Source organism: Vibrio sp. HI00D65, from assembly GCF_001635455.1.
Lineage (GTDB): Bacteria > Pseudomonadota > Gammaproteobacteria > Enterobacterales > Vibrionaceae > Vibrio.
The window spans coordinates 1-57,671 of sequence record NZ_LWEH01000140.1; the positions used below are offsets into that span (position 1 = coordinate 1).

49 protein-coding genes, 5 tRNA genes, 1 other RNA gene and 1 pseudogene (1 of these 56 running past the window's edge) are annotated in these 57,671 nt (G+C 42.9%); 20 read left to right on the top strand and 36 right to left on the bottom strand.

Translation table 11 applies throughout. From position 1 onward, the window contains the following. Positions 1-481 precede the first annotated feature (481 nt). Complete coding sequence (locus A3712_RS11450) at positions 482-1,003, top strand: hypothetical protein (RefSeq protein WP_063523528.1); 522 nt, start codon at positions 482-484, stop codon at positions 1,001-1,003. Between the two features lie 1,159 nt (positions 1,004-2,162). Here A3712_RS11450 and A3712_RS11455 read toward each other — a convergent pair. The 3 genes from A3712_RS11455 to A3712_RS11465 all read right to left on the bottom strand — a co-directional run bounded on the left by A3712_RS11455 (position 2,163) and on the right by A3712_RS11465 (position 5,295). Continuing rightward, entirely contained in the window at positions 2,163-2,567 is a 405-nt protein-coding gene (locus A3712_RS11455; protein ID WP_063523529.1) for a GFA family protein, read from the bottom strand. A gap of 382 nt (positions 2,568-2,949) precedes the next feature. Next, positions 2,950-4,017 (bottom strand): hypothetical protein, encoded by a 1,068-nt coding sequence (locus tag A3712_RS11460; protein WP_157618747.1) that lies wholly within the window; start codon positions 4,015-4,017, stop codon positions 2,950-2,952. 33 nt (positions 4,018-4,050) lie between these two features. Continuing rightward, positions 4,051-5,295: an SIR2 family protein gene (locus A3712_RS11465; RefSeq protein ID WP_082856227.1), complete on the bottom strand. Its 1,245-nt coding sequence runs from the start codon at positions 5,293-5,295 to the stop codon at positions 4,051-4,053. A gap of 160 nt (positions 5,296-5,455) precedes the next feature. Between A3712_RS11465 and A3712_RS11470 the strand changes: the two genes are divergently transcribed. Then, on the top strand, positions 5,456-6,478 hold the full coding sequence (locus A3712_RS11470; RefSeq protein WP_063523531.1) for an IS110 family transposase: 1,023 nt from the start codon (positions 5,456-5,458) through the stop codon (positions 6,476-6,478). Positions 6,479-6,783: 305 nt separating this feature from the next. Here A3712_RS11470 and A3712_RS11475 read toward each other — a convergent pair whose 3' ends face one another. The 10 genes and pseudogenes from A3712_RS11475 to A3712_RS11515 form a co-directional block, all read right to left on the bottom strand. Continuing rightward, positions 6,784-7,221, bottom strand: coding sequence for a GIY-YIG nuclease family protein (locus A3712_RS11475; RefSeq protein ID WP_039981889.1), 438 nt, complete (start codon positions 7,219-7,221; stop codon positions 6,784-6,786). 638 nt (positions 7,222-7,859) lie between these two features. Next, positions 7,860-9,449 carry an SAVED domain-containing protein gene (locus A3712_RS11480; RefSeq protein WP_063523532.1) on the bottom strand — a complete coding sequence of 530 codons (1,590 nt, stop codon included), beginning with the start codon at positions 9,447-9,449 and terminating at the stop codon, positions 7,860-7,862. Continuing rightward, a complete protein-coding gene (locus A3712_RS11485) occupies positions 9,442-9,927 on the bottom strand; it encodes a Mov34/MPN/PAD-1 family protein (RefSeq protein WP_063523533.1) in 486 nt (161 codons plus the stop codon). The genes A3712_RS11480 and A3712_RS11485 overlap by 8 nt, the downstream gene beginning before the upstream one ends. Beyond that, a complete protein-coding gene (locus A3712_RS11490) occupies positions 9,914-11,641 on the bottom strand; it encodes a ThiF family adenylyltransferase (protein ID WP_063523534.1) in 1,728 nt (575 codons plus the stop codon). Before A3712_RS11490 ends, A3712_RS11485 begins: the two co-directional genes overlap by 14 nt. After that, positions 11,641-12,666: a nucleotidyltransferase domain-containing protein gene (locus A3712_RS11495; RefSeq protein WP_063523653.1), complete on the bottom strand. Its 1,026-nt coding sequence runs from the start codon at positions 12,664-12,666 to the stop codon at positions 11,641-11,643. The genes A3712_RS11490 and A3712_RS11495 overlap by 1 nt, the downstream gene beginning before the upstream one ends. Before the next feature lie 428 nt (positions 12,667-13,094). Beyond that, positions 13,095-13,247, bottom strand: coding sequence for a hypothetical protein (locus A3712_RS27775; RefSeq protein ID WP_008220727.1), 153 nt, complete (start codon positions 13,245-13,247; stop codon positions 13,095-13,097). 362 nt (positions 13,248-13,609) lie between these two features. Further along, the gene (cas6f, locus tag A3712_RS11500; RefSeq protein WP_082856229.1) at positions 13,610-14,215 is read right to left on the bottom strand and encodes a type I-F CRISPR-associated endoribonuclease Cas6/Csy4; all 606 of its coding nucleotides are present in this window, start codon (positions 14,213-14,215) and stop codon (positions 13,610-13,612) included. A gap of 9 nt (positions 14,216-14,224) precedes the next feature. Further along, positions 14,225-15,256: pseudogene (gene csy3 / locus A3712_RS11505) on the bottom strand (type I-F CRISPR-associated protein Csy3). Between the two features lie 6 nt (positions 15,257-15,262). Continuing rightward, entirely contained in the window at positions 15,263-17,350 is a 2,088-nt protein-coding gene (locus tag A3712_RS11510; RefSeq protein WP_063523536.1) for a type I-F CRISPR-associated protein Csy2, read from the bottom strand. A 2-nt stretch (positions 17,351-17,352) separates the two neighbouring features. After that, entirely contained in the window at positions 17,353-18,564 is a 1,212-nt protein-coding gene (locus tag A3712_RS11515; RefSeq protein WP_063523537.1) for a TniQ family protein, read from the bottom strand. A gap of 565 nt (positions 18,565-19,129) precedes the next feature. Here A3712_RS11515 and A3712_RS11520 point away from each other — a divergent pair. Continuing rightward, positions 19,130-20,053 (top strand): DUF2971 domain-containing protein, encoded by a 924-nt coding sequence (locus A3712_RS11520; RefSeq protein ID WP_063523538.1) that lies wholly within the window; start codon positions 19,130-19,132, stop codon positions 20,051-20,053. Between the two features lie 420 nt (positions 20,054-20,473). On the opposite strand, the gene A3712_RS11525 is transcribed toward A3712_RS11520, so the two are convergent. Together A3712_RS11525 and A3712_RS11530 are read right to left on the bottom strand one after the other, a co-directional pair. After that, positions 20,474-21,856 carry a DEAD/DEAH box helicase gene (locus A3712_RS11525; RefSeq protein ID WP_063523539.1) on the bottom strand — a complete coding sequence of 461 codons (1,383 nt, stop codon included), beginning with the start codon at positions 21,854-21,856 and terminating at the stop codon, positions 20,474-20,476. Next, the gene (locus tag A3712_RS11530; RefSeq protein ID WP_063523540.1) at positions 21,850-22,395 is read right to left on the bottom strand and encodes a hypothetical protein; all 546 of its coding nucleotides are present in this window, start codon (positions 22,393-22,395) and stop codon (positions 21,850-21,852) included. The genes A3712_RS11525 and A3712_RS11530 overlap by 7 nt, the downstream gene beginning before the upstream one ends. A gap of 101 nt (positions 22,396-22,496) precedes the next feature. Between A3712_RS11530 and A3712_RS11535 the strand changes: the two genes are divergently transcribed. After that, a complete protein-coding gene (locus A3712_RS11535) occupies positions 22,497-22,805 on the top strand; it encodes a helix-turn-helix domain-containing protein (RefSeq protein ID WP_063523541.1) in 309 nt (102 codons plus the stop codon). Positions 22,806-22,808: 3 nt separating this feature from the next. Here the strand turns inward: A3712_RS11535 and A3712_RS11540 are convergent, their stop codons facing one another. The 5 genes from A3712_RS11540 to A3712_RS11560 all read right to left on the bottom strand — a co-directional run bounded on the left by A3712_RS11540 (position 22,809) and on the right by A3712_RS11560 (position 27,534). Then, on the bottom strand, positions 22,809-23,903 hold the full coding sequence (locus A3712_RS11540) for a TniB family NTP-binding protein (protein WP_197465815.1): 1,095 nt from the start codon (positions 23,901-23,903) through the stop codon (positions 22,809-22,811). Next, positions 23,872-25,737, bottom strand: a complete 1,866-nt coding sequence (locus tag A3712_RS11545; RefSeq protein WP_063523542.1) for a Mu transposase C-terminal domain-containing protein — start codon at positions 25,735-25,737, stop codon at positions 23,872-23,874. The genes A3712_RS11540 and A3712_RS11545 overlap by 32 nt, the downstream gene beginning before the upstream one ends. Positions 25,738-25,739: 2 nt before the next feature. Next, entirely contained in the window at positions 25,740-26,363 is a 624-nt protein-coding gene (locus tag A3712_RS11550) for a TnsA endonuclease N-terminal domain-containing protein (RefSeq protein WP_063523543.1), read from the bottom strand. Between the two features lie 119 nt (positions 26,364-26,482). Then, positions 26,483-26,579, bottom strand: an RNA gene (ffs, locus tag A3712_RS11555) — signal recognition particle sRNA small type. Positions 26,580-26,790: 211 nt separating this feature from the next. After that, positions 26,791-27,534, bottom strand: a complete 744-nt coding sequence (locus A3712_RS11560) for a hypothetical protein (protein WP_063523544.1) — start codon at positions 27,532-27,534, stop codon at positions 26,791-26,793. Between the two features lie 51 nt (positions 27,535-27,585). Here A3712_RS11560 and A3712_RS11565 point away from each other — a divergent pair, with 51 nt between their 5' ends. After that, a complete protein-coding gene (locus tag A3712_RS11565) occupies positions 27,586-27,888 on the top strand; it encodes an MGMT family protein (protein WP_063523545.1) in 303 nt (100 codons plus the stop codon). A gap of 75 nt (positions 27,889-27,963) precedes the next feature. Here A3712_RS11565 and A3712_RS11570 read toward each other — a convergent pair whose 3' ends face one another. Next, positions 27,964-28,404: a YbaY family lipoprotein gene (locus tag A3712_RS11570; protein ID WP_063523546.1), complete on the bottom strand. Its 441-nt coding sequence runs from the start codon at positions 28,402-28,404 to the stop codon at positions 27,964-27,966. A 168-nt stretch (positions 28,405-28,572) separates the two neighbouring features. Here A3712_RS11570 and tesB point away from each other — a divergent pair, with 168 nt between their 5' ends. Next, positions 28,573-29,433, top strand: a complete 861-nt coding sequence (gene tesB / locus A3712_RS11575; protein ID WP_004739955.1) for an acyl-CoA thioesterase II — start codon at positions 28,573-28,575, stop codon at positions 29,431-29,433. A 112-nt stretch (positions 29,434-29,545) separates the two neighbouring features. Here tesB and A3712_RS11580 read toward each other — a convergent pair whose 3' ends face one another. Both A3712_RS11580 and A3712_RS11585 read right to left on the bottom strand, forming a co-directional pair. After that, positions 29,546-30,211 carry a hypothetical protein gene (locus A3712_RS11580; RefSeq protein WP_063523547.1) on the bottom strand — a complete coding sequence of 222 codons (666 nt, stop codon included), beginning with the start codon at positions 30,209-30,211 and terminating at the stop codon, positions 29,546-29,548. Between the two features lie 63 nt (positions 30,212-30,274). After that, positions 30,275-30,730, bottom strand: a complete 456-nt coding sequence (locus A3712_RS11585; protein WP_004739953.1) for an Lrp/AsnC family transcriptional regulator — start codon at positions 30,728-30,730, stop codon at positions 30,275-30,277. Positions 30,731-30,877: 147 nt separating this feature from the next. Between A3712_RS11585 and A3712_RS11590 the strand changes: the two genes are divergently transcribed. Beyond that, entirely contained in the window at positions 30,878-31,945 is a 1,068-nt protein-coding gene (locus A3712_RS11590) for a PLP-dependent cysteine synthase family protein (RefSeq protein ID WP_063523548.1), read from the top strand. A gap of 85 nt (positions 31,946-32,030) precedes the next feature. Here the strand turns inward: A3712_RS11590 and A3712_RS11595 are convergent, their stop codons facing one another. After that, positions 32,031-32,351 (bottom strand): DUF1244 domain-containing protein, encoded by a 321-nt coding sequence (locus A3712_RS11595; protein WP_004736423.1) that lies wholly within the window; start codon positions 32,349-32,351, stop codon positions 32,031-32,033. A gap of 127 nt (positions 32,352-32,478) precedes the next feature. Here A3712_RS11595 and A3712_RS11600 point away from each other — a divergent pair, with 127 nt between their 5' ends. Continuing rightward, positions 32,479-33,072: a thioredoxin domain-containing protein gene (locus tag A3712_RS11600; RefSeq protein WP_063523549.1), complete on the top strand. Its 594-nt coding sequence runs from the start codon at positions 32,479-32,481 to the stop codon at positions 33,070-33,072. Between the two features lie 94 nt (positions 33,073-33,166). Here A3712_RS11600 and vexH read toward each other — a convergent pair whose 3' ends face one another. The 3 genes from vexH to A3712_RS27780 all read right to left on the bottom strand — a co-directional run bounded on the left by vexH (position 33,167) and on the right by A3712_RS27780 (position 37,792). Further along, entirely contained in the window at positions 33,167-36,280 is a 3,114-nt protein-coding gene (gene vexH, locus A3712_RS11605) for a vibriobactin export RND transporter permease subunit VexH (RefSeq protein ID WP_063523550.1), read from the bottom strand. Beyond that, positions 36,280-37,356: an efflux RND transporter periplasmic adaptor subunit gene (locus A3712_RS11610; RefSeq protein ID WP_063523551.1), complete on the bottom strand. Its 1,077-nt coding sequence runs from the start codon at positions 37,354-37,356 to the stop codon at positions 36,280-36,282. Before A3712_RS11610 ends, vexH begins: the two co-directional genes overlap by 1 nt. A gap of 274 nt (positions 37,357-37,630) precedes the next feature. Continuing rightward, a complete protein-coding gene (locus A3712_RS27780) occupies positions 37,631-37,792 on the bottom strand; it encodes a hypothetical protein (protein ID WP_197465816.1) in 162 nt (53 codons plus the stop codon). Between the two features lie 129 nt (positions 37,793-37,921). Here A3712_RS27780 and A3712_RS11615 point away from each other — a divergent pair. The 5 genes from A3712_RS11615 (at position 37,922) to A3712_RS11635 (ending at position 38,755) form a co-directional block, all read left to right on the top strand. Beyond that, positions 37,922-38,006: transfer RNA gene (locus A3712_RS11615), tRNA-Tyr, on the top strand. A 104-nt stretch (positions 38,007-38,110) separates the two neighbouring features. Further along, positions 38,111-38,195: transfer RNA gene (locus A3712_RS11620), tRNA-Tyr, on the top strand. Between the two features lie 101 nt (positions 38,196-38,296). Beyond that, positions 38,297-38,381: transfer RNA gene (locus tag A3712_RS11625), tRNA-Tyr, on the top strand. A gap of 103 nt (positions 38,382-38,484) precedes the next feature. Further along, positions 38,485-38,569 (top strand) — tRNA-Tyr (locus tag A3712_RS11630). Between the two features lie 101 nt (positions 38,570-38,670). Next, a tRNA-Tyr gene (locus tag A3712_RS11635) sits at positions 38,671-38,755 on the top strand. 548 nt (positions 38,756-39,303) lie between these two features. Here A3712_RS11635 and A3712_RS11640 read toward each other — a convergent pair. Further along, the gene (locus A3712_RS11640; protein WP_063523552.1) at positions 39,304-40,218 is read right to left on the bottom strand and encodes a TIM44-like domain-containing protein; all 915 of its coding nucleotides are present in this window, start codon (positions 40,216-40,218) and stop codon (positions 39,304-39,306) included. A 197-nt stretch (positions 40,219-40,415) separates the two neighbouring features. Here A3712_RS11640 and A3712_RS11645 point away from each other — a divergent pair, with 197 nt between their 5' ends. The 3 genes from A3712_RS11645 (at position 40,416) to A3712_RS11655 (ending at position 43,966) form a co-directional block, all read left to right on the top strand. Next, a complete protein-coding gene (locus tag A3712_RS11645) occupies positions 40,416-41,006 on the top strand; it encodes a TetR/AcrR family transcriptional regulator (RefSeq protein WP_063523553.1) in 591 nt (196 codons plus the stop codon). Positions 41,007-41,023: 17 nt separating this feature from the next. Next, on the top strand, positions 41,024-42,898 hold the full coding sequence (locus A3712_RS11650; protein ID WP_063523554.1) for an MFS transporter: 1,875 nt from the start codon (positions 41,024-41,026) through the stop codon (positions 42,896-42,898). 153 nt (positions 42,899-43,051) lie between these two features. Then, positions 43,052-43,966: a YeiH family protein gene (locus A3712_RS11655; protein WP_063523555.1), complete on the top strand. Its 915-nt coding sequence runs from the start codon at positions 43,052-43,054 to the stop codon at positions 43,964-43,966. Positions 43,967-44,079: 113 nt separating this feature from the next. Here the strand turns inward: A3712_RS11655 and A3712_RS27785 are convergent, their stop codons facing one another. Both A3712_RS27785 and A3712_RS11660 read right to left on the bottom strand, forming a co-directional pair. Continuing rightward, positions 44,080-44,244 (bottom strand): hypothetical protein, encoded by a 165-nt coding sequence (locus A3712_RS27785; RefSeq protein ID WP_008220662.1) that lies wholly within the window; start codon positions 44,242-44,244, stop codon positions 44,080-44,082. A 106-nt stretch (positions 44,245-44,350) separates the two neighbouring features. After that, a complete protein-coding gene (locus A3712_RS11660; RefSeq protein WP_063523556.1) occupies positions 44,351-45,229 on the bottom strand; it encodes a LysR substrate-binding domain-containing protein in 879 nt (292 codons plus the stop codon). Positions 45,230-45,423: 194 nt separating this feature from the next. Between A3712_RS11660 and nagE the strand changes: the two genes are divergently transcribed. Beyond that, the gene (nagE, locus tag A3712_RS11665) at positions 45,424-46,869 is read left to right on the top strand and encodes an N-acetylglucosamine-specific PTS transporter subunit IIBC (protein ID WP_197465818.1); all 1,446 of its coding nucleotides are present in this window, start codon (positions 45,424-45,426) and stop codon (positions 46,867-46,869) included. 109 nt (positions 46,870-46,978) lie between these two features. On the opposite strand, the gene menE is transcribed toward nagE, so the two are convergent. From menE to A3712_RS11695, 6 genes are all read right to left on the bottom strand, one after another. Next, positions 46,979-48,409 (bottom strand): o-succinylbenzoate--CoA ligase, encoded by a 1,431-nt coding sequence (gene menE / locus A3712_RS11670; RefSeq protein WP_063523558.1) that lies wholly within the window; start codon positions 48,407-48,409, stop codon positions 46,979-46,981. Between the two features lie 52 nt (positions 48,410-48,461). Continuing rightward, positions 48,462-49,469, bottom strand: a complete 1,008-nt coding sequence (gene menC / locus A3712_RS11675; RefSeq protein WP_063523559.1) for an o-succinylbenzoate synthase — start codon at positions 49,467-49,469, stop codon at positions 48,462-48,464. 74 nt (positions 49,470-49,543) lie between these two features. Continuing rightward, positions 49,544-50,410 carry a 1,4-dihydroxy-2-naphthoyl-CoA synthase gene (gene menB / locus A3712_RS11680; RefSeq protein ID WP_063523560.1) on the bottom strand — a complete coding sequence of 289 codons (867 nt, stop codon included), beginning with the start codon at positions 50,408-50,410 and terminating at the stop codon, positions 49,544-49,546. 105 nt (positions 50,411-50,515) lie between these two features. Beyond that, positions 50,516-51,313, bottom strand: coding sequence for a 2-succinyl-6-hydroxy-2,4-cyclohexadiene-1-carboxylate synthase (gene menH / locus A3712_RS11685; RefSeq protein WP_063523561.1), 798 nt, complete (start codon positions 51,311-51,313; stop codon positions 50,516-50,518). 9 nt (positions 51,314-51,322) lie between these two features. After that, the gene (gene menD, locus A3712_RS11690) at positions 51,323-53,047 is read right to left on the bottom strand and encodes a 2-succinyl-5-enolpyruvyl-6-hydroxy-3-cyclohexene-1-carboxylic-acid synthase (RefSeq protein ID WP_063523562.1); all 1,725 of its coding nucleotides are present in this window, start codon (positions 53,045-53,047) and stop codon (positions 51,323-51,325) included. Continuing rightward, positions 53,044-54,351 (bottom strand): isochorismate synthase, encoded by a 1,308-nt coding sequence (locus A3712_RS11695; protein WP_063523655.1) that lies wholly within the window; start codon positions 54,349-54,351, stop codon positions 53,044-53,046. The genes menD and A3712_RS11695 overlap by 4 nt, the downstream gene beginning before the upstream one ends. Before the next feature lie 291 nt (positions 54,352-54,642). Here A3712_RS11695 and A3712_RS11700 point away from each other — a divergent pair, with 291 nt between their 5' ends. From A3712_RS11700 to A3712_RS11710, 3 genes are all read left to right on the top strand, one after another. Then, positions 54,643-55,875, top strand: coding sequence for a pyridoxal phosphate-dependent aminotransferase (locus tag A3712_RS11700; RefSeq protein ID WP_063523563.1), 1,233 nt, complete (start codon positions 54,643-54,645; stop codon positions 55,873-55,875). Positions 55,876-56,046: 171 nt separating this feature from the next. Further along, the gene (gene yfbR, locus A3712_RS11705) at positions 56,047-56,631 is read left to right on the top strand and encodes a 5'-deoxynucleotidase (protein ID WP_063523564.1); all 585 of its coding nucleotides are present in this window, start codon (positions 56,047-56,049) and stop codon (positions 56,629-56,631) included. A gap of 55 nt (positions 56,632-56,686) precedes the next feature. Next, on the top strand, positions 56,687-57,671 hold the 5' portion of the coding sequence (locus tag A3712_RS11710; protein WP_063523565.1) for an anti-phage deoxyguanosine triphosphatase. 359 nt of this gene lie beyond the right edge of the window; the window shows 985 of its 1,344 coding nt (coding positions 1-985); its start codon is at positions 56,687-56,689; its stop codon lies off the right edge, out of view.

A 57,671-nucleotide genomic window follows, 5' to 3' on the forward strand; every position in this document is an offset into this window, starting at 1 on the left:
TTTATTAAATGAAAAATAATTATCAATAAGATCACCCAAAGAATTAAAGTTTATATTTTTCAACGTTACCTTTTAATAAATTCAGATCCATTAATTTAGCTGGAAGCTTAAAATATATAAAATGTTAATAATTTATATAGTATCACCAGTTAGAAAATATAAATTATAGAACCAAACCAATCAAAACATGATGAAAATAGATGATACCGGGCCACTTGGTAAAAGATTTTCTCTAAAGATTTTTGTGGGTGGTGAACCTTAAAGTAAGAGCAATAATGAGAAAAATTTAAATCTCATATTATCACAAAAAAGCAACAAGCAAGCATAAACTCTTAAAAAAGGCTTTTAATGAACTGCATCTCCTCCTTATAAATTAAATGAATGAATGAATGGCATAAAAACGATAATAGTTGTCACAAATCAATAATCAATGCTTTTTAATACCACATATAATGACAATTCACCCAACGAGGTATTAATAATGAAAAATAAGCTACTCCACTCAACAATTGCCCTATCCGTTCTACTAACTGCAGGAGCAGTGATTGCGAAGCCATCACCAACTCTGAATTCAGATCCTATATTAAATGTTAAATTTGAAGATAATACAAACCCTAAAACCAATCAATATCTAGAAAAGATGTTCACTGCTTTCGTTGCTAAAGATAAAACTGACTTAAAGTCCATTTTATCAGATAACTTCGTTCAAAAACTTGGTATAAAAGAGAATAAATATGATGACTTTGTACAACACTCCTCTTTTATCAGCAATAATATAAGCAAAATAAACCTTACATTTAAAGATGTAAATGTTGATGCTGATGGAACCGTATCTGAAATACATATTGTAGAGGCCACAAAATTAGATGGTAGTATAACTAAAGCTAAGCTTTATGTTTTTCATTATTTTGATGAAAATGGAAATCTTAAAAAAATCGATGAGTTATCCACTATGATAGAAGGTTCTGAAGCTGACAAGGATTTGGGGTTTAGAACAAAATAATAATATAAATCAATATTGATACTATAGATATTAGAGCGACACTGGCTTGCTCTAATATCATTAATTTTAGTAATAATTTACACTTTGCTATTGATTGAATTTCGGTCATTACTCTCCAACATATCGAAAATATCTTTATTCGATTCAAGTAAAACCTCAAGTTGCATCAAATAACGAAGGCGTAAATCTTCTTTAATTGTTCGTAATCATGTAATTCTCCACAAAACTTTGAACTGATTGTGTACCTTTGAATATAGCATATCAATAATGCGTAATTTATTGTTAGGTTCTTGTGCTATAAATCCATTTAAAAACCAAAAAAACGCTCATTATCTTGGTTGAAATGCTTCTCTAATACAGAATTTAGGAGCCAATACCCCCCGGTTAGATTTTGTAAGATTCACCATGCATTACCTCATCTAAGTAATGGTTCTCCTGCGTTTAATAAACGGCTTTTCAGGCCAATTAGTTAGCAAACGGTGGCTTGTTTCTTACAGCACAAACGCATGATTCCTGTTTCGAATTAACATGTATAAAGTATTTTTATTTCTCGAAGATGATTGAAGCGTTGACGAAACTGAGATGGAATCTGAAAGCGAAGTTGCCACTTTCAATTCGGCTTTATGGTCTGATAGCGCATAGTTCAGTTCCATCTTTTAGTACCAAGCATATTTTCGCGCTTTAACTTACTTTTTACTGTGGTAAGCACATGATTTGAAAGGCTTCAGATAGCAAAAAGCCGCTCGTTAAGAGCGGCTCTTTTAAAGTGATGCTTGCAAGATAAGTCAGCATAACTCGAGCGAACCATCAAAGACTTACAATACTATTTGCAATATAAGTTCGCATAACATTGCATCGAAAGTCTGCAAATTTGAACAACGACTAAGATTCAACGTAGTAAATTTACCACGATCCAATTAATCCTCTAGCAGACAGGATCGCTTGGTTATCACAACATAATCGACATGTGTGTAACAAACTTTTGGACAAAAACGACTTAGACCTATAGCTCTAAGTCGTTTACATAGGAATAGAAAAAGTATCTTGAAACCTTAAATGCTTGCTATATGTGGGCCTCAAGGTGCTGCTTCAAAGACTCCAACAAGAAATCCCAAACCTTCCTTTCAATGAGATCATAGAATCCGTCTTAAACAGCCTATTAGTTGCCAGCCCCACCGAATTTGGGATGATTATCACTAAGACTAAGCCATGGAGCTTTAGATGTTACATATATGTGCTTCTGTTTATTTCTGTGAAATGGTGTGTCTAACAAAGACAAGGCAAATGTAGACCAACCATTGCTCTCCTTAGTATCATGTATCCATTGGATATTTGACCCACAATGCGCGCAAAATGTGCGAAAGTAATTTGGCGATGACTCGAAGCGTTTAATAGAATCACCCCCTTGAACAATCATAAAATCTTCATCACGACAGGCTGCAAAAGTTGCAAACGCAGCACCGTGAGCTTTTTGACACATATTGCAATGACAATGTGTTACAGCTTTAATATCGCCTGTAATTACAACTTTCACTGTGCCACAGAGACAACTTCCTTCGTACATATCTATCTGTATCCTCTTGGTAACTAACGTTTTCTATACGGCACGGTTTTGACTTTCTTTTAGCGTCCTAAAATACAGCCTTTCCAATCACAATTCAATTGAAAATCAATAGGTTAATGAGAGGGGGTGAGTGTTAGACCGCTAAATGACGCATAATTTTGAAAAAGCCTGATACGGCACTTCATCGAATAACTTTAGGTAGGGTAAACGTACAGTGTAAGATTTTGAGTAGATATTCGCGCTGAGAAGGAATGGGGCACAACTGAGTTAGGAAGTGCCAACTATGAAGGTTCTGGACAAAAGTGTTTTAGAGAGTTAACGCTAAATGACTTCTACAACATTAGAAAAAGTATCTTGAAATCTTAAATGCTTGTTATATTTTTTATTCGCCAAACCATTCACGATTATCAACGTCGATATCACCCTCAAATATTTGGACATCATCGAAATTGCCTAGTGGAATGTGTGCAATGAAGTTCAACGGAAAATCCTCGTCCATAGTTGCACCGTTGTCATTACGAAAATCACTACGTGATCCCCAGACCAATGTACAATAAGCGTACCCGTGACCATTAACCACTAACCATCGACTATTAATGTCAACGACAGACAGCCCCGATACTTCAACTTCATTTACGTGACCATGAGAAGATAATATATCCAAACCATCTAAGGTTGTGCTAAGTGCTTCTTGAGTTACAGTTTCACTTATTTGCTCACGAACCAAGTCTTGAATTTCAGTTCTACACTGCTCCACAAGACGGACAATATCACTTGTTAACTTTAAAACTTCTCTCGATAATTTTTCGCACAATTCATTACTGATGTTAAAGGTTTTATCAGAACGAACGTGAGTATATTTACTTAATTCATTAAATTTTTTGCTGAAAATTCGCAGTGTTTCATCGAGGATATTTTCCTCGTCTTCTTCGATCTGTAGCACTTCATGCCTCACGAAATCTAGCTCTAAACCACCACATATTGCATACGTAACACGCTGTAATCGTGTTACCTTTGTATCTGATGGAGGAACAAACCAAGAACATTCTTGTATTTCCTCATCGTCTGAGTATTTAGCGAGAATAATACCGATAATTTCTCGCATACAGTATGCAAAGTTATTGAAACGTACTGGGTTTCCCTTATCTGATAAGTTCTCAAGAGATGCTAAAAACAGATTTTTTTCAAACCCAGCGCCTAAATGAGACAAAATACTTTGGGAATATTCGTCGTTTAGGAGGTGGTTGAACATGGTACTTCTGCCACTTCTAGTACGTACTCTATAAGTCCTATTCTGAACTTTAGCCATACGCTTTCTAATTTTCTTTATTTTAGTTATCACCCAAACTCTCCAAAAAATATAACGCCCAATTAAGGTGTGAAGCACGCGACCACGACACTTAATTTGACCACCATAATCACTGAACTCGACCCAAACTAAAAATGCCAAGCGTGCTGAATCGCTCTTAAATTGTTTGTTATGCTACTTCGGAATGCTTTCGATAATCTCTGAGATTTCTGAAAATTCGTTTACCCACACAATCTCTGCACCAAAAGATTTCGCATCATTTTCTTCAAACTTGTGTACTGTCTTAACCAGCCCTGATGCAACAGCATCTAGCTCATCAGAATGATTGAGCACATCTACTAACTTTTCCTTTACTAACAACTCCTTAAGAGTTTCTTTAACTTTATCAACGTTATATCTACGTTTAATGACATAGTGCTGAGTTCTATCATGCCCACGTTGAGATTTTGCTATATCCAATAAACGCCTTAGGTTCGGGTCAGAAAAAGAATGGCCAATAAACAAACAGTTGGAATCTTTAAACTTATTTATCTGAACCAGATTACTCAAATGATAAAGATCCATATATTGTTTATGATAACTATCGTCAGAAAGGATCACCGCATGTTTATCTGTAACATTTCCAGAGCGAGGGAGGTAGCCATGAACATGGTAAATGGGAAGCTCGTCTTTCTTAGGGTTCATTCCCAAGGTATAGATACTCTTATATTTAATCCCTAGATCCAATGCTTTCAACTTATTTTCTAAGATGTCATCGTAGTTATACGTTATGACAGAATCCAGGCTTGGATTTTTTCCCGGCGAAACACATAGTTGGACAATTGCTTTATAAATAGGTGTTTCTACCTCGTTAAAGTTTTCATATAGAGCTTTGCGCACTTCAGTTTCAAATGGATACTTCCTGCCATTCTTCTCGTGTTTCTCTTTCTCAAAGTGCAGCTTGAGATAGCGTGCAGCAATTAAACTACTTGGACCAAATACCGAATTAAACATTGCTGCCATCACAGTGCTTTCTTTGTCTGCACTATCAAGTGTTTTTGCTAGAAGTCTGCGTAGAAGCTCATCCCATGAAGGTAAGCCGAGGTCCATCGAGACACCTGCTCCTAAGATCAAAGTTAAACTTTCATTGTTGTAATGATTTTTTAATTCTCTGATTACTTTCTTACGATTCGCCTCATCGTCAGCAATTTTTACTAATGAGTCAGAAACTTTAGAGGATATATTTTTAAATACGCTATCAAATACATCGGAGAAAATATCGTCAAATTTACCGTCATCTCTATCACTACTAAGGCTTTTCCAAATCCGTTTTGTATACTCGCTTTCAGACTTAGGTTTCGTGTACTTTATGTCGATGAACGTCTTCACGCCATTTTCACCTTCGACGATAAGATCTGGTCCTTTATCATCTTTCTTCATTCTAATACCTTATTTTTATTGTTTTTCTTATGCCAGACTAAACGTAGGGTACTCGGTAGCATAACGCCCGGTTAAGATGATGAGATGGTCTCCCCCTACCACTTCACATGACTGTAAGCCATGCTTGGAGTGTTCAGGTCCGAAGTAAAAGGAGAAGACCATGACTCAGCATAAAATCATCGGCATCGATTTAGCAAAAAATATCTTCTTTCTTTTTGAAATCAATCATAAAGGAAAGAACCTTTCTCGTAAAAAACTTCAACGAAGTAAGCTACTTAGCTACATCGCCAATAAAGAGCCTTGTACCATTGCTATGGAAGCATGCTCTGGTGCCCATTATTGGGCTCGTGAATTCTCTCAGTTCGGTCACAAAGTGATACTCTACGCACCCCAACATGTGAAAACTCAAAGGCGTAAACAGAAAAACGACTATAACGACGCCAAAGCCATTGCCGAAGTCGCGCTCTATAAAAGACATCACCCTGTCCCTCATAAATCCGTCGAGCAACAAGACATCCAACCTCTTATTCGAATGAGACGGCTGCTCGTCACTGAAAGAACTCGCATCGTTAATCAAGTGCGTGGCCTTATCTCTGAATACGGCATCATTATGCCCAAAGGAGCCGCTGCCTTTAGAAAGGCCATACCCGAAATACTCGAGAACGATGAAAACCAACTGTCTTGTATATTAAGAGAGCTGATATCCCATCAGTACGAACGATATTTATACATCGACGAACAAGTAAAATGGTTCGGCGATAAACTTAACCAAACCATCAAGCAGTTCGAAAACGCAAAGCGACTCATGTCTATTCCAGGCTTTGGGCCACTCACTAGCCAAGCCGTTGCGGTATGGCTTGGCTCTGGACAACAGTTCAAAACCGGTAGAGATGCCTCCGCCGCAATGGGCCTTGTGCCGAAGCAAGATACCAGCGGTGACAAAGTCATTCTTCTTGGGATAACCAAAAGGGGCAACACGTATATCCGCTCCCTAATCGTTCATGGAGCAAGAGCAGCGCTGAGGCGCGCCAAATTTAAATCCGATAATCTCAGTAAGTGGATGCTTGAACTTCAAAAGCGACGAGGACCAAACAGAGCCGCTGTCGCTTTAGCAAACAAACTCATGCGCATAGCGTGGGCAGTTATCACTAAAAATGAAGAGTATCGACCAACACAAAGCTAATGAGAATCACCAACCCTTTGCAAAGTACGTAGTAAGATGAATAACAGGATAAATTCTACACGTTGAAAACCTTATGCTCACACTGTCTTATAAAGTCGATAAGGTGATTAGGACTTCGTGTTCGACTTCCTCATCTTGGCCAAGGCAATAGCCGTTAAACAGGCCGTATATATGGAAGTTAACCTGCGCTTTTAATCATACTGCTGGCTTGCAAAACTGGGGGAGACCATATATGTGAGCAGCACTTGGCTATACTTGAGCGTAGCGAAAGCGCCAAGCGTTGCGAATCACTCTTAAATGCTTTGTTATGAGTATTTTGGTTTCCGCCGCTTTTTCCTTTGTTCCAACCAGAGCTCATATTTTCCTTTAAATAGAACTTTGAGCTCTTGATTTGATAAAGGCTTCATTTTGTCAAAGTCAGCTGGTGGCACACCAACTAATTTTTCATCCCAACTTTTAGGATAGTCCTCGGTAGAGATACTAAAGCCAGCCCCACGTACTTTTGAAAAGCCTTTTAATTTGGCAATACGCAAAGTGCATTGAGTTTCAACCAGTTCGGATTTCCACTTAGTCTTTGGGAGTATTTCACTACAATGAACAACTTTAATTGGCTTATGTTTTTTCGTCCAAGCTGAACCAACTTTGTCGCCCATTTTAAAATGAGTCCAAAGCCTCAAGCCAATATCTTCAGCGATGCCAACGTAATAATTTTGATTTTCTAGTTCTAAAACATAAACGTACATACTGATGAATACTCATAACATTCTTAATAACAGGCAGTCTCGTTTTTCTGTCTGCCTGTTTATTAAAAAACTTTAAAAATTAACGCAAATACATCGAGCTATGCATTCTGTCATCATATAGAAACGCGCCAGCGTGTTATCACTTTTTAACAGCACCTGTTATCTAAGGCATGATTCTCACAAACATCCTAACAAACAATAGCTTATCAAAAATTCCATTGACAAAACGAGACTAAGCACTCAACAAAACAAGCCATTATTCATACTCAAACCAGATTAATACTAAATAAACTGTATAGATACACAGAAAAGAAAGTAAAGATGATGAGTAAATTATCCAAAACTTGATATTAGGATTTGTAGGGCAAACGCACGCCCTTCTGAATTGAGCAGAGTATTTAATCTAAGTGATTTTGGGGCAAAGGTGTGTTTGCCACGATTAGCTTTAGCACACCTCTGGACAAAACCGTGTTAGAATAACCACTTAAATTAGAGAAATACGGATAACTTTTTGTATCATAAAATCACGTCGTAAAGTGCCACGTATAACTGGAGCAAATCACTTTAAGATCTGGACAACAATCCTGACACAGGGGGCAGCCACGACCTTGCTATTTATTAAGATAGGTTCAGCAGTATTAAATCGATGATATGGAACACTTGTGGTTCTCACTTTCCAAACATATTCTTGGCACCATTGTTCCACCGTCAAAATCATAAACAATCACCTTAGGGTGGTGTACATCATATGCTTGCCCTATAAACACTGATGCAGCGTTTGATGCACAAGGAAACAAATGGATAGTTTGTGCACCATACTCTGATTTGAGGACATGAAACATAGACTGAAGAACAGCAGTAAAAGCCTTTCCGTCATCTGGATGCGATACTGCGCCATTGCCCATAAACTGTTCCTTCGCACGAATTGTAATCTTTTGGGCGCCTGTCTTCGCACAAACTGAACTAGAGGCTTGAACTAAACTTTCTGGTTCAGCCGTTAAGGCAATATTTATTACAAAATCACTTCCTTTTTTTAATTCATTAAACCCGAGCACTTCATAAAACTCCCCAACAGGATCTACTGCAGGCCATGACCAAGTACCAGACTCTCTAAATCTAAGCATCGGAGTAACCGCATTCTTATTCCCAATTTTTGCGCCGAAACCAATAAGCGCAGAAGTTGGTCCAAACCCAAACAACGCAGCATTAAATCCAAACTCTTTGGTTTGTTGGATAATCTTATCGGCGGAAGCCTGAATAATATTCGGCATTAGAGCCCAAAATACATCTGGTGATTCAACTAAAAGCTCTTCATTATGACTTAATATGTTGACCTGCTGGTGCATCCTTCTTTTAATTCTAGAAAGACTATTGGCAACTTGCAGGTATGAAGGGGGAGAAACTGCTTGAGAATTTACAGGCCACAATACTGCGTAAACAGGGATTGGTTGGTACTTCAAGCCATCCAATAAACTATTTGCGATAAGACCGAATTCCTTCCTCATCGCAGACAGTGTCGATGCGGGATAGTCACTAGCGGCAACCTTATCAATTAACCGATGGTGTTTATCACATAAAAGCAGCACATTGCTCGGATCATTTGACAGTTTTTCTGATAACTCGGTAATCCCTCTTGCGCCTTTTTCAGACGATGCAACATTGTGAGCCAAGTATGCATAGTTACCTGAAGTACCTGAAACCTCATCGTAATCAAGCTTTTCACCGCACCCCGTAAACATGCAACGGCCAAAACTATCCCGCCAAACTGTCTCCTTGGTGCCTTTTGTGAAGTCTGGACCACGGCCCGTTTTTTTCCTTTTTCCTTCAAAACGAGTGAACAACGATTCTAACTCATCTAGCGTTAGCTCAGCGCTCTGTGCCTCCGCTTTCACCCAAATACTCGCTATACTATGTAAATGAATTAAATCATCGCGCGTTATTGCATAACCTTGAAGACATCGGTAAGTAACTGTTTCAGATCCAGCAGATAAGGTATTTATACAAGACTTAATCAGATTTGGCTCTAGGCAAAGGCGCATTGTGGCAGTTAATTCTTCGTTTAACATTAGCAAAATGACGGTATTCCTATCACCTTCGTCAGTTAAAATCCCTACACGGTTCCAACTGACTAAGTTTCGCAGATTGTCGGAATACAGGTCAAAAGTATCCATCGAATCTAATGGTGAGTTTGCTGCTTGATTACAGAATTGATCCGCCTTGTTACCCATCAATGTTCCTCCGTGCTATTTCTAAATTACCGTTAATGTTAATGTAAACATTTATTTGCTTATTACCCACTATTGCAAACACAAGTTGCCTGTCGGGGTTTCGCAACGTACATTGAGCCCAGTCATTCAAATCAATAACTGAGGGTTCTGGTACACATTGTGGGTGCGTATGCCAAGTTCCAATATAACCCAACTCACCATTTGATTGTTCAAATGCTTTGTATATTGCCTGTTGATGAAATGGGTCTTTCATCACAAACCTTGCTCGCTGGCTGATATCTTTTTTCTTTGGTGTTGTACACCTGTCAATCCAAATCTTGCATTCACCTTCAGCTCGTGAGCCAATCAACGCCCCAAACTGTTCCGTATCCTTCCGTTTGATTTGACGGTGTTCCAGCCAACATTCATAGACCTGCTTATTGACTCGCAGTTCGACGCTCGAACCTACAAACAAGATATCTTCATCAGTTACAGACATCACAATCCTCATGAGTCAAAGGCTTAACCTGCAAAGAGTCACTAAATTGATAGAACCTATTAGTCAGCGATACTCCATGAGCTACTGCATCATATTCACTGCCCTTCCAGCTAACTTTTGAACTAGCAGTAATCTTCCCTTCCAAGCATTTGATAGCCAAATCGCTCGCAATTAGAGCCGTTTGCGCGGAACAAATAGCGCTATAGGAAATAAACTGCTCACCACAGCCTGACATGTTAATAGTGACGTCTTGGTTTGGCTCGATGAAATTAAGGTTAGAGCTGAGCCCTCTGCTCAACGTATCAGGACAAACATAGGCGCAAAGTAAGCAACCAGCGCTATCCGGAATATCTAATACAGCATGCCCGCCTACGCCAAAACCTTCAAGCCAAGTGTTAATGACCGGAACTTTTATGCCTTTTTCCAAAAGGTACTCTTTAAAAATTCGCTCATGAGTTGGGCTCCCAATGGCTATAACAATCAAATCATAAGAGCTAATCAACTGAGAGTTTCTGAGTTGCAGTAGTTTCTTTTTCGAGGGAGCAGCTTTGGACCATAGGAACTGGCGTGCTAGGTGATAACTGAGACCATAAGATTTCTCTAGATTCAAATACTCCTCGGGCAAGATATGTCGGTATAAGTTATCTATCTGATAAATATCATTGTCATAGATATCTAAGTTTTGAATCCCGGCCGCAGAAAGCTTGTGTGCTATCTCGCTCCCAACAGATCCAGCTCCAATCAAGGCAACCTTGCTTGTCGCTATATCTAAATTTGCACCACCTCTTGGCAGCACTGCTTCTTTATTGAACAGCCTTATAGGAACAGCCTTAACCTTCCAGTGTCTTAGCTGAGCTTCAGTTAACGGCAGAGAGTACTTTTTACCTTTTTTGCTTTTGAAATATAAGCAAAACCAGACTGTCCCTGATGGTACTAGAGCATTGAAAACAATCCAGTACTCATGAGTCTTCCACCTCCCATAATTCTCACTCAACTTTTTCAGAAGGTCAGGTTCTTGTTTCAACAAGACTGCTAAATACCAAGTTGTAAGCTGCTCTTTTTCTAACGGTGCTGGCTCAATTTCAGTTAGAGGCAAAACAACAGCTTTACCAGCAAGATTTCTTCCAGAACTATCCTGCCAGTAAACTTTCGCCGCAGCTGCTAGATCAGTTTTTTCAGATTGCGCCAAATAGTAAGACCTAACGCCAAACTTAAAATTCTTTACAGGCTTATAAACATCTATCTCTTCCAGTGCCCCGCTATCATTAGTAAGAAGTACGGGTCTTTCATCAAAATCACAAACATTTAACCAGCAAGACTTGAACTCTCGTAACAACTCTTTCCGGTTCCAGTCGGGATCAGTAATCGCTCTATCCAAAATACCTATGTGGCGATTAAGAGACTCCTCAATCGCCAGCAGTGGCATATTGAAATTTACTGAAACAGAATCCTTATCATTGACGCAGATGCTGCCATACTCAACATCAGCAACTTTGAAAAATAGGACATGCGCCAAATGCCCTACATCGCGCGGATTTATAAGATAAAAAACAGGTAAACGAGTGATCTCTGATGATAGAAAATGTATCAGATCTATTTTTTTCTCTGCAATTTCAAGGCTGATTACAATAGCGCCAACCCCATTAAAATCCTGTGCTTTACAATCAAAGCCTCTACTGCTCAAATGTTCGACAATATCCTCAGATGCTACCATTAAGCCCCCTGTGATGTACCCGATGCTCCGGCTGTGGCGTATGCAGCCTTTTTAACATTGGATGAACTACTAGGTACTTCAAAATCATTGCCAAACACTTGGTTTAGTATCTTGCACTGCTTAACCAAATCTGTTTCATCAATAGCTTTATCTAACTTATCTCTTAACGATTTCAGCTTGTTATAGAACTGAGTACCGGTATTTAAACTGCTACCATCAAAGATATCTCTCCATGGTGATTTGGGTAAATAAACCATTACCTTATAAAGATCGTCACCTTGATAAGTAAAATAACCACCACTCAACATGGCATTTACAGTGTTTCTAAGTGCGACTAAATCGTTCGCTTTATCACTATCATCTAGGCTTGGCGAGAATTGCTCTTTTGCCATCACTGTTAAGCCGATGGAAAACACTTTCTTAGCAACATCTGTACTAAATTTGTGATCTCTCCAGCGCTTTAGGTACCGAACAATACGCTTATATTGCCCAAGCTTTTTACTCGCTGAACCAAGGTAGGCTGAAGAGTCATTAATCCAGTCCTTTAGCCCTTTAGGATCTGAGTCAGACCATTCCTTATTGCCTTCGCTAGAGTTCTTTTTGCCTACAGCTAACTCATACTCACCGTTTTGCTCCCGATAAATCGGGATGTCGATATGTAGATTTTTACTAACGTAGTCGGCGGTTACACATGGCTTTTTAATCCTGGCGTTTTTGAAGCCTCGGTCCTCCAGGACCTTCAGAACGATTTTTTTAACTTTAACAGGATCATCTGGTGAGCCATCAAAAGCAATCACTATAGCTCTATCAATGTCGAAATCTTCACCCGGATTCTTGACCCCAGTCGCTGTTGACATAGATCCTTGAAGAAAATCTTCTATTACTGGGTAGCCTTCGACCTTCAAGGTACTTTTAATAGCCTTTAAGATACTGTCATCCTTTTCACGAGCGTCTTTGTACTCACTATCTTCACGGCTTATCTTAATCTTATCGTGAAACTTAATAAATTTTGCTTGAATGCTCATAGATATCCTCGATATTCCGAATTTGATAGCACTATATGTAGTGACCAACACGTTACTAAAGCACAACATATCGCATCCAAATTGACTTTACAAGTTAAGTCAATTACATCTATCTGTTGATAAAACGCATAATAAGCAGTCACTTACCGTATATGGTGACCAAGTTGAAGCATTCCTAGAACTACCTTGAATTAATTGGTGTCACATGCCTTCCAAAAAGCCGTAGCTATTGACCACTCAATACAATTTACTGAGGTGAGTGGCAACATTAGAAAAAGTAGGTCAAACCACCTCGCAGTGGTCTGTGAGATTAAGCGTGCTGACACCGAAAGGAGCAAAGACGTGTTTGCCGAGATCGGCATCAGCTTGAAGCTACAGTGTGATCACCAAGCGCTTAATTACCGAAGAGGCTTGTCAAAATTCGATAGCTAAGAGCTTTCTTTACTTTCCTGTACTCCACCATCATCGTCGGCTACGGTTAAACATATCTTCTCAAACTGGTTTAACGTTGCTTGATCTACAGCACCACATTCGTGTAGATCGTTTACTGTCTCATACACCATATTCAAAACATCACTCATCTCATACTACTCACTCTACTACTCAGAAAAATTTTGTCTTAACAGTTTAATATCAACAAACCCAACAAAAAACCATCAAGCCTAAACATGATGGTTTTGATTATTAACTGCTTGTTCAGCAGGAAGGTTGCTTTCTTCCTGGCCTATTCTTAGCTGCCTATGCGGCAGGTCACCAACGGATCACAACACTTGAAGAATTAAAACATTTCTTAGCTGCCTATGCGGCAGGTCACTGTTAACTATAGTCACTAAGCTGTTAATTCCATTGGTTTTACATCTCAAAATCCCAAAATACCCTTTTTCTCCTTACTTCTGTAAGTCCTTGTTTTTACTTCTCTAAAAAAGAGCTTTAGAAAAAGGGTTTAAAAACGTAACTCAGGTACCGTCCCTTTTCTTTCTTGATTGGTGGCTAAACCATAGCTGTTAAAGTTTGCTGCATCGCGCTCACTAACAAGCTCCTTTTGTACAAACAAAATATAACTCTCTCCAGATGAAGCGCTGGAGATTGGTATTCGATTAAAACTATCGATGACCCGCTCTTCGTTCGTTACTGGTAACGATGGTTCAACACCAGATAGCTCCCCTCTCGCCATGCTTCGTTTGATTCGACGTTTTTTGGAACCCAGAAAGCTTTTCCCGATCGTTTGGTTACGGATAAACCTCACCTCAACCGCAGGGTCTGGCACCTCACAAACACTAGATACCTCAAATAAACCCTCATTTATCATCAAAGAAAAATAGGGCTGAAAAGATAGCCCAATCAGCATCTCTTTATCTTCAGCAACAAAGGCAATGGTTTGGCCAACTGTAGATTCGTTCCAGTCCGGAAAACTCACACCTATTTTATTCATTGCTTGTCGGTTATTGACCATAAACAAGTGCATTTGGGATATACACCGTCCTGCCAATAACTCATGGTCAGCTTGTGCAGGTATGTAACGTATTAAGAAATAGTAACGCTTAGTCATATCTATCCCTTACTTCGCTTTGGAACAATTGAATAGGCCACCTTTAATCAAGACAGACATAATAAAGTGCACGTCATTTGGGATGGTCTGAGAAGCTGTCATTGTCTCAATCCAATTCTCTGTATTTCTGACTAACTGGTAAAAGTCATTTCCATAGGAAACATGTCGCCTTGCTATAACGTACTCTCGGTCAGCTCCATACTCATTCACTCTTAATGGCTTATCTGCTTCTTCATGCCACCAATCGTCAATCGATTGCAACGCTGCACCAATTTTCTGACCATGAAAAGCAGCAGTTTCTTTTCCGTTCAATAATTCTACGGTAGCTAACTGCCTAGTAGGAACACCATCTTATCGGCTATCTAAAAACTCTTGGCTTGGGTAAACCTCATCCCCCCAACCAACTCCAATTTTAGCTTTGACATCCATATAGAAATATTCGGTTGGGTCAGACAGGGCTCGCATCAAATAGGCTGTGAGCTTTTCTAGGCATTCTGCTGAAGCTTCATCCCAATGACCATACCAAGAAAGCCTTGTTGCGTTTTCTACAATCAAGGTTTGTGAATCACTGGTGGTCACTTCTATCGACAATCTTCGACACTCTCTGTTTCTCCAAAGCCAAGTACCAAGCAGAATGTTCTTCGCGTATCTAAGAGCAAGTTCCTGATACCCATTGAGCTCTTCATATGTTTTAGCAAGTAACGAAAGTTTAGAACGCACTTCATCATCACTACAGGTATCTGGAGTTAGAGAGTTGGCTCGAATTCGAAGGGGGAATGCACAGTAGATATCATCAACACCAGGTTTTACATAACACTCTTCGATGAACTGAGGATTGGAGTAAGCTAAATCTTGTGGAGCAACATTCTTTTCTACGAACTTGCCCCCTTTATATGCTTCTGCATAACCACCTTTTGGTGCGCGCAACCTAGTTCTATCAATTTCGAGGGGGCACATCTCACCACTTTTAGATAGATAGTAGAAATATGCTTTGCCAGCAGAGAGTGATCGAACGTAGTTCAGCTGAGTGCAAAGTTCCATAAACGATTAATCCCTATAGTTTTTTATAAGAATAGTTTCGCTACTGCATTCTATCGACCAAAAGGCATGGTTGAAAAAGTGATCTCTTCCACTAAAACGTACTTCTATCGGATTCACTTTCTTAGCTAACCCTATCGCATTTTCTGCATAGGCGTGACAATCAGTGATCGAGTTGCACCGTTTAGTTGGACGTTCTAACAAATGGCAGCCAATAGAAACTGGCAAATTATCAGCGTCTTTCGTTATTAAATGCTCTAGGTCATCAAAGTCACTCGGCTGGTTGTCACTTGGATATAACCAGCGCCCGTAGGCTGGCAAACCTTTTATGACATGGAAAAGCTCGCTCCTACTGGTAAACGTCCTTAGCCACTCAATCTGCGTCGAGAGCTGTGGTTGGTATAATGCCCCTCCGGCGAAAACAACGGGAAGAGCCGTTTTAAGAGCTGTCTTAAAATCTGAAATGCGGCTTTCACTATGAACTCTAATAACTAAGTCTATTTCTAGGTCCGCCAATCGTTCACTACGAATGGTAGGTCGTTTCGCGTTTGAAACCGTTCTAGCTTTAGCGACCGAGTTAGGCTCGGTAAGCTTGGCCGTAGGTTGAATGTTCTCGCTTCGGACATAAAAAGAGAAACTCGAAAATTCAAACAGGGAATTACAATTAACTAGCTTATTGAACTCTCTTTGATAACGGTGCATAAAGCCCCAAATAGCAGTCAAAGAAGGAGCACCACACAGATATTGGCTACTCATTGCGACCGCATCTTGCACTCTCATTGATGATAAATAGATATACTGCTCACCCGTTACCTTATCTTGATTGCCATTTGGTTTACTAAGTTGTTCAAGTACCCATACGATTTGGGCTTTGGCGACCTGCATAAGCTTAGGATGATAGGCAAACTTTGCGGCATACTTATTATTCTGCAACGTAAGATGTAAACGGCGATTAAACTCACTGGCTAAGGAGCCTAGGTCCGATTCTGGTAGAGCCAGAAAGGCTTGAGCTAAAGTGTCATCATGTTCCAATTGCTGTTGATTAGGATCAGCATCAACGATATCTCTTAACTCAATTAAAGGAAGCATCCAAAGGGCTATCTGCTTTCGCAATATCTTACTTCTAACCTTGCGAGCACTCTCTCTTTGCTTCTGTGTTTTTGATGGTTCTGATCCAATTAAGTGATTTAACACCTGACAAATTTTGGCGTTAGTTACCTGATAGTCATCAAAGTAGTGGCCACTCTTTTTGCGACTTTCAGGTAACGTCCCACCCTGTGCTGGTTTAACGTCTAGCGGATAGTTTAGGACTTTCATATGCCCACCTAAACTGCCACACAGATTCCCGATACTTGCCGAGTTTGGCAATGACGAAGACACAAAGCTGAGCTTACTTTCCTGACTTCTAGATCTCACTTCTAGCTCACTTTGAATAGCATGACTGACCACTGGTGTCACCGAAACATAATCATCCCCCCATGGAAACCGAAGTTGCTTGCTGTAAGAACTGACACTATCGGGAAAATGATTATCAGGGAGCTGCTCTTCAATTGTGTGTTTTAAGCGAGCAAGTGCCTTAGCACCTAACCCAAATTCTTTGAGTAGCTCAATCCAAATAGAGCTTTCTTGCTTGATAAGTGAAAGAATACATACCGGTTGTGATTGCCAACTAAAAGGATTCAATAACCACAATGTGTGACGGTACACCGCAGAGTTATGCGCCCACCCCAAGCGTTGCTCTGATACTCCGCTTGAAATGAATACCTCAGTTGTCGTAAGAGGCTGTGCAATTATTCGCTGATCTTTAACTCGGCAGTCTGGAAACTTGAGATTATGTGTGTGGAACCATTTGATTTCATCAAGGGACGCCTTTAGGTTCTCAGCCGCTTTTAAATGCCTTTTAGCTCGGGCTACATCCAACCAATCCGAACATCTATCTGATTGATGGCTTGAACTGAGATTAAGCAAGATCGTTAATGCTTCTTTTTCATACCCTTCAACACAGACATCTTCCGTATAGGGCATGAACATCTTCTTTAAAGCAGACTGCTTTACTGCTTCGTCTTCAATTGCCAATAAGTCACTTAATTTCGTCATAATTACCACTCAGGCAGATACACGCTTAAACCATCACTTTCAGAGCTCATTCGAGTCAACTTTGTCTCGATGACACTTCGTAAAGTAAACGTCGACTCGTGACTCGCTATCTTTGTATGCATTCTCGGCCTAATAGCGGCTTTGATCTCACCAAACTCATACAACCGATATACCTCATCTGTGGTGCAAGAAAGCAATGTAGAAGCTTCTAAGGGGCTGAGCAGTACATCACCGATATTTCCTTTCGCGCTTGAAGGTACAGTTGCCATCAGCTGTGTAAAGTACGCTAACACCTGAGTAAGCACGATATTGTGATTCAACTGCCGACTAGGTAACTGACGACAATCTTTAAGCAGAGCGCCAAAGGCTTCATTGAAAAACATCTTCTTCCAATCTTTTACTCGAACAAGTTCTGCCTTCTCTTTCAAGGCGTCGAGGTCTTGCCACAGTGCCGTTGGCCAAGCGCCACAATATTCAATGAATGATTCGAAACTGAGGTCATCGATATCACCATAGCGATCTACATACCAAAGTAAAAAACCATAGCGCTCAGATAACGTCATTTCCCCCGTTAGTAATCCCAAAGGTTTTGAATCATTTCCTGACAACCATTGAGCGATCAAGAGCTCAGCTTCTGGCGCATCCTCTACTGGCGAATTTCGGAGCTCAAAACCACACTCACATTGGCTAATACTCTCGGTACTTTGGTATTCAAGTCTCAACTTACACTCAGGACAATGATGAACCAGTTTACAACCATGGTGTTCACAAGCTTGGTGGGAGATAAATTGCCACTGCTGGCGAATATAGGGTGCTTCGTCAATACACAGAGGGCAGATGGGCGTAAAGCGTTTGCGAAGAAAAGCATAAGGGTAGTCAGAACCGAATCTATGTACTGCTTTATATTGCGGAGAGAATTGAGCTTTCGAATGTGATAGCGCGAGACGCAGTACACCAAAGTTATTGAGCTTTAGTTGGTTCTCAAGATGAATAAGAACCCGCACTCGCATTTGGCTTGTGGTTTGAGCATGGTAGATATTGACTCGGTTGAGCTCTAAGGGGAAAGCACCAGCAATAGCTTCATGTTGATTCAACGTGTCGAACCAGATGTCTTCTGCGAAATGAGAAAATCGCTCGTAGCCTTGCTCTTGCGATAAGCGCAACAAGAGGCTTTCGAGCGATTCATCAGGGTAAAATTGAATGTCCGTTTTCACATGCTACCACTAAAACTTAGAATTTCTAAGTTTTAGTATCGGAGATATTTCATGCATTGCAACCATAGAGGCCAACATAATTTGAAAAAATGCCTATGAACTCATTCAAAATACGACATAATCGCTTGGTGATCACAAACTATGATGCGAAAGAACTAAGAAAATTCTGCCCCAATACGTGTTTAGAACGCATAAAACCATCACGAGATTTATTTGTGAAACAGGCTGCTGCACAAATTACTCTGAATCAAAAATGCCCCAAAATCACTTACCAAATGCTCTACAACATCTAGGGGCGTGTGTTTGCCCTACTAAATCTAATCAAACGAAAGAAGATAAGATCATGCTCAGTTGGAGTGCAATCAGGGTGAAAATCGTATTTCTCGGAATCCGCCGGAGTTATACGGAAACTTTCGGCAATTTCTGAAGCTCATGCCTTAGACACTAGGCTGTACGGGCTTTCGATTGAACGTGAATATAATTAGCGATACTATTGATTGCATATAATTACGGAAAAAATCCGTCTATAAAGCGTTAGGGCTATAGATAACAATAAAGGTAAGAAATGTCTAAAAAACTATATAAATATGTTGGTCCAGATATATTGGATATTGCATTTAGTGAAACCGATTACTGTGGTTTTAAATTCTCATATCCTAAAGATTATAATGATCCCTATGAACTATTTTTAACCATTGACTTTGCTGATAATTCAGATGTAGTAGCATTTTACAATGAGATTGTGCAAGAAATCCCTCAGTATCCGACAACATGCTTTTCTAAATCACCGATCGTTACTCCTATGTGGGCTCATTATGCTCATAACTCTAAAGGTTTTGTAATTGAAGTTGATGAAGAAAAACTAGAGTCATATGTAAAGGATGTGAGAATAGACGATGTAATCTATCAAGATACCCCTCGTGAAGAACTAAAAGGGACATTGCAAATGGCAATGTATCGTGGAAAACCTCGAGATATCATGTTCCTGCGTAACGGGGTTTATAACGCAGCATATTTCACAAAAAAAGAATGTTGGGGTTATGAGTTGGAACGACGAGTAGTCGTCTCTGACAGTGATGTTAAAGACATCGCGGGAAACATGATTTTGCAAATACCAACAGATTGCATTACGGCAATAATTGCTGGACCGAGAACAAAGCCAGAATATTTGGATAAAGGTGAAGAATGGAGCAGTGAAATAGATGCTGATTTCTATTTGGCAAAGGTTGGGAAAAGTGTCTCTGAGCCATACTTTTTGAATGCTCAAAATGAAACATTCTTATTTAATGGTCATGAAATAGTTCAATCTAAGTCAGCATGTGTCACTTGTTATGAGCCAACAGAGCAGTTCAAGGAGGAGTGTTCCTGGTGTTCAATTAGTGAACACCAGGAACATGTGGCAGCTGCGAATAATCCATTACGAGCTTTGGCTGATGCGGGCGCTTTAGAAACATATATCGAACGTTTCAATGCAATTGGACGCAAATAGCCCTAACAAATAAGGATTAAGCGTTGCGTAGCCAACGTTAAATCCCAAGTGTTGAACAAGCCCGAGCATTTATAAAGTAAATTGTGCTCTATAAGGGAGGCGGGGTGTTTCCCATACTTTTAGTTATTCATGACTTGCTAATGTAAGTTTTCGCGAAACTCATTACTGTCCAAAACCTTCACAGGCTGAATTTTTACCCGTGGCACTTTCTAACTCAAAAGTGTCCAAAAGTTTGTTGCAAACGTGTCTACTATGTCTGTGATCACCGAGCGGTAATGTTATTGGTTATCTAGGGCACAAATTATTGGAGCCGAGAGTATCTCAAGCCGCCGCAGTACTACTTGGTTGACTTTGCAGCGGACCCGATTACTGGATAAGTGCTACAGGCAAAACACTGAAAGAGATTGAAGCGGAATCTATTTAGATAAATGCAGCGATGACTCGCTGTTTAAATTGGCCTAACCTCAGCTCATCGATGGCTAAAGTGAGTCCTACATTATTTGAGTCAATAACATCTGAAGCTTCTCCCCAACTAAGTAAGCTTGGTTGAGGTCGATTAGATTGAACGCTTTCCGATAAGGCACTAGGTGGTAGGCGCTTTTCATCAGTAGCGCTAGGCACATTATTCTCTTGTTTAATGTACAAGCAGCTATCAGGAATATCCTGCTCAATTCTTTCAGCAAACCCAATCAAATTTTCTTCAGCAAAGGTATACAACCACGCTTCTTGATTGGGAGAAACATTGATTCTTAAAATTCGCCCTAGCACTTGCCTGAAGTACAGTTCCGTTTTTACCGAACTCATATGACAACAAACCTGAAGCCGAGGGATATCCGTTCCTTCACTGATCATTCCAACACTGACTATCCATTGAACATTCGAGTGACGAAAAGACTCAATTTCATTTAACGGATTATCCTGGTGATAAGTCACGATGCATGCTGATTGATTAAAGTGCTCAATCAGTCGCTTTTGAATATGTTTAGCGTGCTTTATAGAAGCAGCGACGACTAAATCTCCTGCATTTGGGGACTCTTGCCTTATTTGGGCTAGCTTTTGGCAACCACTATTTAATATGTAGTTCATAGCGTCTTCATTGTGAATGACACTGTGATATGAGACATCGGATTGTTTAAGGCAATCAAGAATAGAAGCGAAGTGTTGATTGTCCCTGCCAGCATTAACACTCAGGTGTTCATTATCAATTAAAACGATTTTAGGGCGGCGACACACCTTATCAACAACTGCCTGTTGCAAGCCATATTGATAATCACAAATGAGCATACCATCAGGGTCGGAATACTCGGCCATAACTATCGGTAACCGATCAGAGCGCCAAGGAGTACCCGACAGCGCTAATGTGTAACGGGCAAAACCTCGGATCTTACTGACAATTTCTACCCCCCATGAATTTGACCTCCCCCCATCATCAAACGAGCAATGGTGGATCTCATCAAATACGACTAGTACCCGATATTTACTGACGGTGTTCCAGAAGTTTTCATCTAAAAAACGGATGGATTGATAGGTATAAGACCCACCTAACGAGCCCAAGCCTCCATTAAAGGAACATTCCAGTTTCCATGAAAAGGTCTTTTTCATCCCTTCAGCGACCGAAAGTGATGGTGAGAAACAGAGCAATAAATCAATCATACCTTCTTGAAAAAGACGCTTAGCAACCTCTGCAGCCATAACGGTTTTACCTGCACCAGGAGTAGCTTGACAGAAGAAGTGTGAACGTTTGTTTGAAGTGAATTTATCGATAACTTGAGCTGCACATTCAGCTTGCCATGTTCTTAACATTGGGAAGCCTTGCTTTGGGCGACTTGCATCCAGTTGGTTAGTGCATTGATTTTGCCCAATAGCTTAGCTGATCGCTCTCTCGCTGCATTGAATAACGGCTCCATATCATGCTTGTTGTTTGGAAAACGCGTTAACAAAGATTGGTATTCCTCAATCTCGCCCAGAGTAATCGCTAACTCACCTTCATGTTGTTTTTTCTCTTGTTCTAGTGCATTTAGAGAGAACTCCGGAGTTTGAACAGTTATTGAATCAACTTTAGCTTTCTTATTTCTAGCTGCTCGAGGCTCAATTGTAAGCGCTTTGAATTCATTAGTTTGATGGTAACGCTTGCCTCTGCGAGTCCCAATGACAGAAAGCCAGCCTTTCTCCTCAAGTGATAGAAGTTGCTTATAAACATACTTTCGAGCTTCGTCACTGCTCGTAAAGGTTGAAGTACTATTTAACAAAGCATCCCTAGCTTCTATAACAGAGAAATCATCCATCCCTTTTTCAATCAATAGGTTAAACATATCAGGGTTAATTCTTCTTACTTTCTTCATGTGACTCTTGCATGCAATAAAAACTTAGGATTGCTAAGTATACAAAAATCAGTAAAACTTAGACAATCTAAGTTATCTAAAGGTTGAAAAGAAATGTGTAAGTGCAGAAAGACAACCCAATCCCAGCGAGGCTCAAAGCTGCGCGTAAAAAAGCCAAAATCACCCAAAAAGATTTAGGGGTGAAAATTGGCATGGAACCAAGTTCGGCTAGTGGGCGAATGAACCATTATGAGAAAGGTAGACACGTACCCGATATTGGTACGCTAGAACGTATGGCTGAAGAGTTAGGTGTGCCGCTAAACTACTTTTTCTGTAGGAGCGAATTGAGCGCTGAGTTAGCGTGCGCCATTGATAAGATGAGTGATGAAGAGAAGGTGGTGCTGTTGGAGAGCCTAAAGAGCGAGAAGTAATGCTTAAGCTTTAAGTCCATTTTTGCTCAATAACATGCTCAACGGAATTGCATCCGTAAATCGTGGAGCTAGTATCTTATCTTCTGACGTAATGGCATTTAGGTTGTAAGACGATCCAGAGTCAATTTGATGAAGACGAAGCTCCTCTACAGGACAATTAAACGGGTTGTCCAAGTAGGGAAACTTAAATGAAAACGTACATGACAATATCTCTTTGTCTATAGTATCAACGTTCTCATTGAAACTCATAAGTAATGCGTCTTTCAAGAAGTGCTTTAACGCTCGGCACTCCCCTCTACACATAATAAACAAAGGATATAACACTTCATTTTTTGTAAGCACTGGCGGTTCATCAAAGCCCATTCTCGCACTCAAACCAGCAACAAATTTAGCAAAGTGCTTTTTTTGCCCCAAGTCAAAACTATAAGATGCCGTTCCACTCGAATGGCTGTTAGCTTTCAACAGCTTGAAATAGTTAATCTTTCGTCTCCAACTTAATCGTGAGTTCCATTGTGGCTCTGTCGCTATTACATCAGCATATGGCATACCAACCAGCACAAACGAGACTTTTGCTTCTTCACTTATATATTTGAACGTATTAGCAATAGCTTGCCTTTCTTCTGCTGTAGAAAACTCCACAAGCTCTTGAATTTCATTGACGATAATCAGCTCAACAGATTTACGTTTAAGTTGCTTTACAACTGCTTCACCAAGAGCAATTTCATTACGTCGTCGGGTACCTCTTCCGCCTGACTTTCCATCTAAATCGACTAAAAACTGCGTAAGCGTGTTCTGTTCATTTATGCGGCTTGGCACTCTGGTGCTAAGAACAGGTTGTTTGCTCCAAGTTGAACTCGCCGGAAAGCGTGATAAGTAGTTGTTAATCAGCGCGGTCTTTCCACTGCCGGCCTCACCTGTTAACAAGAAAGACTCAGGTTCACCACCAAGAGAGTGGTTAAAACGAAGTTGATCGAAAATAGAGTAGATTTCAGCAATTGCAGGGTATTCAATAAAGCAGGTTTCAAAGGATCTTAACTGTTCAAACTGCCTAGATGTTAAGTTCAAATTAATACCCCTCAATATCTTCAAAATCATCATCAGATAATTGCTCTGAGACATCGAACACTGCCGTGGTTTCTTGTTTTACTGGAGTCGCATTGATTGAGCTTGGCCCTTCTGAGCCCACATCATTAAACTTTGCTAATTTCGAAGTATTGCCCGTTTTAGGCAAGCTAGCCTTATTGCTTTTTGCACCGCGGAATCTATCGGTTTCGTCCTGAATACGTTTCTTCATATACAGAAATGTATCCGCAAGCGCCTCATCATCAGTAAGCTGCTTAGTGTTAAGCCTGCGTACTTTTTGTATGCGCTCATGTTCAAAAAGGGACAGTCCTTTTGTATATCCACTGTTGTCTACCGCTGTAACTTTTATGTACCTCTTTTCCGATTCTAGGTAAACATGGATGTAGCTAATATCTGAAGGGTCTGTTTTGGTCTTAACAAACAGCTTTTTGCCATTGTTGGACGCCCAATATTTACGGTATTCAATAAGTTCTGAGGACTGATAGCGTAGGTTATGAAGCCTGATCCCTGCCACTCCAATAATTCGGTGTCTAAGCAAACCTAGCTCAACTCTCAACTGCTCCTTCTCAGCACCAAGGTAGTAGGAGGGAGTCCATTCCGATTGGTTCCACTTATGGTATGGAATATCACGTTCTCTTGAATCTGGTGCCATGTGGTAATAATCGACAATCCATTTATGAAGTAATTCAAGAAATACAGAAACTCTAACCACCGCATCTTTCTTTGGGTTGTAATCTTGAAGTTGAGTAGGATTGGTGAACGTTTTTCCAGGTAATGCGTTCACTAACCCTTTGTTCATCTGATCAAACAGCTTTTCTATCCCAGACTTTCGCCAAGGCTTAGCTGCTTGACTATATTGGATATCAGACACTAGAGGCCGTAACGAATCTTCTAAGCTTTGACTCCAAAATTCGGCACCATTATCGACAACTAAACAGTCAATCTTACCGTGGCAAGGCCATTCATTATCAATACATGGATATCTTGGCTTTACCCAACTCTTATCTAGTAGCGAGTTCAATAGCGCCTTCCTGACAGAATCAAAACTAGGCTCTCTAAAGTTGATACTGCACCCTACGATACATTTACTGAAGCGGTCATATAGCATCGTCAGGTAGGGTCGCCCTAAAGGAATATCTAGCTCGTCATCAATCAAAATCACTGGAACTGGGGTATGGTCAATTTCGACATATTCCATTGGTTTGGTCGCAGCTACTTGCTGACCAACCGAACGAAATTCTCGGTCTGCGTATCGTTTGCCAAACCTTGCGATCGCGACCTCATATGGAGGTAAGCCGTGTATTCGATTGTAAAAAGAGCGCTCTGAAATTGGTTTAATTTTCCCCTCAACAATCCCACGATTTATTTGCATCACTCGACTCTTATAGTATCGGTATGCTTCTGCAACGCTAAGTCGCTCACGTGTCAGGTATACGTTCTGAATTGCCTCGTCAATCAAGGATTGAGAATCCATTTCTTTTTGTCGGTTGCCCTTAAATGTATGCTTCGGAATAAGTGCACATGGGTCTTTACCCGCTTCAAAATAATATTTTTTCCAAGTTGCTAAAGTTCGCCAACTCGGGGGAGTGAGCTGTAATTCTGGTTCAATGAGACTTAAAATAGGGTTCAAGTTTTTCTCGGTCCATCCACCTTTTAAACGCTTCTCCACGAAATCGATAATTTTAATACGACGGATAACTTCTTTCTGTACCTTCGGTGATTGAGAATCAATAGTTGAAGAGATTTCAATAGGTTCTTGCATTAGCTCTATTGGAAGCGGCTGAGACTCTCCTTCTGAAGCTTCAAACTCATCAAAGAACCCAAATATGTTATTAGAGTCCGATGGCATAGTTAGCACCAAACGTAAGTTTCGAGGCCAAAGCCAATATTGTTGAGGTCTGTTTTGACTTGCCCCGAAGAGATCCAAGGAAGAGTAGAGATAAGTGTGTCCTGTTCCGATAAACCGTAATACAAAGACACCTCCTGTAACTTCACCATTTGTTTAAGTTTAATAAACGCCAACACTAATTTTTGAAACTCAGTCACGGTTCGCAATCCGGAGTAACGGTGTAGTAGCTTGAAGTTATCTAAAGTTGGTCCCAGTCTAATTTGCTTTTCGGTAACTAAAACCAAGCTTCTGTTAAACTCATTCAAGGCAACTCTTTGCTTCTCTTCAAATCTACTCCTGAAGTCAGATTTAAGAATCTGGCTGGAATGCTTTACTTCAAAGAATGTTGATTGACCGTTGTGATCTGTAACTAAAAAATCGGGGGTATATCGGCACTTCCGATTATTGAATTGATAGTGGAAGCCAAAAGGTTGGGACGTGAAGCTTTTGATGTCTGCGTTATATTCGAGGTGAAAACAGAAATCAAACTCTAAAATAGACAGAGTGCGAACAACAGCATCATTCTTCAAGCTCATGAACTTACAGATGTTGTGTACGTGAGACGACTTCTTGGTTTGGTCGAACATAGCGAAATCACTTTTGTTGTAAACCTACAACAAAAAAATAGACTATGAAGACTTATGGTGCAAATATGAAGAAAGCCTGCAATTTATGCGAACATATATTGCAGGCTTCATAAAGGGTGGGAACCCAGCCACATCCCGGCACACAAGTCACACGCTGCGGCTGCTTCCTTCCGGACCTGACCGAGTTCACGAGCTATTGTTGCGGGAGGACCAGGCCCCCATAGATTCGTTTTCTGAGAGGCTTGCCTCAAAGAGTGAGTGAATTATTAAGTATCCCAGCAACCATTGCAAGCCCTTCCCCCTTCTTTTTGAGCAATTGTGGTCTAAGTGCTTATCCTTTATTCAAACCACCACTAAATCGCTGGTAAATTCGCCATTTACCTGCGATTTGAAGTTCTCGTACAACATCATCTAGATTGAGTAGATACTAGATATCGATGTCTTCGTTATCTTCAGTGCGAATGATGTAGTCCGTCATCCATGCCGTTCCTAACAAACATAGCCAGACTACAAATACAGGGCTTGGTACTTCAATGCTCGGTGTAATCACTAGTGCTGCGAAGCCAGCAGTTGGTAGCGTCCAGCACAGTAACTTATTCCAGCGGAAGGTTTTCAACTTCGTCATCGCTTCCATTGACGCCATGATGCCCGTCACACACAGGGCCACAAGCGCAGCATAAGGCAAGTCAGCTATCCAAAGAGGCAAGATTAACCCTAATGACCACCAGCTGTGTCGACTCGCGGGTTTAAGATGATTAGCAGCCCACCAAATAACCATAATGGATAAGACTTGTAATAGAGTCATCCATGGCGTGCCATCAAGCTTACCTGCTGATTGCGTAACCATAATCCCGACCTGCAAAGTAGTCACGATCAAACCCGAAATAATTACCACCGATAAACTACTGCGTCTTGAGAAAACCACCATTAACAGTGGGAACAACACCCACGCGCTAACAGAGAGTGTGATTGGCTGTAGAGGAAGGGTTAAGCCATAAGTCGTCATGGCAGCAAGCAAAGCTAAACCTGCGATACCACCCTGCGGTAAGATCCATAACGCAGGAATCACCATCGCCAGTACAGGGATGTCTCCCTCACTTAAACTGATTGCTCTCGCACAAACAACAGCTAATAATGTTGTAATTAGAAATTGAAACGTTGAAAAGACCATAGCTCTCTCCTTCTACCGATCCGTGGTATTCATGAACTAGGAACATTTAGTATGGACCAATTTTTAGCCCAAATCTTTGCTGTGATTCACCAAATTCCATATGGAAAAGTAACAACTTATGGAGACATAGCACGTTTCTCGGGGTTTCCGGGCTATGCGCGCCATGTGGGAAAAGCATTGGGTAATTTACCTGAAGGTAGCAAACTCCCTTGGTATCGAGTGATCAACAGTAAAGGCGAAATTTCCTTAAAAGGCGACTCGTTTGAACGCCAAAAGAAGCATTTGGTGGAAGAAGGAATTGAAGTGAGCGACGCAGGAAAAGTTAAACTCAGAATATACAAATGGCAGCCCTAGAGCTGCCATCATTCGCCGATTCATTTGACTACATCAAGCCAATCAAGATGCCTTAACACTGGCATCCATTTCTACTTAGCGAACACCGACCAAACGTAGGTCAGCGTGTTGTGTGTTTTCTACATCTGTAATCACAGACTTGATGGTATCTGTTGTGAAACGTAATTTGCCGTCAACATGAATTGTTGCGCGCATGTTGTATCGGTGGTTGGGCTGAATCTTGTTGTCGTCGTAGCTTAATTCGAACGCAAACGGTACTTGCTTACCATCGGTTGTGAACTCTTGAGTCGCGATAACCGTTGATGGAGCATCCGCTAGTGAAATATCTTCTAGCGTTACAGTAACCAATGCATTCTCTGGTAATGCCATTCTTTCGCGGTAGCTAACTGTTCCTGAAATCACTTGAGTATTCTCTGCAACCACTTCCTGAGAAGCGTTCGTTTCAGATGTTGTTTGGCAACCGACTAACATGCCAAACGATACTAAAGACATTAGAAGAATTAGAGCCTTTTTCATATTCAATTTCTCTCAACATGTTTGCCGGACTCGGCAAATCTCCAGACTAATTATAAGAGGGCTTTCATATTCTGTCTTGAAAACCTATGATTTATTGACAAATATATGACTAAGCTAATTGATTAACACCATAATCTGACACTCATTTTACGAAGAGGAATGCTGACGATGAGTCAACCTTTAAAAGAATTACTCAGTTTACTTCAGCTAGAGAAGCTGGAAGAAGGTTTATTCCGTGGGCAAAGTGAAAACCTCGGTCTCCCACAGGTTTATGGCGGTCAGGTCTTAGGGCAAGCGCTTTCTGCTGCTCGTTATACCGTTGAAGACGACCGCAGTGTTCACTCGTTCCACAGTTATTTTCTATTCCCAGGCGACTCTGAAAAACCGATTATTTACGATGTTGAAAACCTCAGAGATGGGCGCAGCTTCAGTACCCGCCGTGTTAAAGCGATTCAAAATGGCCGCCCTATTTTCTATCTGACGGCTTCTTACCACGGTGACGCACCGGGCTTTGAACACCAAAATCCGATGCCTGATATTCCAGGGCCGGAAAACTTTGCATCTGAAACTGAACTTGCAAGCCATATTGCGGAGTTCTTACCAGAAAAACTGCGTAAAACCTTCTGTGGTGAAAAGCCAATTGAGATGCGCCCTGTAACAGTGGTTAACCCACTAAAACCAAAGAAGACGGAAGCGAAACAGTACCTTTGGGTTAGAGCAAATGGTGCGGTCCCAGACAACCACTTGATTCACCAATACTTGCTTGCTTACGCTTCAGATTGGGGCTTTTTAGTCACTGCGCTTCACCCACACGAAGTCTCTCTAATGACGCCAAACTTCCAAGTGGCGACGATAGACCACTCAATCTGGTTCCACCGCCCATTCAAAATGGATGAGTGGCTACTCTACGCGATTGAAAGCCCAACAGCGGCCAACACTCGCGGTCTAGTACGCGGTGAGATCTATAACCAGAGAGGCGATTTAGTCGCGACAGCCGTTCAAGAAGGTGTGATGCGCTTTACTAAATAGTCATCAAATACTTCTGAGCGTCTGCAAGCAAACGCCTTAAACGAAAAGAGGCTAGGTATCGCCCCTAGCCTCTTCTCTTTTTAATCACAATGGCAGCTCAACGAAACCGTATTTAGTCACCCTGCTCGGCCGGCTTAGACTCACCTTGCACTCGATTTTTTATGCCATCACCCGCATCGCGCAATAAATTGAATGGCGATAACACCACGCCTTTTACCGCACCTTCTGCCGCACTTTGAGCAAGTTCCTTACTCTTGTCAGCCAACAAGTTAGCTTGCACCAAGATCGCAGGGACTTCGGCTCTCAGCATCTCAGACTCGGCAATCACCACAGGAATCGTTTGTTCTCGGTAGGACTTACTTTCAGCAAGCATTGGTGGCATAACATCAACACGGTAGCGCTTGAGTTCGGTCAACGTTGGCGGAATCACATCGCTTCTCACCTGCCCGACTTCAACTCGAACATTTTTCACTTCGTCTAGTATAGCTGGTATTTTGCTATCGACCGATGCGACCGTTTTGTTCACCTTCTCGACCGTCTTTCTTACATCTTCGACGGTATTCAGCATCTGTGGTGCTAACTCGTCGACGTGCTCCGCCAGTATCAGAAACTCTTCGACTTTTAGCTCTTTAGTAAGCACGGAAAGATCCTCGATAACCTGTGGATAGGTATCGACAATTTCACCGACTTTATTGGTAAATGAATAGATAGTGTAGCCAAGGTAAAAAATGGCGACAGCTAACACGAGCTGAATAGCAGTAGAAACTTTTGCAAACATGAATAATCCTTTTCTTCATCGCAGATGAGGATATCTAAACTCGAAACACAATCTTTAACAAGGTTATAGCGGTAGCGCGGTGGTGTACTTTAACGGCTCCATCGCAAAAGTAGAAGTAACGTTCGATATACCGTCCACACTATTAACTAAGCGCTTATAGAACTCATCAAAGCATTTCATGTCTTTAACCTGCACCTTCATCATGTAATCGTACTCGCCCGCCATGCGGTAGAACTCCATGACTTCTGGGAACTCCGACACAGTATTCACAAAACGACCATACCACTCATGAGAATGATCACTGGTTTTCACCAATACGAACGCGGTAAAAGAAAGATCTAACTTTTCCGGATTAAGCAATGCCACTCTTTTTTCAATGATGCCGTTCTCTTCAAGACGTTTTAGACGCTTCCAGCAAGGCGTGGTGGTAAGGTTGACGGCTTCAGAAATATCGTTCAATGACAGAGTGCTGTCTTCTTGTAATAACGCTAATATTTTTTTATCTACGGCATCTATCATATTTTCACCAAATCACCTTTAAATAGAATAATTTTCTACATTTTAGTCAAAAAAAAGCAAATATGGCAAAGTTTTTCTCTCCAGATTTAGCTAAATTAAAACCATACCAATTACAAAAAATTCCTACACTCGATCAGGAGAACGCTTATGTGCACTGACCATCAATGGATTAACAACGCGATTCGTAAAATTGAAGCGGACTACCAACGCTCTGCGGATACGCACCTTATCAAACTAGACCTTCCAAGCATTGAAGGCATTGATATCTACCTTAAAGATGAAAGTACACACCCAACAGGCTCTTTGAAGCATCGTTTGGCGCGTTCTCTGTTCTTATACGCTATCTGTAACGGTTGGGTTGGCTCAGAAACTACGATCATTGAATCTTCATCTGGTAGCACGGCGGTGTCTGAAGCTTACTTCGCTCGCCTACTTGGCCTTCCATTTATCGCGGTAATGCCAAAATGCACTGCGAAGAAAAAGATCGAGCAAATCGAATTCTACGGTGGCCAAGCACACCTAGTGGACCGCTCTGACCAAATCTATGATGAGTCTCGCCGTTTAGCAGCGGAACTCAATGGCCATTACATGGACCAATTTACTTACGCTGAGCGCGCAACCGACTGGCGTGGTAACAACAACATCGCAAACTCGATTTTCAATCAAATGCAGATGGAAGATCATCCGGTTCCAACTTGGGTTGTAATGAGCCCGGGAACTGGCGGTACTTCAGCAACGATCGGCCGTTTCATTCGTTACCAACAGCATGAAACTAAACTTTGTGTTGTCGACCCTGAAAATTCAGTATTCCATGAGTATTACAAAACTGGCAATACAGAAGTAAAAGGCAGCACATTCAGCAAAATTGAAGGCATTGGTCGTCCACGTGCTGAACCAAGCTTCATTCCAGGTGTGATTGACGAAATGCGTAAGATCCCAGACGCGGCAAGTATTGCAACGACACACTGGTTGTCTGACATTCTAGGTCGTAAGGTTGGCGCATCTACGGGTACCAATATGTACGGTGTGCTTCAACTGGCAAGCGAGATGAAATCGCGTGGTGAGAAAGGCTCTATCGTGACTCTGCTTTGTGATAGCGGCGAGCGTTACCTAGACACTTACTTCAATGACGAGTGGGTGAACAACAACATTGGTAACCTTCAGCCTTACGCAGCGAAATTAGAAGCTTTCTCTCAAACTGGTGAGTTAGCTTAAGCACTAAGCAAAACACAAGCTTTCAAATAAAAAAGAGCCCTTAATGGGCTCTTTTTGTGTGTCTTTGGTTAGCGATAAGCAAAGGCTATTCTGGCTTCTGCTTCGCTTCAAAAGCAGCCAGTTGCTCTGGTGTTGCTTTTGGTTGGTGGTTTTGTTTCCACTCATCGTAAGTCATGCCATAAACACGCTCACGAGCATCATCGATATCAAGGTCTAAACCTTGTTGTTCAGCTTCTGCTTTGTACCACTTGCTGAAGCAGTTACGACAGAAGCCAGCTAAGATCATCAGATCAATGTTCTGAACATCTTTGTTGTTGTCTAAGTGTGCTAATAGGCGACGAAAGGTTGCTGCATCCAGCTTGTCTTGTTCTTCTTGAGAAAGATCTTTGTATTTAAATTCAGCCACTTTGATGTCCCTTAATAGTTTTCATTTTTTAATGTATTGAGCAGATATTGTTATACAAAAAAAGCCCGCACTTCGCTAGGAGCAAACTCAGGCTTTTCAAAACATTCACAGATAAACCGGAACTCTCATGAAACGATTACAAAACGTATTTATCCTTTTAGCTTCTCTTATCCTAAGCGCTACAGCTTTTGCATCTCCATCAGAGGGAAAACAATACACGCTTTTGGAAAAACCTTATTCGACCGAGTATCAAGTAGACAAGTTCTTTTCATTGACCTGCATGCCTTGTTGGCAGATGACAGAATTACTCAAAGATAAAGAAGGCTCTGGTGAACTGGAATTACATCGTACTCACGTGATTTTTAACGACTCGACCTTACAAGCTGCGGGTATTTACTACACCGTGTTGGCTCAAAAACCGGATCTGCCTCATGAACTTTTGAGTGAATTATTCTCGCTGGTTCAAACTAAAAAACCATTGCAAGAAACGGATATCGACGCCTTTTTCAGAGAGCATAACCTTGTGAAACAAGAAGACATGACTCAAACCCAACAACAGCAATGGGCTAAATTTATGGAAGATGCTGTTTCTAAAACCGAGCAAGCGTCGATTAGCAGCATTCCGAGCTTTGTTATTAATGGGCGCTATATTGTGAAACTAAGAGGCCACCGCTCTATGGAAGAACTGCTCGAAACCATTCAATACCTCAAAGAGCAATAGGATCTCACTCTTTTCTGACACCATTCGCAAGCCAAATAAAAAGCCCGACAACGAGTAAGTTGTCGGGCTTTCATCAATTATTTATACCACTAAATTAACCGTGGCTAGTTCTACCTATGTTGTCATGGCTTAGCTCTTTGTTGAGCACTGCTTCGACGTGACCAGGTGAACGAGTTGTACCAGAAATCAATCGATACATCGCAGGGATTACAAACAGAGTCACCAAGGTCGCAAAGCCCATACCGAAGAAGATAACCGTACCTACCGCCACACGGCTTTCGTAACCCGCGCCTGTTGAAGTAATCAATGGGATAGCACCTGCTAGCGTGGTAAACGCCGTCATCATGATTGGACGCAAGCGTCGAGCAGAAGCATCAATAATGGCTTTTTCAAACTCAATACCGCGGTCACGCAGTTGGTTGGCAAACTCAACGATCAAGATACCATTTTTGGTTACCATACCGATCAACATGATCATACCAATCTGGCTGTAGACGTTGAGCCCCTGACTCATCACTACCAAGCCCAAGAAGCCACCAAAGATACCCATAGGTACAGTGAACATCACCACTAACGGGTTAATAAAGCTCTCGAACTGCGCCGCCAGTACCAAGTACGCCACCAACATCGCTAATGCAAACACAACTAAGATGCTCGACTGGTTCTCTTTGAAGTCTTTAGACTCGCCCGAATAGCTTACCGAAATATCACCCGGTAGTTGCTCAATCGCTTGTTCATCTAGAAAATCCAGAGCTTCACCTAACGTGTAACCTTCCATCAGGTTCGCTTTAATCGTTATCGACTTCTGCTTGTTGTAGTGCGACAAACGAATCGATGATGCGACTTCTTCAATGTGAGTCAAAGTATCTAGCGTCACCAACTCACCAGACTGAGTTCGCATGTAAATTTGGCTCAAATCATTAGCATTGTTGAAGCTGTTTTCGTCACCACGTAGGTACACATCATACTCTTCACCACGTTCCACAAAGGTTGTCTCACTGCGACCGCCCAGCATGATTTCTAAGGTATCGGAGATGTCAGAAACACTCACACCCAACTCTGCTGCTCGCTGCTTATCTACAGTAACCAGTAGCTCAGGCGTTTTCTCTGAGTAGTCGATATCCGCGCCTTCCATCATCGGTGAACCTTCAGCAGCTTGCTTTAAGATCTCCGCCCACTTTTGCAGTTCAGAGTAATCAGAGCCACCAAGCACGAATTGCACTGGCTCACTCGACCCGCCTCGGAAGCCTGGCATGAATGGGAACACTCGTACATCAGGAATACCGACTAGTGACTTACGAACTTCATTCAGCGCGTCTTGCGCGGTCACGTCACGCTCATCCCAATCTTCGAGGATCATGATAACGAAGCCTGTTTGGTCACCGGCATTACCACCAAATGCTGGCGATTGAATACTGAATGACTTCAAGAAGCCTTGACCAAGCAATGGCATTAGACGTTCTTCAACAATGTCCATGTTGGCAGACATGCGGTTGTAACTGGTTGCATCAGCACCACGAACAAACGCAAACATAACACCGCGGTCCTCTTGGGGAGTAAGTTGCGCTGGCACTTGCTGCATCAAACCATAGCTACCACCCAAACATGCGATAATGATGATAGGAGCAGCCCACCGCCAATTTAGCGCGCGGCGTAATACCGAGCGGTATCCAGACTCTAATTTGCCAAATACACGTTCAACAAACAGATTAAAGCGGTTTGGTTTCACGTTCGCTTTAAGGATCTTACTGCCTAGCACTGGCGTTAATGTTAATGCCACGAGCGACGAGAAGATCACCGACATAGCAAGCAACACCGAGAACTCGGTAAACAGCAGACCTACCATGCCGTCCATGAACGAGATTGGCAGGAATACCATTACTAATACAAGCGTTGTTGCGATTACCGCAAAGCCTACCTCTCGCGTCCCTTTGTAAGCCGCGAGCAGTGGCGACTCACCACGTTCAATATGGTGGAAAATGTTCTCAACCACCACGATTGCATCATCAACTACCAAGCCAATCGACAGGATTAGTGCCATCAGGGTAATCAAGTTGATAGAGAAGCCAAAATAGTACGCAGCGATAAACGACGAGATCAAAGATACAGGTACCGTTACTGCAGGAATCAATGTTGCACGAGCTTGACCAATAAAGATGTAAAGTACGAGGATAACCAAACCACCTGTGATAAAGAGTGTGCTATAAACCTCTGAGATAGAACGATCGATGAACACGGTCGAGTCATAGTCGACAGCCAAACGCGTACCATCTGGCAAGAACTTCTGAATCGCTTCCACTTCTTTGTGTACTAAGTCAGCAACCTCAAGTGGGTTGGCATCTGACTGAGGCACGATCCCCATACTGACGTTAACAACGCCGTCACTCTTAAAGGTCGAGTTTTCGTTCTCTGCGCCAATGTAAACATCAGCAACATCTTTAAGATAAATCGGCGTGTTGTCAGAAGCGCGCTTGACCACTAGGTATTCAAAATCTTCCGCTTCTGTGTATGAGCGAGCAGTACGAACGGACATCACTATCGCGTCGTTACGAACTTCACCACCCGGGCTCTCGATATTCTCATTGTTTAGTGCAGACGTAATATCAGATGTGGTCACACCACGCCCTGCCATTTCCGCAGGTTTTAGCTTCACGTACATGACTTTGTACAAGCCACCCGAGATATCCACCGAACTTACGCCGGAGATCAAACTAAAGCGGTCAATCAACACACGCTCTGTGTAATCGGTCAACTGCGTTCGGTCCATCTCAGTAGAGCTTAGGTTGATGTAAACCGAAGCCTCACCGCTACCGTTGTTCTTGTAAACAATTGGGTCATCAGCTTCGTCAGGCAAAGATCTCTGCGCACGAGCAACGGCGTCACGAACATCACTAACACCAGTATTTAGGTCATAACCCAATTCAAAGGTAATCGTAATACGCGACATACCGTTACGAGTGGTGGACTCGATCTCATCTATACCACTGATACCGGATAATTGGTCTTCAAGATTGGAGGTTATTTGACTCTCGATGATGGTCGCTGATGCGCCTTCGTAACGTGTACTGATCGATACCACAGGGCTTTCAATATCAGGCATCTCACGAACGGCAAGCTTATTAAACGAGACAATACCAAACACAACCAATAGCAAACTCAATACGACAGCGGCTACTGGTCTCTTTACTGAAACGTCAGATAACAACATTAGTTAGCGCCTTCTTGTACTGCTTTCTCGGCTGCTGAGTCAACCGGCCGATTTATAGCAAGCTCCTGAACTTGAATACCATCACGCATGTTGACAATGCCCTGGACGACAATTTTCTGGCCAATTTCGATACCCTTTTCAATCACAACTTCGTTGCCGATACGAGCGCCAAGGAAAACTTCCGTTCGCGTTGCCTTATTATCTTCACCAACCACATAAACAAAACGTTTAGTACCTGAGTACTCTAGGGCTTGAACGGGAATGATTGGTGCTTCAATAGGAGGGAAGTCCATCGCTGCCGACACCAACATGCCCGGCTTTAGGTAATCATTGTTGTTATCAAAATTGATTCGAACTCGAAGATTTAATGTCTCCGCGTTAATACGAGAATCAATGCCAACCACTGAACCTGTAAATTCCGTATCTCCCCACGCACTGGTGCGAGCCGCCACTTTCATGCCTTTAGATAGCTTAGAAAGGTAACGTTCAGGGATCTGAAGGTCTAACTGCATGACTGAAAGGTCATCTAGGGTTAACAGTTCAGTACCTGCGGTCACCATTTTACCGCGGCTAAAATCGATAAAGCCGACTGTGCCTGAGAATGGTGCACTAATGTGAAGATCTTTTAGGTTGGCATTTGCTGCCGCCAAACGAGCATTGGCGATCTCCACATTGGTTTTCTGTGCGTCAATTTCTGTTTGCGTGATCGCATTACGTTTCACCAAGCGCTCAAATTCCGCTAGTTTACGTTTCTCGTCTTTTAGATATGCTTGCGCTTCTGCAACTGCAGCTTTTGCTTTATCGTCATCTAACTGAACCAACACCCGACCTTTAGTCACATCTTGATTCGCTTTAATGTTGATAGAGTCAACGCGCCCAGCCACCTCAGAAGTGATCACCACTGATTGCTCAGCTTCTAGTTTTCCAACTAGAGAAAGGGATTGGCTAACTTGGTGAATATCAACCTGCTCAGTAACAACAGTGACAGTGCTCGGGCCCATGCGCTTTGCAAGTACGGCTGGAGACGCTATAAGAATAGACAAGCTCAGCAGGGTTAAAACAGATTTATTTTTCATAATTATGGTCTGCAAGTAAGTTTTGTAGCAATCACAGTGAGTAAGTGGTCAGCAATAGCGTAGGAAAAAGGCTTGAAAACAAGGCTGCTCTTTTCAACAGGATAGCTTCGATAAGTAGTTATCCTACAATCAAAAATCCTAACGCAGCTGTCGAGCATTTTAATAAGCTAGAACGAAAAGTTACTTACTACGATTGGTATTATTCTCTATAAATGAAATTAACCGTATTCTATCAACTGATGAATGCTGTAACGTCAAGAAGTGTAAATCTAGATTAAATTTCGTTTACGTTTCGTGGTGGTTTAGCCAAAACAACAGCAAGAAAGAAAGCCAATAACCTCAAGGCGTTACCCACCAGTACGTAAACCTTAGTACAGATGTTCACTTCACGAGCAATGTGCGTACTTTTCGCCATCTTTGCCCAAAAAGGCAGCATTTAGCACAAAACCATAAGAAAAACCCTTTACAGGTTTAACGTGTTTGCTATGATGCGCTCCGCACTTGAGAGATGCGTTGGGAAAAACATCTCTTTAGCCTATCCATTATGAGTTAGGAAAAACACCCTGGAGGGGTTCCCGAGTGGCCAAAGGGAGCAGACTGTAAATCTGCCGGCACTGCCTTCGATGGTTCGAATCCGTCTCCCTCCACCATATTTCTTCTTACCTCTACCTAAGAGTTAAGAGACCAACCTAGTTGATGGGCTTATGGGAAAACATCAATTTAGGCTTACTTTGTGAAAAGTAAGACACACCCTGGAGGGGTTCCCGAGTGGCCAAAGGGAGCAGACTGTAAATCTGCCGGCACTGCCTTCGATGGTTCGAATCCGTCTCCCTCCACCATATTCTTCTTACCTCTTTAAGAGTTAAGAGAACAACCTGATTGATGGGCTTATGGGAAAACATCAATTTAGGCTTACTTTGTGAAAAGTAAGACACACCCTGGAGGGGTTCCCGAGTGGCCAAAGGGAGCAGACTGTAAATCTGCCGGCACTGCCTTCGATGGTTCGAATCCGTCTCCCTCCACCATATTCTTCTTACCTCTTCATAAGAGTTAAGAGAACAACCTAATTGATGGGCTTATGGGAAAACATCAATTTAGGCTTACTTTGTGAAAAGTAAGACACACCCTGGAGGGGTTCCCGAGTGGCCAAAGGGAGCAGACTGTAAATCTGCCGGCACTGCCTTCGATGGTTCGAATCCGTCTCCCTCCACCATATTCTTCTTACCTCTTTAAGAGTTAAGAGAACAACCTGATTGATGGGCTTATGGGAAAACATCAATTTAGGCTTACTTTGTGAAAAGTAAGACACACCCTGGAGGGGTTCCCGAGTGGCCAAAGGGAGCAGACTGTAAATCTGCCGGCACTGCCTTCGATGGTTCGAATCCGTCTCCCTCCACCATATTCTCCTTAATTGGAAAATCGAAAAGCCAACTCATTGAGTTGGCTTTTTTCGTTTCTAATGTTCCATATCTCTCAGCGTAACTTCTCTTCTAAACATTAGAACACTGCTATAGCGATCTTATCGTAAGGTAGTTGATACCTTTGAACCCACCGATGAATCAATCACTCCAAACTTCTCTATGACGCTTACAAACCAAATAAGCTGCGCAACCTAAGCAGTTTGTAGAAACAGGGTCTTTGCAATTATCCACTACTTTCTGCTTCTGCTACGATGAAAGTTCAGGCTCTAATATAGGCTCAAAAAACCTCGTCATATCAACCAACTCCTAAGTTTCATTTGGTTAAGTAACTAATTAAAAATATTAAAATGAGTAACTTGCATTGACTTTAGCCCACCTTACTCCCAATCCTTACCTAGTTAGCTCTCTTCCCAACTCTTGCAAAGTAAAACGACCAGAAACAAAAAAGCCCCTGTAGGTTTCCCTGTAGGAGCTTTCAATAATCAAAGTACTGGTTTGCTAACGTCTTCTGTTAGCTATGCCGAGATTAACCTTGAATACCAACAATCAACCAAGGTGCGTTGTCGGTTGTTAGGTCACGCTCTAAGTGCCAGATGTCAGTAATATCTTCTTCGATACCTTCCGCAGAATCACGATAGCGACCACTAAACTGTAGGCTTAGCTGTGCTTTGCTTCCGTCATGGTCTGCACGAACGATTTCAGCATCAACATACATTACGTCTGTGTGCTGATCGCCGGCTAGCTTGCTACACTCAGCTTTTAGGTCTTCGAAAAGGCTTGGAGACACGTATTCTTCAATCGTGCTTAGCTCGTTGTGGTTCCATGCACCTTGCAGTGTACGGTAGTGCTCTCGAGAGCCGTTGATAAATGCCGCTTGATCAAAACCCGGTGGGTAGTTATGTGGAACATCGCTTTGCGCACCAAAACCAAAGCCACCAGCAGTGCCTTGTGATTGAGGTTGTTCTTGCTCGAAGTTATGAACATTTGGCTGTTGCGTTGGTTGTTCAAACTTGTTTTGTCCCATACCGCCGAATGCTGGCTGTTGGCCACGTGCATTCTGCTGATTCATAGAACCCTGCTTCGCGCCAAGCATGCCACGTAGGAACTTAAACGCTAGGAAAGCAATCAGACCCATAATAAGAATATCCATGAACTGGATACCTTCAAATGCGCCACCGAAGAATGCTGCTAGTAGACCACCTGCAAGTAAACCGCCTAGCAGACCGCCCATTAGGCCTTTCTTGCTAGAGTTAGCCGCTGTGTTCTTACCGGCTTGATCTTGTCGGATTGAATTCGTGTTCTGTTGTTGCTGTTTGGGTGCAGGAGCCGTTTTGAAACTCTTACCAAAAGACTTACCACCACCAAACTTTTTCGCTTCCGCGATTGGTGTCACCGCGACTGATACCATCAGAATCGCGACTAGTGAGAAAAATCGTTTCATTATTATCCTTTATAGGTTTCTTTATCTTTCGACACATTAATCATACTCGTTAACAAAGCACAATGAAATATTCACTGTGTTTACACATGTTTCATAATATTGCGGCGATTAGTTGATTGCTAAACTAGCGAAAGGATTGACGGCACTCAGGGGCAGCATTAAAATATTGAACGACGTTCATTTACTAGAAACTACTCATGGCACGCAGAAACGACCACACTCGAGAACAATTAATCCAGCTGACTTTGAATACAGTGACAGACTTTTTAGAGCAGCACTCCTATCACGAGTTGAGCCTACGAAAAATCGCGAACATGATTGGTTATGTACCAAGTACACTGGTAAATGTATTCGGTAACTACAACCTTTTGCTTCTTCATGTCGTAGCCAAAACGCTAGATGAACTCGCCGCTGAATCTGCAGCTGCCGTTGAACAATCAAGCAATGCGCAACAAGCATTATTTAATCTTGCATACTGCTACCACGATTTTGCACAAAAGCATCCACACCGTTGGCAGCTTATCTTTGAGCACAACATGAACGGTGAAAACCTACCTGAATGGCAATCCAACCGTATCGATAAGATGACTGGCATGCTAGAGCAGTTGTTAATCACAATTGCACCTGAACATACCGAAAGCGAAGTCGTTAAAGCGAGCCGTGTATTATGGTCTGGCGTGCACGGAATTACACTTCTCAGTGTTGACGATAAGTTTTTCGCAACTGAGCCTATCGATGGTAAAGAGTTGATTAATAACCTAGTCTCAAACTACTTAACCAACTGGTAAGCATTCAAGGAAAAGCAATGAACAACAGCAGCCAATCTTCGCTGTTAACGCAAAAAAGGTTCCTACCCTACTTTATTACCCAGTTTCTGGGAGCCTTTAACGACAACATTTTCAAAAATGTTCTGTTGCTGTTTGTTGCTTTCGCAAGCGTAGACACACTACCGATCTCTAGCAACCTATTCATAAACTTGGCGGCTGGCCTATTTATTCTGCCCTTCTTCCTTTTCTCTTCTTTGGCTGGTGTACTGGCTGACAAATACGAAAAGTCTTGGTTTATCCGTAAAGTTAAGCTGCTTGAAGTGGTGATAATGTCGCTTGGTGCGGTTGGTTTTATCTACGAAAGCTACGGGATCTTACTTCTGCTTCTGTTTCTAATGGGGACGCAGAGTGCCTTCTTTGGACCAGTAAAATACGCCTTACTCCCTCAACAACTAGAAACAAAAGAACTCGTTTCAGGTAACGCTTTAGTTGAAACTGGCACATTTCTAGCCATTCTAATTGGTACTTTGGGTGCCGGTATCATTGCATCAGAAGAGAACGCGAAACTGGTTGCCGCAATTTGTGTTGTGTCATTTGCTGTACTTGGCTATGTATCAAGCTGCTTTATTCCTGAAGCACCAAGCAATGCACCAGATCTTAAAGTGAAATGGCAACCGATCAAGCTGACCAAAGCCACACTCGCGATTGCAAAAAAAGACCGCCCAACCTTCCAGGCGTTAATGTCTATCAGCTGGTTTTGGTTCCTTGGCGCGACCTATTTAACCCAATTCCCAAACTTCACGAAGCTGCATTTGAATGGCACTGAGAGTTCTGTTGCCTTTTTGCTGGCCCTATTCTCTGTGGGTATTGCCATTGGCTCTCTAGCCTGTGACAAACTTTCAAATCACCGAATTGAGATCGGCATTGTGCCAATGGGCAGCTTAGGGATTTCAATTTTTGGCTTACTGATGGCGACATCCATCCCCGAGTCTTTGCCCGAGTTTGGCTCTTTCCAGCAATTTGTGACTTACTCAGAGCTATGGCCGCTGTTTGCTTATCTACTGCTGCTTGGCATCTCTGGTGGTATCTTTATTGTGCCACTTTATTCACTGATGCAGCTACGCGCGAAACCAGACGAGCGTGCTCAAGTGATTGCTGGACTGAATATTTACAACTCACTATTCATGGTGGGTAGTGCTGTAATGGGTATCGTATGCTTAAGCGTGCTGGAGCTATCCATCCCACAGCTGTTTGCACTACTGGCGCTGTTGAACACCTTCGTGATGCTTTACCTATTCTATCAGGTACCCATTTACGCCTTCCGCTTCTTCACTTGGGTCGTCACTCACACCATGTACCGTGTTAAGCACAAAAATCTGCACAACCTACCTGAGAACGGTGGAGCGTTGATTGTTTGTAACCACGTCAGCTATATGGATTCACTGCTGCTCAGCGCGGTATGTCCTCGCCTGATTCGTTTTGTGATGGAGGAAGACTATGCCAAGCTTCCACCATTAAGACGCTTCTTGAAAAGAGCTGGAGTGATTCCTATCTCATCCACCAACCGCCGCTCGATTCGCAACGCTTTCAACGAGGTTGAAAAAGCACTGCATGAAGGTCATATCGTGTGTATCTTCCCGGAAGGTAAACTCACCTCAGATGGCGAGGTTGCGGAATTCATGCGTGGAATGGAGCTGATTATCCGACGCTCTCCGGTACCGGTCATTCCAATGGCTCTCAAAGGATTATGGGGCAGCTACTTTAGCCGCTATAAAGGTCGAGCATGCAAAGGATTACCAACTCGTTTCTGGACAAAGCTAGAGATCGAAGCGGGGGAGCCAATTTCGCCGACCGATGCGTCTTGTGAAACTCTGCGTCAGGCCGTTACGGGTCTGCGTGGCTCTCAAAGATAATTAGTTAAAAATAAGTCCAAATGCCCCTCCTGAACAGACGTTTAGTTTTTCTTAACGTTTGTTCGATTCATTTAGACTTACTTATCATCAAGTTAAGCGTATAGTCTTCGCTAAGCTGCCATAACCAGAAACGATAAAAACAATATAATTAAAATGAATAAATCCATTCCATTTTATCTCGCTGCTCTATTTTGCTTAACCCCATGGGTAAGTTCACCTACCGCGCTGGTTGTCGGTTTTCTGCTTGCAAGCTTAGGCTTAGTGCCTGAAAACGTAGAGGTTGGCAAAATCACTAAAAAGCTGCTGGCCTACTCAATTGTCGGCTTGGGCTTTGGCATTCAGTTTGAGAAAGCACTAGCGGTGACTGGTGACGGTATTGGTTTGATCATTACCACTATCATCGGCACGTTGGTTATTGGCTGGTTCTTAGCAAAACGTATGGGGCTGGACCGTACTACTGGTTACCTGATTTCTTCTGGTACTGCTATTTGTGGTGGTAGTGCGATTGCTGCGGTAGCTCCAGCAATCAAAGCAGAAGACGAACAGATTGGTTTAGCATTGGCTACCGTCTTTGTATTGAACTCTGTAGCACTATTCTTATTCCCGATAATTGGCCATGCACTTGAATTGAGCCAGCAAACGTTCGGTACCTGGGCAGCGATCGCGATTCACGATACTTCTTCAGTTGTTGGTGCTGCCTCTGCATATGGTGAAGAAGCACTGACAACCGCGACAACACTTAAGCTCGCTCGTGCACTGTGGATCATCCCAATCGCGTTGGTCAGCGCAATGATCTTCAAGAGTGGTCAAAAGAAGATTACCGTACCTTACTTCATTTTCTTCTACTGCGCAGCTATCGCAGTCAGCGACTTATTACCACAGTTTGAAGTGGTATACCAAGGTATTTTTGATGTTTCCAAGCGTGCATTAGTTGTGTGTCTATTCTTAATTGGCTGCGGTATCTCTGTAGAGAAACTGAAAGCGGCGGGACCAAAGCCATTGATGTTTGGTATTACGATGTGGGTGATGATCTCTACAGGTTCGTTAGCTTGGTTGACCCTCGCATAACCCCTACGGAGTTCATTGTCTAAAAAAAGCACGAATATCGAAAAAGGAAACAAAAATGCAAAGCTCACCATGGGCTTTGGCTTTATCGTTTTTGATACATTTCGACCAAATCACTATTCAAACAGGGGCTTATCACTCTTCTTGCTCTCTCTTTTCATCAAAACCAATACCACAACTAACACAAATGCAGTAAGTTCAGCTAACGAACGCGTCAGCCCTGACGATGTGATGGCTTGGCCTATCTGCAGTAGCACTGCAATGATGAGAGCAATTTTCATAATAAGGCCTTATTTCATAATCCGTTATTTATATGGCTTATTATGATGGTTGGTTATAAAGATAATAAATTCTGTTTTGAACTATCTAATTGCTAAATTAACTAACCTAGTTTAACTGCCCTTCTAACCACTTGATAAAAGTTCTGACTTTAGGCCGCTTCTCGGTACCTAGCGGACAAATGAGATCATACCCTTTATCTGTCTCCATACTTGGGTAAGGCGTGATCAGCTCTCCCGTCTCAATGTATTGCTTCACGAAGTGATAGCGCCCCATCGCAACACCAATGCTGCATAGGGCACTCTTAACGCCCATATCTCGGTGACTCACACAATAAAACTGCTCGAACAGGTTTACATCCAGGTTATTGTGCTCAATCCAGCGCTGCCAAACATCGGAACCTAACGCATGAATAAAGTTAATCCTATGAAGCGAATCCAAAGCATCATCAAAGATTTTGTTTTCTGCGGCATAACTAGGTGTACAAACCGGAATGTACTTCTCACCAAACAGGCGTTGCCGGTGCATGTCTTTAAGATCTTCACCGCCGTAATAGATCGCTATATCAAGGCGATTTTGGTGAAAGTCTTGTTCCTCTTGTGAAAAGATATTTAGATTAAATTTAGGGTATCTTTTCTTAAAGTCTGCAAGCCTAGGCAACAACCAGCTACTAGCAAATGCTGGGCTAGTGCCAATATTGATCTGCCCATAGAGATCGGTGTTAGTGATATCTTCAATCTCACCAAAAATCGAGCTTAAAGACTTAGACAAGGTTCGTTGAAAGCGCTGCCCCTCTTCGGTCAACTCAAGCTTACGCGTACCTCGCACAAACAAGTTAAAGCCAAGCTCGCCTTCTAACACTTTAATGCGATGACTCACTGCTCCTTGTGTTAAATGAAGCTTTTTAGAAGCCAGCGTAAAGCTCATTTTCTCTGCAGCGACATTAAAGGTATGTAGATTTCTAAGTAAAGACTGATAGTTTGCCATAACGCCAACTCATTAAAAATTTTAATCCATAGTACTACCCGTTTCGTTTGTTTGCACTAAGAAATAAGTTTCTAATAGCTGCTGTTACTTAAAATATTGTATTGATCAATATTTAGTTGCAAATACTGGTGAGCATAAACATTAAAATAATTAATTTCAAAATTTTAGGGGCACGTATGAATATACTGGGGTATATGCAAAAAGTAGGTAAAGCATTGATGGTTCCCGTAGCCACACTGCCAGCTGCGGCAATCCTTATGGGTATTGGCTACTGGTTGGATCCTGTTGGGTGGGGTTCGGAAAGTGTTTTGGCCGCATTTTTGATAAAATCGGGTAGTGCGATCATTGATAATATGGCCGTTCTCTTTGCCGTCGGTGTTGCATTTGGCTTAAGCCGAGACAAAAATGGCTCTGCTGCACTATCTGGTTTCGTGATGTTCCTTGTCGTAACCACTTTGCTAAACCCAGGCTCAGTCGCACAGTTGCTCAATGTCGAGACAACTGAAGTGCCAGCCGCTTTTGGAAAAATCAGCAATCAGTTTGTCGGTATCATCGTAGGTATCATCTCAGCTGAGATCTACAACCGCTACTCAACCGTTGAGCTGCCGCAAGCTCTCGCATTCTTCAGTGGTAAACGCTTAGCTCCTATCCTAACTTCGGTTGCAGGAATGGCGCTTTCATTTGCTCTTCTCTACATCTGGCCTGCAGTTTACGACGCACTTATTGTGCTAGGTATCAAACTGGAAAGCATGGGCGCGGTTGGTGCGGGTCTATTTGGTTTCTTCAACCGCTTGTTTCTATCCATAGGTATGCACCACGCACTATACCCAGTATTCTGGTTCGACGTTGTTGGTATTAACGACATTCCAAACTTCTTGGGCGGCGCACAATCTATCGCTAACGGCACTGGCATCCCAGGTAAAACAGGCATGTATCAAGCGGGCTTCTTCCCAATCATGATGTTTGGTCTACCAGCAGCAGCATTGGCTATGTACCACTGCTCTGATGCCAAAAATAAGAACCAAGTATTCGCTATCATGCTTGCGGCAGCTATGGCTTCATTCTTCACAGGTATCACTGAGCCGCTAGAGTTCAGCTTCATGTTCCTTGCTCCGGTACTGTTCCTACTACATGCTATGCTGACAGGTCTATCACTTTACATTGCGGCAAGCATGAAATGGATGGCAGGCTTCGGATTCTCAGCTGGATTTGTTGACCTAGTATTGTCTAGCCAAAACCCACTAGCAGTAAACTGGTATATGCTATTAGTTCAAGGTGTTGTGTTCTTCGTGCTGTACTACTGCATCTTTCGCTTCGCTATCATCAAATTCAACCTACGCACCCCAGGTCGTGGTGAAAAAATGGAAGCTGAAGGCGAGACTACTTCTCCTGAAGAACTCGTGAACCTAACTAACAACTACATTGAAGCCATTGGCGGTGCAGACAATATCCTTGAAGTTGATAACTGTATCACTCGCCTACGCCTAACGGTAAAAGATTCATCAATCGCCGACAGTGACAAACTGAAGAAACTAGGAGCAGCTGGTGTGGTTCCGGTGGGTAAAGGTGGACTGCAAGTAATCATTGGCTTAGGAAAAGTGGATAAGGTCGCGGAACAAATGAAGAAGGCTATAGCTTAACGCGATACCTTTGATGACAAGATAAAACAATAAAAATTTGTGTTGGCTTCACCACCATCACACCCCCTGAAGCGCAATTACGACTAGTCACCGTGTATTGCGCTTCGTTTTATTTGGAACGAACCTCTTGCAACCACTTCGCTAATCCTACTCTCGATACCTTGATGCCTAATTGTTCTTGCTCTGGCATACGGTAGTAGTCTATGGGGAACTTAAATCGCTCTAGGCTTCCTTGTAGCTGTTCGGCAAACCACGCTTTGGGTGGCATTTCATCACAATCGATAACCGCAACAGGTCTAAAGCCGAACTCGCTATCTTCTACGGGTATGATAAAGGCTTGCTTAATCTCAGGAAGTTGACTGAGTGCTCGCTCAATTTCTTCACAGTGAATATTCTCACCACCAGAAATAAACTGATTATCAGCTCTGCCAATAATCGACACTTGCTCGCCATTCCATTGCCCAAGATCTTTACTATCAAACCAGCCATTCTCATCCATTAATGGGGTTAAAGTACCTTGATAGTAGTAACCAGAAGCGAGGGTATAACCTCCAATATAGATACGTTGGTTTTCAATTTTTAATTGGCGATGATTCAGCACAAAACCGGCAGTGCTGCTCGCATCAACAGGCTTTGCTGTCACCGTTGAGGCAGCTTCCGTCATGCCATAACCAAGCCAAGTCTCAATACCCATTTGCAGAGCTTCAAGGCCAAGCGCTTCTGGAATGTGGCTACCACCTAACAGCACATGAGTTAAAGTAAATGCTTGCTTACTCTTTAACAACCTATGTAGCTGAGTAGCAACCAACGAAGCATGACTACAGCCCTTAATATCGGATTCAAGCGGACCAATACCCATTTTTATACAGCCACCAGCAACGAGCCAACGATGAACAATCGCCAGCCCCGACACATGGTACATTGGTAAACTCAGCAGCCAAGTATCACTGCATTTAAATTGGAAAGCATCCATTAGCCCGGCAGCAGAACATAAGTGCTGCTCAAGTGTGTGAGCTACCGCTTTAGGGTTTCCGGTAGAACCCGAAGTAAATACGATACTCACGAGGTTTTGAGGACTGAAACAGGAAAGTTCTGGCGTTGCTGCTGGTTTGTCATCAACATTCAAGTCACTCAAACAAGGCAATGTAAGTAACTGAGTGTTTGGTTCGGCAAGGTTTGATTGATTTAAACCACTGCTCTCTAGCAACCATAAATAACGTCTATCCGACGGCCTGTAAAGCGATTCAAGCTTTTGCATTAAGCGAGCTACAGGTTGAGGCATGGTGAACGCACAAAGCACGCCTAAATTAAGTGCCGCAAGATAAACGGGAATCACTTCGGCTCGGTTCCTACCAACAATGGTCAACACATTGCCTTCAGAGAGGCCTTGTTCTGATAGCTGTTGTTGGTAATCACTCACTAACGCCACAACTTGCAGCCAAGTATAAGCGCAGTTGGGAGTAACGAATGCTATTTGATGTGGGTTCTGCTGCGCCCACTGTACCCAGAGCGGGCGATGGTTAGATTGTGGGCGCATCATAAGATAACCAAGTTAAAGATTGAAAACTGATTAAGCCAACCGAACAATGGGCCTATGAAGACCAAATTAGTTGCTGCTGTTCAAGCGTCGCAACAGGAAGTTGGCAACCTGGCCAAGGCACTTCTAGCTGTTGTTGATACAAACCAATCGTATCAAGCCCCGGCACTTCATTAGGCAAGTACTGCTGTGCCAATCGCGCAATCTGAGTTAGGCCCAGGCTCGACTCAATACTTGAGCTTAGAACAGGCTTAATACCAAGTTGCTGTGCGCGCTCAATGATTGCCACACAACGCTCTACCGAGCCGATTAAGGTTGGTTTAATTACCACAGCTTTAACGCCAGTTAAATCACTTAAATCAAACTCAGGGTTGCGCACCGCCTCTTGCAGTGTTTCGTCCCAAGCGATTGCTACGCCATGGTCGATGGCAAAGGCCAAGCTATCTTCTGGCTTTTGGCAAGGCTCTTCAATAAAGCTAATGCGCTGACGCAGTGACGGCGAAATGTATTTAATGAACTGCTTCGCTTTTTCAGGCTTCCACGCCCGGTTAGCATCAAGTCTTAGCGTTAAATCAGGAATCGACTCTAGGAATAAGCTAACTAGCATGCCATCACGGATCGCTTCGTAAAGACCAACTTTGACTTTAGCGACCTTCTCACCTTCCATCTCATTGAGCACTGGGATCAGTTCATCTGGATCACCCGTACATAGAGGCGCAGCTTGGTAGTTGCCTTCCGCATTGAGTTCGCCTTGAAGTTCCATCAACGCCATTGAAAAACCGAACGCCACTGACGGACAAAGCTCATCGAATGGGGTGTTAGGTTTGTTATGACTCCAAAGCTCTAGCTCGTTTTGTAACTGAATACCGGCTTGCTCTGCATCTTCTTGGCTAAAGCCCGGCAAAGGTGCGATTTCGCCAAAACCAGACTGCCCATCACACCCAAGATGGATAATGTAGCCAACACGTTCGTTCAACTTATTATCACGCAGCACCACGCCACTATCCATAGGTAGTTGATAACGATACAGTTTAGCGTGACGCTGGGAATTCATTGAATTCATAAGGTTTCCTAAAAAACGGGAACATTAAAACAAAACGAGCCGCTATTTAGCGACTCATTCTGAAGAGGATAAAACTATGGGTTACGCGGAAATTTGTCGAAATCAGGTCGACGTTTCTCGTTAAACGCATTACGGCCTTCTTGGCCTTCCTCTGTCATGTAGAACATCATGGTTGCATTACCTGCAAGCTCTTGCAGACCAGCTTGGCCATCACAGTCGGCATTCAGCGCTGCTTTTAGACAACGTAGAGCCATTGGGCTGTGTTGCAGAACTTCACGACACCAACGAACGGTTTCTTTTTCTAGGTCAGCGACAGGCACAACCGTGTTTACTAAGCCCATATCTAATGCTTCTTTAGCGTCGTAGAAACGGCATAGGAACCAGATTTCGCGCGCTTTCTTCTGACCAACGATACGAGCCATGTAAGAAGCGCCCCAACCGCCGTCGAACGAACCCACTTTAGGGCCAGTCTGACCAAATTGAGCGTTATCTGCTGCAATAGTAAGGTCAGCCATCATATGAAGCACGTGACCACCACCTACAGCCCACCCCGATACAGCTGCGATTACTGGCTTAGGACAAGTACGGATTTGGCGTTGGAAATCAAGCACGTTCAGGTGATGAGTACCTGAATCATCTTTGTAACCGCCGTAGTCACCACGAATACTTTGGTCACCACCAGAACAGAACGCCTTTTCGCCAAGACCCGTTAGAATGATTACGCCAACTTTCTCGTCATAACGAGCATCAGCCAGTGCATTGATCATCTCTTTTACGGTTTGTGGACGAAACGCATTGTGCACTTGAGGGCGAGCAATCGTGATTTTCGCAATACCATCATCAGACTTGTGGTATTGAATATCTTCATATTGACTGCTTTCATCGCGCCAGTTAACGGCTGCGTAAAGTTCTTCTTCTGTGATGCCTACTGTTTTAGCCATGGTGATTCCCATTGTTCTATTAGAGAGCGCGACTAGCGGGGAGTCGCGACGGTGTTGCTCTGCTTGTCATAGCGCTTGATACGAGAGACACGTTCAGTCAGTTCATCAACGACTGGCGATACATTGGATAATCAAGTTTGAAAACATCTCTGGTTGTTCAAAATGAACATTATGACCAGCGTAATCGACCTGACTATATTCAAAGCCACTATTCTCAGCTAGCTCCATAAATTTACGATCTTTTTCACCACATACATAGTGCAAAAGATGCTCATGAGATTTCAATGTAGCACGTAAATCAGGTTGCTTCGCTAACGAAGTAGATAACAACATATTTGCTACGGATACTCCAAGGTTACCACTACGCTTTATGACCAAAGTTTGTCTTTGCTCATGATTTAGTGAAGAAAAGACGCTTTGTTGGTACCAATCGTCTAAAACATCCTCTATCGACTGCTGTGCAAAGCGCACGGCCCATTGCGTATCATGCACTAACCTTTGTGCTCTTTCTTCGTCACACTCCAAGCCAAAGTTACCACCTTCGATGATGACTTTTTCAAGGTTAAGTGTTTCAAAACACGGGCTTGTCACCCCATACATGGCGAGCCTTCCTCCCATTGAGTAGCCAATCACCACGATAGGATAATCTGCAGGAAGATCGTTCTCATCCAGCTGAGAAGTGATGCACTGAACGACCTTGGTGCAGCAGTGTTCAAAGCCTACTGGATCGATAAAACGGCTTTGTCCGTGTCCAGGTAAATCTATGCAAAGACGAGGAAAATCTTCGAGAAAGGGGTGACATGCACTCCAATCATCCCCGCTTCCGAGTAAACCATGTAAAAAAACAAGTAAAGGTTTGTCAGAAGGTACTTGTGCAGCTGGGTAGTAATTGGAGTAAAGCATGTAAAGTCCTTAGGCTAATGCCTCGGTGAGCATTGAGCTGAATTGCTTCAGCAAAGTAGACGCTTGTTCGGGAGGCGTCTTAACTTCCACGAGCAAAGTACCCTGACCTTGTTCGAAATGTTTTTCGATGAGCGTTTGATAACAGTTTAGAGTTTCAGGCGCGGCATAATCGAGCTTGAACTGCGCGGCAACATGTTTAAAGCTGAAGCCATGAGGCATCTGATAAAGCGACTGTTTTTGTTGCTCAGGTATCGGCAATAAATCAAAGATCGCCCCACCATCATTATTGGTGACCACAATAACCATTGGCGTTGTGCTATGAGTGAGTAACGCTAGCGAATTGAGGTCATACAACAAAGAGGTGTCGCCAATCAGCATCATCAAAGGGGTCTGGTTGGCTTTTATCACGCCCGCTGCCGTTGCCACCAAGCCATCAATACCCGAGGCACCACGGTTACTGTAAACCTGAGTCGCAGATATTGATGACAACATATCCACCAACCTCACCATCAAGCTATTTCCCACAAATAACTCTCTGCCCTTAAGTCTAGACGACAAGTCAACGGCGACGCTCAACTCTGTAAGTTGATCATTATTAGAGATTTGTGCCAATGCCAATTGTTGAACTGTGTTCGCGACTTCAGCCAAAGGTGCCGCCCAGTCGGCATGTTCTCCCAAGAGCGTCGGTAAATGCTGCTCTGATAACCAATATTCGATATCAGCGACGATGTGAGTTTGAGGCAGATGATCTTGATTAATACGATGCGCATCTGGTGAAACAACGATGTACTGCGATGAACAAAATGTGTCAGCTTGCCCTTTTACCCATTGGTTAAGGCGCTTAGAAACGATGCGCTCACCAAACTGGATAATAAAGTCACACTGGCTAATCTGTGCTTTGGCTGCGTCACTTTGCATCCATAAATCATAGTGTTTCCAGTCACTGCTGACACCCGATTGAGGGTCACAGAAAACTGGCCAGCCCAAGGCTAACGCAAACTGCTTGGCTTTAATTGCAGTTTCATTCTCGATAGAACCAATAATCACCGCGCCTTTACGAACGACATAATCACTTGCTGAAACAGGCTGAGCGTTTAAATAGCTTGGCAAATACGTGTTCGAGTAAAGGCTGGTTGAAGCTCTCCAAGCTGCCACGCTCTTTGTATAATCCGCATACATCTCAGCGCTATTGGCTGAATAAAGAGGCTCTGGGAACGGACAGTTGATGTGAATGGCACCACCAACACTGCGTTGTTTCGCCAGTGCGTGATCAAGCGATGTCAGCAGCCAGTTCAAAGAAACTCGTGTCGACGGGCTTGGAAGGTTTAGTGACGTTTCAACGTGAGACGAAAAGATCCCTTGCTGTTGAATTGCTTGGTTTGCACCACAGTCGACTAACTCGATTGGCCGATCGGAGGTCAGTAAGATTAGCTTTTCTCGCGTTAATCCAGACTCAGCGGTCGCTGGTAGGAGGTTAGCTACGGCAGTACCGGACGTAACAATCACCGCAACTGACTTGTTACTGGCTTTTGCTAAACCTAGAGCAAGAAAGCCAAGCCCGCGCTCATCAAAGTGCGTATGTAAAGTGAGCTTAGAGTTGGCTTCAGCTTCGAGTGTTAGTGGTGTTGAACGAGAGCCTGGCGCGATGCAAACATGTTCAACACCGCCGCGGACAAGCTCTTCAAGTAATGTGTTACACCAAACTCTGTTTAATACCGCTTGGTCGTGACTCATGATGCCACACCCAGTGGTGGGTGATCAGAGATTAAGCTCAGTAAGGTCGACATCTTCTTATTCAGTTCTTGCCACTCGTGCTCTGCTACCGATCCGGGCACGATCCCCGCGCCTGCAAACAGCTGTACTTGATCGTTTACAATCAATGCACTTCGAATCGCCACACAGAATTCCGCTCGTTGATGACTGATATAACCGACAGAACCGGCATACCAGCCTCTAGCAAACGGTTCATGTTCCAGGATGAAGTCCATTGCTTCTTTACGCGGTAAACCTGCTACTGCTGCGGTAGGTTGTAAAGCGGCAAGTAAGTGAACGCCATTCACGCCGTTATTAAGCTGCGCGTGAATATTGCGTTTTAGATGCTGCACCTTACGCAAACGAACAAGGCGCGCTTCTTTCTCTACGTGCACGGATCGTGAATGAGGCGTGAGACGCTCAATGATATCATCGACCACATATTGGTTCTCATTGAGGTTTTTAGTGTCTTGAGAAAGCCAATTGGCTAGCTCCATATCCTCAGTCGCGTTCTCTCCACGACCAATAGTCCCAGCCAGCGCCTCTGTATCGAGCTCGGTGCCATATCGGCTATATAGGCGCTCGGGCGTCGAACCAATAAAGCTGTGTTTTGAATCCAGTACCAACATAAAGTGGAAGCTGTGGTGATTTTGCAGATAACTCGCTTTGAGTAGTTGAGCAGCACAAATAGGCGCGTCAAGCTTTAGCGTCGTTTTACGTGCCAAAACCACTTTCTTATATTCTTCGTCACTGATGCCTTTAAGCACCTTCTCAACCAAACCACCCCACTGCTCTCTTTCTGGAACGTGGTTGATCTGTTCAATATGAGCAGACAATGGAGCCAATATCGCAGCATCAACAGCCAGCTTATTCAGAGCATTAATCGACGCAACGCGATCGGACGATAAATTAACGGCCAGCGACCAAGTGTCGTCAAAGCGGAGCAATTCTATCTGAGGAAGAAAGAAGAAAGACTCCATGCAACGACGATTTTTTTCAGTGTGACCGTCAAATGAACGCCCACCCCAAATTCGTTGGTCTTCACCAAGAATCGCATACGCGGGTGCTGGATCTGAAAATGTGTGCAACTGACCAAGCGCAACCACCTCTTCACGAGTGTCGCGTGACTGCCAGTAGAACTTAGGAAAGAGCGGTTGAGCATGAAGCCATTCGATAAATGCAAACGATGGTTTTTGCGTGAGAGCTTCAACACAACGAACTTCGCTTGCTTGGGCATTTTGTGCTCGCTCAATCAAAGCTGAGATAGTTTGCTGGAAATGTGACAAATCGACCTCGTTCACATCTAAATTCTTATTATATTAGTTTGATAATTTATGTGTAGCACCCACTTAGATCAAGAATGTCCGATATCTTTTCAAAATTCCTGTGACTTTAAGCGAGCCCCCCTATCATTCTAGACAATAACCATAAAAGCGATGAATTAAAACTTAGAGAAGGGTGACAACAAAAAGACCAAACGTGACACTGAAATGCGACATTCATCAGATTTTTATTCTATCAAACGTCATTTTGCGGTACTTTAATAAAGTATTTAAATTAATTTCAGGAAATCGGCAATGCAAAATATCGGGATGTCGTCAAAACTCAACAGCGTATGCTACGAAATCAGGGGGCCTGTACTCAAACATGCTAAGCGCATGGAAGAAGAAGGGCATAAAATACTAAAGCTTAACATTGGTAACCCCGCCCCATTTGGTTTTGACGCCCCTGATGAAATCCTTGTTGACGTAATCCGTAACCTGCCGACATCTCAAGGTTACTGCGACTCAAAAGGTATCTATTCAGCCCGTAAAGCGGTTGTTCAACACTACCAAAAAAAAGGCCTACGCAATCTTGACGTAGAAGACGTTTACATTGGTAACGGTGCTTCAGAGCTTATCGTTATGTCTATGCAAGCGCTACTGGATAATGGTGATGAAATCTTAGTTCCCGCTCCAGACTATCCACTATGGACAGCATCAGTGGCACTTTCTGGTGGTACTCCGGTTCACTACATGTGTGATGAAGATGCAGACTGGTATCCAGATCTGGATGACATGCGTGCAAAGATCTCTCCAAAGACTCGCGGCATCGTTCTTATCAACCCGAACAACCCTACAGGTGCGGTTTACAGTCGTGATTTCCTACTTCAAGTTGTTGAGATTGCACGTGAACACGGCCTAATCATCTTCGCTGATGAGATTTACGACAAAGTCCTTTACGACGGTGCTGTACATACCTCTGTTGCAACGCTTGCTGAAGACGTACTGATGGTAACATTCAACGGCCTATCTAAAGCTTACCGTGTTTGTGGTTTCCGTGGCGGGTGGATGTTCCTAACGGGCCCCAAACATTTAGCCAAGGGCTATGTTGAAGGNCTTGAAATGCTTGCCTCGATGCGTTTGTGTGCCAACGTACCAATGCAGCACGCAATCCAAACGGCACTAGGTGGCTATCAAAGTATCAATGAACTGATCCTGCCTGGCGGCCGCCTACTTGAGCAACGTGACCGAGCATGGGAACTGATTAATAAGATCCCAGGTGTTTCTTGTGTGAAACCAAAGGGCGCGATGTACCTGTTCCCAAAAATCGACACCGAGATGTACAACATCAAAGACGATCAGAAGTTCGTACTCGATTTCCTAAAGCAAGAAAAGGTACTATTAGTACAAGGCACTGGCTTCAACTGGCCTAAACCAGACCACTTCCGTATTGTGACTTTGCCACACATTGAAGACCTTGAAGCAGCAATTGGTCGCCTAGAGCGCTTCTTGCAGACTTACAATCAAGACGACCTCATCGAAGGTTAATAAGCACAAAGAAAGGTGGCTACAGTTTGCTGTTTTAAAAGACTTTAACTTGTATTCATTCACTTCTATGCTTTAAAGGCTCCAGTTTAGGAGCCTTTTTTGTATCCGCTGTCTCGTACTGTTTGTAGCAAACACAAGGTACGAGTGGAGCACTCTTTAGAAAGGACACTTATGAAACAGAGCCATTTCTTCGCCCATCTCGCACGTATGAAACTTATCCAGCGCTGGCCTCTGATGCGCTCCGTCTCCAGCGAGAATATCTCGGAACATAGCCTACAGGTCGCATTCGTTGCCCATGCCTTGGCACTTATCAAAAACAAAAAGTTTGATGGCAAACTTAACCCAGAACACATTGCCCTAATGGGGATGTACCATGACACCAGCGAAGTACTAACTGGGGATCTACCTACCCCCGTCAAATACTATAACCCAGAAATCGCTCAAGAATATAAGAAGATAGAAGCTGCTGCAGAGCAAAGGCTGCTTTCGATGCTGCCAGAAGAACTTCAAGACGACTTCGTCCCCTTCTTAATCTCCGGCACCGCCAGTAAAGAAGAGCAGAACATCGTAAAACAAGCCGACACTATCTGTGCTTATCTTAAATGTCTAGAAGAGCTCAGTGCTGGCAACCATGAGTATGAACAAGCTAAACGTCGGCTAGAAGAGACTCTCGAACAGCGCAAAAGCCCTGAAATGAACTACTTTCTCACCACCTTTGCCCCAAGCTTTGAATTATCACTAGACGAGATAAGCTAGCTGGGTATAAGTTGCCTGTAGATAGTTAAATAAAATTGATTTGATAGGTGATATTTTGAATTCTCAACTCGAACCTTCTTTTGCACTCGAACAAGAGTGGCAACACAGAAATGATGATGAACACAAAATAAGACGTGATGATCACCGTAGCCCTTATCAGCGCGACCGAGCACGCGTGCTTCACTCTGCCGCTTTTCGTCGACTACAAGCAAAAACTCAAGTGCACGGCACAACAGTTAATGATTTTCACCGCACGCGCTTGACTCACTCGCTAGAAGCGGCGCAGCTTGGCACTGGCATTGTTGCGCAGCTCAAGAAAAAGCAACCTGAGTTTCGAGACATTCTGCCTTCAGATAGCCTAATTGATTCTTTATGCCTAGCTCACGACATCGGCCACCCACCTTATGGACATGGTGGTGAAGTCGCACTTAACTACATGATGCGCGAACACGGTGGCTTTGAAGGCAATGCCCAAACGTTTCGCATTGTCACACAACTAGAGCCTTATACTGAGCATCATGGGATGAATCTATCTCGACGTACGCTATTAGGGCTGATCAAATACCCTTCACTACTCAGTGAAGTTGAGGCAAAAGAGCAGCCTGAACCCGTTAAGCACCAGCGACAGCTCCGAGCTAAAGATTGGATGCCCGCGAAAGGTATCTATGATCATGACGAAACACTCTTTAACTGGGTACTTGAGCCGCTTTCTGCTAACGATCAACAACTTCTCAAACAGAAAAGAAAATCACACACAGAGCCACTTGAACACAACAAGACGAAGTACAAGTCACTCGACTGTTCCATCATGGAACTTGCGGACGACATCGCCTATGGCGTGCATGATCTGGAAGATGCGATTGTGCTTGGTTCAGTGACTAAAGCGCAGTGGGTTGAATCTGCTTATCCGCAGTTAAAAGAGATGGCTGATCCATGGATTTGTGAGCACCTAGACTCCATTACAGAAATGTTGTTTTCTGGCGAGCAGTACCGCAGAAAAGATGCCATTGGTGGGATTGTAAACGCGCTGCTGACGAGTA

Coding starts and splice junctions, on each gene's coding strand:
- A3712_RS11450 (WP_063523528.1), top strand. CDS start 482: ATGAAAAATAAGCTACTCCACTCAACAATTGCCCTATCCGTTCTACTA.
- A3712_RS11455 (WP_063523529.1), bottom strand. CDS start 2,567: ATGTACGAAGGAAGTTGTCTCTGTGGCACAGTGAAAGTTGTAATTACA.
- A3712_RS11465 (WP_082856227.1), bottom strand. CDS start 5,295: ATGAAGAAAGATGATAAAGGACCAGATCTTATCGTCGAAGGTGAAAAT.
- A3712_RS11470 (WP_063523531.1), top strand. CDS start 5,456: ATGACTCAGCATAAAATCATCGGCATCGATTTAGCAAAAAATATCTTC.
- A3712_RS11475 (WP_039981889.1), bottom strand. CDS start 7,221: ATGTACGTTTATGTTTTAGAACTAGAAAATCAAAATTATTACGTTGGC.
- A3712_RS11480 (WP_063523532.1), bottom strand. CDS start 9,449: ATGGGTAACAAGGCGGATCAATTCTGTAATCAAGCAGCAAACTCACCA.
- A3712_RS11485 (WP_063523533.1), bottom strand. CDS start 9,927: ATGTCTGTAACTGATGAAGATATCTTGTTTGTAGGTTCGAGCGTCGAA.
- A3712_RS11490 (WP_063523534.1), bottom strand. CDS start 11,641: ATGGTAGCATCTGAGGATATTGTCGAACATTTGAGCAGTAGAGGCTTT.
- A3712_RS11495 (WP_063523653.1), bottom strand. CDS start 12,666: ATGAGCATTCAAGCAAAATTTATTAAGTTTCACGATAAGATTAAGATA.
- A3712_RS27775 (WP_008220727.1), bottom strand. CDS start 13,247: ATGAGTGATGTTTTGAATATGGTGTATGAGACAGTAAACGATCTACAC.
- cas6f (WP_082856229.1), bottom strand. CDS start 14,215: ATGACTAAGCGTTACTATTTCTTAATACGTTACATACCTGCACAAGCT.
- A3712_RS11510 (WP_063523536.1), bottom strand. CDS start 17,350: ATGACGAAATTAAGTGACTTATTGGCAATTGAAGACGAAGCAGTAAAG.
- A3712_RS11520 (WP_063523538.1), top strand. CDS start 19,130: ATGTCTAAAAAACTATATAAATATGTTGGTCCAGATATATTGGATATT.
- A3712_RS11525 (WP_063523539.1), bottom strand. CDS start 21,856: ATGTTAAGAACATGGCAAGCTGAATGTGCAGCTCAAGTTATCGATAAA.
- A3712_RS11530 (WP_063523540.1), bottom strand. CDS start 22,395: ATGAAGAAAGTAAGAAGAATTAACCCTGATATGTTTAACCTATTGATT.
- A3712_RS11540 (WP_197465815.1), bottom strand. CDS start 23,903: ATGATGATTTTGAAGATATTGAGGGGTATTAATTTGAACTTAACATCT.
- A3712_RS11545 (WP_063523542.1), bottom strand. CDS start 25,737: ATGCCATCGGACTCTAATAACATATTTGGGTTCTTTGATGAGTTTGAA.
- A3712_RS11550 (WP_063523543.1), bottom strand. CDS start 26,363: ATGTTCGACCAAACCAAGAAGTCGTCTCACGTACACAACATCTGTAAG.
- A3712_RS11560 (WP_063523544.1), bottom strand. CDS start 27,534: ATGGTCTTTTCAACGTTTCAATTTCTAATTACAACATTATTAGCTGTT.
- A3712_RS11565 (WP_063523545.1), top strand. CDS start 27,586: ATGGACCAATTTTTAGCCCAAATCTTTGCTGTGATTCACCAAATTCCA.
- A3712_RS11570 (WP_063523546.1), bottom strand. CDS start 28,404: ATGAAAAAGGCTCTAATTCTTCTAATGTCTTTAGTATCGTTTGGCATG.
- tesB (WP_004739955.1), top strand. CDS start 28,573: ATGAGTCAACCTTTAAAAGAATTACTCAGTTTACTTCAGCTAGAGAAG.
- A3712_RS11580 (WP_063523547.1), bottom strand. CDS start 30,211: ATGTTTGCAAAAGTTTCTACTGCTATTCAGCTCGTGTTAGCTGTCGCC.
- A3712_RS11585 (WP_004739953.1), bottom strand. CDS start 30,730: ATGATAGATGCCGTAGATAAAAAAATATTAGCGTTATTACAAGAAGAC.
- A3712_RS11590 (WP_063523548.1), top strand. CDS start 30,878: ATGTGCACTGACCATCAATGGATTAACAACGCGATTCGTAAAATTGAA.
- A3712_RS11600 (WP_063523549.1), top strand. CDS start 32,479: ATGAAACGATTACAAAACGTATTTATCCTTTTAGCTTCTCTTATCCTA.
- vexH (WP_063523550.1), bottom strand. CDS start 36,280: ATGTTGTTATCTGACGTTTCAGTAAAGAGACCAGTAGCCGCTGTCGTA.
- A3712_RS11610 (WP_063523551.1), bottom strand. CDS start 37,356: ATGAAAAATAAATCTGTTTTAACCCTGCTGAGCTTGTCTATTCTTATA.
- A3712_RS27780 (WP_197465816.1), bottom strand. CDS start 37,792: ATGCTGCCTTTTTGGGCAAAGATGGCGAAAAGTACGCACATTGCTCGT.
- A3712_RS11640 (WP_063523552.1), bottom strand. CDS start 40,218: ATGAAACGATTTTTCTCACTAGTCGCGATTCTGATGGTATCAGTCGCG.
- A3712_RS11645 (WP_063523553.1), top strand. CDS start 40,416: ATGGCACGCAGAAACGACCACACTCGAGAACAATTAATCCAGCTGACT.
- A3712_RS11650 (WP_063523554.1), top strand. CDS start 41,024: ATGAACAACAGCAGCCAATCTTCGCTGTTAACGCAAAAAAGGTTCCTA.
- A3712_RS11655 (WP_063523555.1), top strand. CDS start 43,052: ATGAATAAATCCATTCCATTTTATCTCGCTGCTCTATTTTGCTTAACC.
- A3712_RS27785 (WP_008220662.1), bottom strand. CDS start 44,244: ATGAAAATTGCTCTCATCATTGCAGTGCTACTGCAGATAGGCCAAGCC.
- A3712_RS11660 (WP_063523556.1), bottom strand. CDS start 45,229: ATGGCAAACTATCAGTCTTTACTTAGAAATCTACATACCTTTAATGTC.
- nagE (WP_197465818.1), top strand. CDS start 45,424: ATGCAAAAAGTAGGTAAAGCATTGATGGTTCCCGTAGCCACACTGCCA.
- menE (WP_063523558.1), bottom strand. CDS start 48,409: ATGATGCGCCCACAATCTAACCATCGCCCGCTCTGGGTACAGTGGGCG.
- menC (WP_063523559.1), bottom strand. CDS start 49,469: ATGAATTCAATGAATTCCCAGCGTCACGCTAAACTGTATCGTTATCAA.
- menB (WP_063523560.1), bottom strand. CDS start 50,410: ATGGCTAAAACAGTAGGCATCACAGAAGAAGAACTTTACGCAGCCGTT.
- menH (WP_063523561.1), bottom strand. CDS start 51,313: ATGCTTTACTCCAATTACTACCCAGCTGCACAAGTACCTTCTGACAAA.
- menD (WP_063523562.1), bottom strand. CDS start 53,047: ATGAGTCACGACCAAGCGGTATTAAACAGAGTTTGGTGTAACACATTA.
- yfbR (WP_063523564.1), top strand. CDS start 56,047: ATGAAACAGAGCCATTTCTTCGCCCATCTCGCACGTATGAAACTTATC.